We start from the raw sequence: 56,353 nt of genomic DNA on the forward strand, positions 1-56,353 counted from the left end.
GCACCAGCACCGTGAGCTACGACGGCGAGCGCGTGCGGATCAGCAACGGCACCTTCGGTTCCGGCGCGAACCTGCATGCAGACTTCGTGGTGCACGTGCCCAAGGGCGTCCACGTGACCGTGGACAACAAGGTGGGCCTGATCGAGGCCAGCGGCGTGAATGCGCCGCTCACCCTGAAGTCCGCATCCGGAGACATCAAGGCCGAGAAGGGCAGCGACAGCCTGAGCGGCGACACCGGCTCCGGCGACATCACCGTGACCGACCACAACGGCGCGGTGAAGATGGACACCGGTTCCGGCGACATCATCCTCACCCACCAGAAGGGCGGAGACGTGGACGCCGACACGGGCTCGGGCGACGTGAACCTGACCGACGTGGCCGGCACGCTGACCGCCGACACGGGCTCGGGCGACGTGAACCTGCAGAAATACAGCGGCAACGGCGCCAAGCTCGATACCGGCTCCGGCAGCATCGTGATCCATGACGCCACCGGCTCCATGAAGCTGGAGGCGGGCTCGGGCGACATCACCGCCACCGGCTTCAAGGCCGGTCAAGTCCTCGAGATCAGCACCGGCAGCGGCAGTGTGAGCATCGAGGGCGACCTGGGCGACGTGCTGCGCCTCTCCGCCGACGCGGGCAGCGGCGACATCACGATCCGCACCAGCCGCGTGCCCTCGCTGCACATCACCGCCACTTCCGACTCGGGCGACGTGGACGTGGACCTGCCCGGCATGCAGAACGTGTCCGCCAAGCATCACTCCATCCGCGCCGACGTGAACGGCGCCAAGGGCACCGCCGAGCTGGACGCGAGCTCCGGCGACGTGAGCTTCACGAAGAGCTGACCACCTCCCACCAGTGTGGGTCAGCACGGGCCGGCGTTATGCCGGCCTGTTTTTTGATACAAGGGTTCGCGGCATCGTCGCGAACGGGCAGGCAGGATGCCTGCCCTGGACATCACGGCGGAGCAGGATGCGTAGCCGGGATGTATCAACACCACGCCTCGCTGGAGCGCGGGGATGCGCGACTGCGCAAGCCATCTATGGGCCGGCCCTATTTTTTTGCAGGGTAAGATTTGACGGCAACGGGCCCGCGGGTCAGATTGGACCCACATCTATATAGAGGCCGCCGCCACGCCCCTCGTCCCCTACATCAGCCTCGCCGAAGCCCGTGCCCGCCAGGAGGCGATGCGCGGCCAGGTGGAGCGCCAGGGCAAGCTCCCCTTCGACGCCGTGCGCTACGTGGCGGGGGTGGACTGCGCCTTCCCGGGCGAGCACCAGGGCCGCGTGACCCGCGCCGCCGTGGCGGTACTCACGTTCCCCGGCCTGGAGCTGCACGAGTTCACGGTGGTGGAGCGGCCCACGGACTTCCCCTACGTGCCGGGCTTCCTCTCCTTCCGCGAGGTGCCGGCCATCCTGCTGGCGCTGGAGCAGCTCAAGACCCGGCCCCAGCTCCTGATCGTGGACGGCCAGGGTTATGCACACCCGCGTGGCTTCGGCATCGCCTGCCACCTGGGGGTGCAGACGGGCCTGCCCGCCATCGGCGCCGGCAAGTCGCGCCTGGTGGGTGAGTTCCACATGCCGGCCACGGCGGTCGGCTCCCGTTCTCCGCTGACGTACCGCGGCGAGACCGTGGGCACGGTGCTGCGCACCCGCGACGGGGTGAACCCGCTGTTCGTGTCGGTGGGCCACAAGCTGGACCTGGACAGCGCGGTCGCCTGGGTACTGGCCTGCACCCGCGGCTACCGCCTGCCCGAGACCACCCGCTGGGCCGACGGCCTGGCCGGGGACCCGGGGTTCCGCGCCAGGCCCCGCCGCGCGCGGTAAGATGCCCGCAGGGGTCCGATGGCATAAGAAAAATCCGATGGCGGCAGGCGACATCAAGTTCATCCTCGATTTCGACAGCACCCTGGTGCGCGTCGAGACGCTGGAGATCATGGCCGACCTGGTCCCGGGCGGCGCCAAGCTGCGCGCACGCATCCGCGAGATCACCGACGCCGCCATGGGCGGCCACATGCACTTCCAGGACGCGTTGCGCGAGCGTTTGAAGCTCCTGCACATGCACCGCGACCAGCTCACCCAGCTCGGCGCACAGCTCAGGGAGGAGATCAGTCCCTCCTTCAAGCGCAACCGCGCCTTCCTCGCCGCCAACGCCGCGGACATCCATGTCGTCACGAGCGGCTTCCGCGAGGTGGTGCTGCCGGTGGTGAAGGGCCTGGGCCTGCGGCCCGAGCAGGTCTACGCGAACACCCTGCACTTCGACGCGGAGGGCTACATCGACGGCGTGGACTGGCAGAACCCGCTGGCCACCGACGGCGGCAAGGTGAAGGTGGTGAAAGGCCTCAAGCTCGAGGGCGAAGTGGTGGTGGTCGGCGACGGCTGGAGCGACTACGAGATCCTCGCCGCCGGAGCGGCGCAGCGCTTCTACGCCTTCACCGAGAACGTGCAGCGCGAGGAGGTGACCGGCGCCAGCGGTGCGCGGCAGGCGCCGAGCTTCGACGAGGTGCTGTACGACTGCGGCCTCAGGGCCGCCGTGTCCTACCCCAAGAACCGGCTCAAGGTGCTGCTGCTGGAGGGCATCCATCCCGAGGCGGTGGCGGCCTTCGAGCGCGAGGGCTATGCGGTGGAGTCATTGAAGGGCAGCCCGCCCTCCGGCGAGCTGGCCCAGCGCCTGGCGGACGTGGCGATCCTCGGCATCCGCTCCAAGACCCAGCTGGACGCGCCGGCGCTCGCGGCCGCGAAGCGCCTCCTGGCGGTCGGCGCGTTCTGCATCGGCACCAACCAGATCGACCTGCCGGAATGCGAGCGGCGCGGCGTGGCGGTGTTCAACGCGCCCTTCAGCAACACCCGCTCGGTGGTGGAGCTGGCCCTCGCCGAGCTGATCCTGCTCATGCGCGGCATCCCGGCGAAGATGCGCATGATGGATGCCGGCACCTGGGACAAGTCCGCCCAGGGCGCCCACGAGGTGCGCGGCAAGCGCCTCGGCATCGTCGGCTACGGCAACATCGGCATGCAGCTCTCGGTGCTCGCCGAGTCCATGGGCATGCAGGTCTGCTTCTACGACGTGGCCGAGAAGCTCGCCCTCGGCACCGCCCAGCGCTGCAACAGCCTGGAAGAGCTCCTCGAGACCAGCGACGCGGTGACCGTGCACGTGGACGGGCGCCGCGAGAACGCCGGCCTCATCGGCCCGCGCGAGTTCGCGCGCATGAAGGAAGGTTCGGTGTTCCTGAACCTCTCCCGCGGGCACGTGGTGGACCTCGTCTCGCTGCGCAGCCACCTCCTGTCCGGGCACCTGGCCGGCGCGGCGGTGGACGTGTTCCCGGACGAGCCCCACGGGAACGGCGAGCGCTTCGAGCACCCGTTGCGGGACGTCCCGGAGGCGCTGCTCACCCCGCACATCGGCGGCAGCACCCTGGAAGCACAGCACGATATCGGCCGGTTCGTGAGCGGACGCATCATCGACTACATCAACACCGGCAGCACCGAGAACTGCGTGAACTTCCCCGCCATCCGCCTGCCGCCCCAGGAGAAGGCGCACCGCCTCATCCATCTGCACGAGAACGTGCCCGGCATCCTGGCGCGCATCAACCAGGCTTTGGCCGCCGCCGGCGCCAACATCACCGGCCAATACCTCAAGACCAACGAGCGCATCGGCTACGTGATCACCGACATCGACAGCCACTACTCCGAGTCGCTGCTGGACGAGATCCGGGGCATCCCGCACACCTTGAGATTCAGGGTGCTTTACTGAGCCCGCGGCAGGCGTATGCTGGAGTCAGGCCCGCAGAGGCCATAGGGGAGAACCACATGAAGACCTTACGCATCGTGACGGCGGCGGCGCTCTTCGCCTCCGCCCTCCTGTTCCAGGCGCCCGTGCATGCCGACAGCGAGGAGGATCGCATCGACGCGCTGCTTCACCAGTCCGGCTATACCTATGAGAAGCGCGCCGAGGGCGTGTGGGTGGTACCGCAGAAAGGCGACTCGCTCGGCGACTTCAAGGTGATCGTGGCGCAAGGCGAGGGGTTGGTGGTCATCTTCGTGATCATCGCCAAGAAGGACCAGATGGACATGGGCCTCGGCCTCGCCACGCGTATGCTCTCCATGAACCACGAATACGATCGCGTAAAGGTCGGCACCGACGACGACGGGGACGCGTTCGTGCGCCTGGATGCCAGCCTCCGTTCGATGGATGCCACCGAGATGAAGGAGGACATCCATCAGGTCGCTGCCAGCGCCGACGAGGCCTACTCCGGCATCAAGCCTTACCTGCATTGAGGCCCCGCGCGGCGGGGCACTCGGGTAGGATGGGAGCCGCATGAGCGACAGCCCTTCCGTCACCTGTTTCCTGCTGCGCGACGCGCCCCTGCAGGCGCGCAACACCTTCCATGTGGCGGCCAAGGCCGCCCGCTACACCGAGCTCCGCGCCGCTGCGGCGCTGCCGGAGCTCCTGCAGCGGCGCGAACTCAAGACCATGCCGCTGCTGGTCTTGGGTGACGGAAGCAACCTGCTCTTCACCCGCGACTTCGACGGCCTGGTGCTGCACATGGCGAGCAGCGGCGTACACCTCCTGGAGGACGGCGCCGTGGGCCGGGTGCGGGTCGCCGCCGGCGAATCCTGGCACGGCTTCGTGCGCTGGTCGTTGCACCAGGGCTTCGCGGGCCTGGAGAACCTCGCGCTCATCCCCGGCACCGTCGGCGCCGCGCCGATCCAGAACATCGGCGCCTACGGTGCCGAGGTGCGCGAGTTCATCACCGGGGTGGAGGCCTGGGACCGGCGCAGCGAGCAGTTCGTGCAGCTCGACAACGCCGCCTGCGGATTCGCCTACCGGGACTCGGTGTTCAAGCGCGATCCGCAGCGCTTCATCGTCACCGCGGTCGACTTCGCGCTGCCGCGCGAGCGGCCGCTGGCGCTGGACTACTCCGGCGTGCGCCAGGAGCTGGAGGCCCAGGGCGTCCAGCACCCCAAGCCCGCGGACGTGGCCCACGCGGTGGAGACGCTGCGCCGCCGCAAGCTGCCGGATCCCGCCATCACCGGCAATGCCGGCAGCTTCTTCAAGAACCCGCTGCTCGCCAACGAGCGGGCGGCGGCCCTGGCGGCAGCCCACCCGGAGATGCCGCAGTGGCCGGGTGTGGGCGGCTCCACCAAGGTCTCCGCCGCCTGGCTCATCGAGGCCTGCGGCTTCAAGGGCGTGCGCGACGGCGACGCCGGCGTCTCCCCCAAGCACTCGCTGGTGCTCATCAACTACGGCCACGCCACCGGCGCCCAGGTGTGGGCGTTGGCGGGCCGCATCCGCGAGGCGGTGGCGGCGCGCTTCGGCGTCATGCTTGAGCCCGAACCCGTCATCCTCTGACCATGGCGCTCACCCCCGCGGATCCCGGCTTCGAGGCGCGCGTGCGGGACAGCTTCGCGCGCCAGCGGGTGATGGCGACGCTGGGCGCGCGCCTCGTGCGCGTCGCACCCGGCGAGGTGGACCTGGAGCTGCCGTTCCGCGCCGACCTCACCCAGCAGCACGGCTACCTGCACGCCGGCATCGTCACCACGCTCCTGGACAGCGCCTGCGGCTACGCCGCCTTCAGCCTGATGCCGGCGGACGCCACCGTGCTCAGCGTCGAGTTCAAGACCAACCTGCTGGCCCCCGCTGCCGGCGAGCGGCTGCTGGCCCGCGGCCGCGTGCTCCGGGCCGGCCGCACCCTCACGGTCTGCGAGGCCTCGGGCGTGATGCTGGACGGTGGCGGCGAGAAGGCCGTGGCGCACATGGTCGGGACGATGATGGCGCTCGCGGGTAAGCAGGACCGCTAGATGGCCTTCCGCATCGAGAGTCCGCGCCTGCTGATCCGCCCCTGGGAGCCGGCGGACCGGCCGGCGTTCACCAGGTTCGCGACCGACCCCGAGATGATGCGCTACATCAACTTCGGCCAGGCCTGGGACGAGGCGCAGATAGACGCGGTGCTGCAGCGCCAGGCTCGCTTCCTGGCGCAACATGGCTGCTGCGTCGGCGCGGCGGTGCTGAAGGAGACGGACGAGGTGGTGGGCTTCGCCGGCCTCCAGCCCCAGGACAAGTCCGGTTTCTATGAGTTCGCCTGGTGGGTGTGGAAGGACTATTGGAACCGTGGCTTCGCCACGGAACTCGCCGAAGCGATGAAACGTCACGCGTTCGACGTGATGAAGCTGCCGAAAGCGGTGGCCATCGCCGACGTGCCGAACCTCGCGTCCATCCGCGTGATGGAGAAGATCGGCATGCATTACGAGGGGCTGCGCAACGCCCACGACCTCGCCGAGCGTCATCCCGATGTGGAAGTGGTGCTATACACTTTGGACAAACCGGATTCGTCGTAACACTGCGCGGGCGCTCCATTATCATCGCCGTTCCCAAAAGAACGGCTCCGTAGGGAAACCCATGCTCACACTCCGACATATCTTCTTCCTGATCTGTCTGCTCGCCGCCGGCACGGCGTGCGCCGACGATGAGACGCCCCAGGAACAGATCGCACGGGCGGCCGCCACCGACGCGGGCTCCAGCTGGATCTTCGGCGCCGGCATGGCGGTATCCAATCCCGGCTACGTGGGCGGCAAGAAGCAGGTGACGCCCTTCCCGCTGGTGTTCTACCACAACGGGCGTTTCTTCTTCGCCGGCGTCATCGCGGGCTACATGCTCTCCAACGGCGAGCACTACCGCTTCTCGCTCACGGCGCTGCCGGTGTTCAACCGCCTTAACGCCGGCGACGCGCCCGAGCTCGCCGGCATCCAGGACCGGCGCTGGTCCATCGCCGGCGGCGCGAACCTGGACCTTTTCGGCGGCTGGGGACGCTTCAACGCGGGCGTGTTCCACGACCTCCTGGGCCGCAACGACGGCACCGGCGTCAACCTCGCCTACCAGCACCCCTTCCGCACCGGCGGCGTGACGTTCACGCCCGGCATCGGCGTGCTCTGGGGCAGCGCGGCGCTGGACGACTACTACTACGGCGTGAGCCCGGCAGAAGCGCGTCCCGGCCGGCCGGCCTACTCGCCCGGCGGCGCGGCCAGCCCCTACCTTAGCCTGGGTTTCTCCACGCCCCTCAGCGAGCACTGGCAGTTCCGCAGCGACCTGCGCTACCTGCACTTCGCCGGCGCGATTCATGACAGCCCCATCGTGGCCCGCTCCGGCGCCACTACGCTCTTCATCGGCTTCGTGTATAACGGCCGTCCCGGCTGATATTCGCCATGCCGAAAGAGGCTGCAAAAAAGCGTCGCGAGCGAAGGTAGGGCTAGGCGCGCGAGGCGAGCAAGAGGGGCTCGCCGGACACGGCGAGCGGGCGTACAGGATGTATGCCCTGGGCCGTGAGCGAAGCAGGATTGCGCAGCGAGCGGGCACCCGTCTTTATTTAATTGCGAGTCCTCGCGCCGCCGCTCTCGCACATCCTTGTGCTCCGCGGCACGTGCGCATCCCTGCTACAGACAACGCCCTGCCGAGCGCAGCAGCTTTTTCAGGGCTTCTGGTGTTTCGAAAAGAAATCCCAGATAGCTTCAGTAGCATTTAAAACCGGGCTCGGCGCATCCAGGAACTCCGCCACGCGTGCGCCGCCGGGCCATGAGTGGCCGCCATCCCGCACCAGGAAGAACTGCACGTCCGTGCCCTCCTCGCAGGCGCCGTAGTTCACCATGTCCACGCCCGGCTCCTGTGAACGCACCGTCACCGTGCAGCCGTCCTGCTTCACCCAGAAGTCCAGGCTGTCCTGCACCGGCGGGCGGCTCTCCTTCTCCAGCGCCTTCTTGCCCACGCCGCCCGCGAGCGGCACGTTCTCGTCGGCGCCGCCGTGGATGTGGAACACCGAGACCGGGTGCCCGGGCTTGCAGTCCTTCGCCTCCTGCACCGCCGCCACGGGCGCGATGGCGGCGAACATGTCGCTGGCCTCGCAGGCCAGGCGGTAGGCCATCATGCCGCCGTTGGAGATGCCGGTGGCGTAGATGCGCTTGGGGTCGGCGCCGTTGTCCTTCACCACCTCCATCACCACCGCCCGGATGAAGCCCACGTCGTCCACGTTCTGGTCGCGGGCGTAACCGCAGCAGCCGCCGGCGTTCCAGGTGAGCAGGCCCGGCTTGCCCATCACGTTAAGCAGCGGGCGCACCTGGTCGGTGCCGTTGGGATAGACCGCGATGAAGCCATGCTTGTCCGCCATGGCGTCGAAGCGGGTCTGCGCCGCCACCGCCTCCGCGTTGCCGCCGCCGCCGTGCAGCACCACCACCACGGGGAGCGCGGTGTTGGGCAGGGGGTCCGGCAGGTGCAAGACGTAGCTCCTGTCCACGCCGCGGTACTGGACACCTACCAGGACATCCCCCTTGGCCTGGGCCAGGAGAGGCGCCAGGAGCAGGAAGAGCAATGAGAGGGCGCGATACATAAGGATAGAGTGTCTCATGGGACTCTCCGTTATCAAACGCACGGCCCGCCGCCGGGGCTGACATGGTCTAAGCTTAGGTCACATCGGGTAAAGGGGTATCTATGCTGCACCGCAAGACCGTCCGCGAGAACGGCCGCCACGCCATCGCCATCGTCGAGGACCTGGGGCTCATCCTGATCCTCGTCGCCACCGCCGTGGCCATCGGCCAGGTGGTCTGGGAGATGTTCCAGAACCTCAGGGTCGAGCTGGCGGACCTGCTGCTCATCTTCATCCTGCTGGAAGTCATCACCATGGTGGACAGCTACTGGAAGATGGGCAAGCTGCCGGTGCGCATCCCCCTCTACATCGCCATGGTGTCCATGGCCCGCTACCTCATCCTGGACACGGGCGACGCCCATGACATCCATGCCCTCTACATCACCGGTGCCATCCTGATCCTGGCGGTGACGGTGTTCATGCTGCGCTACGGTCACGTGAAATATCCCTATGGCGAGGACGACGAGGCGGCGGACTACTGACCTCTCACGGTCTGCGCCTCCAAGCCCGGCCCGAAGCCGGGCTTGTCATTTACGCCGGTATGTATACACTGTATACATGCCTGTCGCTACTGCCGACAAGATCCACGCCGCCGCCCGCAAGCTCCTGGACAAGGAAGGCGCCGAGGCGGTGACCATGCGCCGGGTGGCGGAGAGGGTGGGCATCACCGCCATGGCCATCTACCGGCATTACCCGGACCGGGCGGCGCTCCTCAACGCCTTGGCGGACGAGGGCTTCGTGGAGCTCGCCGGGCGGCTCAAAGCCAAGCGCCTCACGGGCGAGGCGGAGCACCGGCTGCTCCAGCTCACGGACGTGTACGTGGACCACGCCCTCGAGCATCCCAAGCTGTTCGAGCTCATGTTCTTCACCAAGCGTGAGGGCGCGCGCCAGTACCCCCGGGACTTCAAGGCGCGCCGCTCCCCCACCGCCAGCGTGGTGGCCGACGCGGTGGCCGAGGGCATGGCGAGCGGCGAGCTCAAAGAGGACACGGACTGGGAGATCGGCTTCGAGATGGGAGCCCTGCTGCAAGGCCTCCTCATGCTCTATCTCGGCGGGCGCATGGACGTGACGCCCGCCGGTTTCCGCGCCATGTATAGGCGCTCCTTCCGGAGATACTTCGATGGCATCCGTGCTTGACGTGAAGCGTTTCGGCCGCGGCCTGCTGGCCGCGCTCGCCACCGCCCTGCTGCTGTTCTTCGGCACCGGCCTGCACCCCCTCTGGCCGCTCACCTGGTTCGCGCCGTTGCCGGTGCTGCTCTTCGCCCTGGACGCCACCGGGTGGGGCGCGGCGCTCGCCGCCTTCTGCGGCATGGTGCTGGGCCTCCTGAACCTCTGGGGCATCTTCCATGTGCTGGGAGCGCCGCCCGCGATCCTGGCGCGCATCTACCTCATCGAGGGACTGGTGCTGGCGCTGGCGGTGCTCCTGTTCCGGGCGCTGCAGCGGCGCGGCGCGCATTGGAGCGCGCTGCTCGCCTTCCCCGCCTTCCTCACATCCTTCGAGTGGCTGCTGAACCTCACCTCGCCCCACGGCACCGGCGGGAGCCTCGCCTACTCGCAGCTCGGCTTCCTGCCTTTCCTGCAGCTCGCCTCCCTCACTGGCCCCTGGGGCATGACGTTCCTGCTGCTGCTCTTCCCCGCCGCCCTGGCCCTGGCATGGGACCTGCGCCGGCGCGCGCCGGCGCGGATGCGCAGCCTGCTCGGCGTGACAGGCGCGTTGCTCGTCGCGGTGCTGGTGTTCGGCGCGGTGCGCCTGGGGCTGCCGGCGCCGCAGGAGCGCGTGAAGGTGGGCCTCATCGGCTCCGACGGCCCCAACGAGGACGTGGCGGACGAAGGCGAGGCCACCCGCAAGCTGTTCCAGGCCTACGCGGACGAGGCCGGCAAGCTCGCCTCCGACGGCGCCCAAGTGATCGTGATCCCGGAGAAGCTCGGCGTGGTGGTGGATGCGGACGCGGACACCGCGGATCCGGTGTTCCAGTCCCTGGCGGACCAGACCGGCGCGGTGATCGTGGCGGGCATGATCTCGGTGGCGCCGCCCCTGAAGTACAACGAGGCGCGGGTGTACCGGCGCGGCCAGCCGGTGCTGCGCTACGACAAGCAGCACATGCTGCCGCCCTTCGAGTCGAAGCTCACGCCGGGCACCGGGCTCGTGACGCTGCAGCAACCCTCATCGCCGTGGGGCGTGGAGATCTGCAAGGACATGGACTTCACGCCGCTGGCGCGCCGCTACGGCGCAGAAGGCGTGGGCCTGATGCTGGTGCCGGGCTGGGACTTCTTCCTGGACGACGTGGCCCACGGCCACATGGCCATCATGCGCGGCGTGGAGTCCGGCTTCGCCGTGGTGCGCGCCGCCAAGGGCGGCTCCCTCTACGTGAGCGACGACCGCGGCCGCGTGCTGGCGGAGGTCAAGAGCGACGCCGCCCCCTTCTCCACGCTGCTGGCGGAGGTGCCGGTGGAGCACCACCGCACCCTGTTCCTGCTGTGGGGGGACTGGTTCGCCTGGGTGGCGGTGGCGCTGCTGGGGGCCTGCCTGGCCCGGCTCGCCTGGCGCTGGAAGGCTGCGCCGGGGTGATCCGAAACCGAAACTCAGGTGAACCCCGGAGACATAAGCGGGTTTAACCCCGATGGGAAGGGTCGGCGCCGGAACGCATACTCCGCCTACAGGACAAAAACAGGCGGGAAAACATGGTGCCGCAGGCCCCTTCGGATTCTTTACACCCCTTGCTCCGTATCACCAGCGCCGCCCAGCTCGCGCTGCGCGGCCGCATCCTGGCCGCCGCGCGCCAGCGGCTGCTGCGCTTCCGGGCCGAGGACACCACGCTCGGAGACATCGCCCGCGCCGCGGGCCTTCCCGAGGAGACGGTGCGCCAGCATTTCGAGGACAGGCACGCGGTGCTCAAGGCGCTGCAGCGCGGGCTGGACCGTGAGCCCCGCAACACCCGCCGGCACCGCCTCAGCCCCGAGCAGCGCGCGCGGGGCCGCGTGCCGCGTCCCGGCACGCAGCCGGGCTATCTCTCGGACGACTGAAGCGCCCGCCCGCGCCCCTATACGGCCAGGTCCAGCTCCTTGCACAGCAGCCGGCCTGCCTCACGGGCGGGGAGCGGCGGGCTGAACAGGTAGCCCTGCACGTAGCGGCAACCCTCCGACTTCAGGAACGCCAACTGCTCCGGCGTCTCCACGCCCTCGGCCACGGCCTGGATACGCAGGCTGTCCGCCAGCGCCAGCAGGCAGTGGATGATGGCGCGGTCGTAGCTGTTCTCCGGCGCGCCCTTCACGAACTCGCGGTCCAGCTTGATGGCGTCGATGGGGAGGCGCTTCAGGTAGGTCATGGAGGAGTGCTCCTTGCCGAAGTCGTCCAGCGCGATGCGGACGCCCAGGAGCTTCAGCTCCTCCAGCATCTGCAGGTTGCTCTCGATGTCCCGCATCAGCAGGCTCTCGGTGATCTCGAGCTTGAGGCATGCCGGCGGCAGGCCCGTGGCGTCCAGCGCCTCCTTCACCATGCCGACCAGCGAACCCTGGGCGAACTGGCGCACCGAGAGGTTCACCGACACCTGGAGCTTCCTGTCGCCGGAAGCATCGTGCCAGGCCTTCATCTGGCGGCAGGCCTCGCGCAGCGCCCAGCGGCCGATGGGCACGATCAGGCCTGTCTCCTCCGCCAGCGGGATGAACTCGGCGGGCGGCACGGTGCCCAGCTCAGGGTGTTCCCAGCGCAGCAGGGCCTCGACGCCGTAGATGCCGCCCCTGCGGACGTCGAACTGTGGCTGGTAGTGCAGCTTGAACTCGTGCCGCTCCAGGGCCCAGCGCAGCGCGTTCTCGCGCGCGAGGCGCAGCGTGGCCAGGGCCTGCATGTCGCGGGTGAAGAACTGGAAGCCGTTGCGGCCGCGCTCCTTTACCCGGTACATGGCGAGATCGGCGTTCTTCATGAGGGTCGCCGCGTCCGCGCCGTCCTCCGGGTAGGTGCTGATGCCGATGCTGCAGCCGGTGTGGACCTGCACCCCGGCGGCGTTGAGGGTGCCGCTGACGGTGTCGAGGATGCGCTGCGCGGTGAACGTGACGGCCTTGGGGTCCTCGCAGCCCGCCATCAGCACCATGAACTCGTCGCCGCCCAGGCGGGCCACCACGTCCTCGGCCCGGACGCAGTTCACCAGCCGCCGGCCTATCTCCTTGAGCACCTGGTCGCCGACCGGGTGGCCGAGCGAATCGTTGATGGTCTTGAAGCGGTCCACGTCCACGAACAGCAGCGCCAGCCTCTCGTGATGGCGGCCGGCGTGCGCCAGCGCCTGGTTCAGGCGGTCCATGAAGGCAGTGCGGTTAGGCAGCCCGGTGAGCGTGTCCACCGTCGCGAGCCGGCGCATCTCGATCTCGGAGGCGCTGCGCTCGGCGGAATGCAGCGCCAAGGTCATGGAGTCGGCCAGGGAACTGGCGAAAGCCATGTCGCCCGGCATGCCGTCGGTCTTGCCCGCCATCCACTCGTGCAGGATGATGCCGTGCACTCCGCTGCCGTTGCGGAACGGCACGAACAGCACGGCGCGGGCGCCGGTGGAGGCGAAATAGCGCTTCCAGGCGGAGGCCAGCGACGCGTTCCGCCTCACGTCGGGGACCGAGATGCCGCGGCTGTGCGCGAGCTGCTCGAAGAGCTCGCCGGAGTCCTCCCGTGTGATGTCCTGCGTGGCCCGCGAGACATGGGTGCCGTCCAAATAGGTGTGCGCGTTGCGCAGCAGCGATCCCTTACGGTTCATGAACCATACGCTGACCCGCGCCGCGCCGGTGGCGCGCTGGGATTGCTCGCTGATGAGCTCGCAGGCAGCGCGCAAGTTGCCGCCGGTGATGCGCGGGTCCAACGCCACTTCCAGGAGCTTCGACTCGCGGCGGCGGGTGCGGTCCTCGTGGTCCACCAGGTGACTCTGGTAACGGGTGCGGGTGGTCACCTCATCGGCCAGGCGCAGGCGCGCCTCGCGGTAGGCCAGGCGGAAGCCGATGTTGGCCAGCATCTCGCGCCCGCCCTCGTCCACCAGCAGCCACATGACGGCGGCGACTGCGAAGCAGGCGAACGCGATGAGCGCGCCCGTCACGTTCAGCATGGCCACCAGGCGCAGCAGCAGGGGGCCGAACAGCGCGCCGAGATAGGTGAGGTAGATGTGGCGATGGGTCGCCAGCACCATGGTCGGCATCGCCGCCCGGGCCACCAGCAGGGCCACCAATGCGATCTGGTGCACGGTCGAGCCCGGCTCGAAGAATATCCAGCCGCCCAGGCCCCACAGGATGCCGAGGCCCAGGCTCAGCACCATGAACACATCCTGCCAGGTACGGCGCGCTGATTCGCTGAGCACCAGCAGTGGGAACGCCCAGCTGAGCACGAGCCGGCCCAGCGAGAGGGCGAGCGCGCCCGTGAGCCAGGCGACCACCACCGCATGGGGAGTCGAGGACCAGAACGCCAGCGCCGCCAGCAGTGCGAGACCCATGGCTCCGATATCTATCCAGCGGCCGAGATGGCGCAGGACGCCCACGCGCTCCGACTGCAGGATGCGTTCCGCGCTCGGCTGTGCCTCCGGCGTGACGACCAGCTTCTTCGACGTCATTACTGCTGACATGTTGATTTCCAGTGTGCGCATCGCGCACTGAACTGGCGTCCCCTGCCCTGGCTTGTCCGCTCACCGTTCGACCCGCCCCTGTGACGGGCCGCACCCCTGTGCGGAGACTCTCTTCGTGGGGTGCATTCTCCCGGCGGCGGGCGGAACGGGCCTTGATCCATGTCAGCAGCCTTGCTCGGGGTTTCCCTGATGTGGCAGGCACGGCGCGGGGACGGATTCTCTTTCGCCCACGAAAAAACCCGCCGCAGCGGGTTTTTTGAAGACACGGAAACGAAATGTTTCAGTCCAAAATTTCGCGCGCCGCCGCGTGTATCTCATCTTCGCTGAGCAGCACCAGGTTCGCGGCGGAAGCCAGCGGGATGTAGGAATCTTTCCCCGCCACGCGCCTCTTCGGCACGCCCGGCGCGTGCTCCTCCAGGTGCGCGAAGATCTCCTCGGCGATGCCGCCGGTCTCGCGTCCTTCGTCCACCACCAGCACCTTGCCGCATTCCTTCGCATGCTTGGCCATGAGCTCCGCGTTCAGGGGCTTGAGCCAGCGCAGGTCCAGCACCCGGATCTTCTTGCCGGTCTCAGTCTCCAGCTTCTTCGCCACCCGCAGCGACATGGGCACGCCGTTGCCGTAGCTGATGATGAGCAGGTCCTTCGCCTTGGGCTCGTACACCCGGCCCTCGCCCAGCGGGATGGCCCTGTCCGGCGCCGGGTATTCGAACAGCCACTGGTTGTCCTTGGGGGAATGCAGGTCCTTGGTCATGTAGAGGGCGATGGCTTCCATGAACGCCACCACCCGGCCGTCCACCTTCGCGAGCGCGGCGCAGGTGCGCAGCATCATGGCGGCGTCGTCGCCGCGGCTCGGGCAGGCGATCACCAGGCCCGGGATGTCGCGCAGCGCGGTGAAGCTGTTGTCGTTGTGGAAGTGCCCGCCGAAGCCCTTCTGGTAGCCCAGGGAGGCGATGCGCGCGACCATGGGGTTGCGGTACTTCGCGTTGGAGAAGAACTGCAGCGAGGCCGCCTCGCCGCGGATCTGGTCGCAGGCGTTGTGGAAGTACGCCAGGTACTGGATCTCGGGGAACGGCAGCATGCCCATGTAGGCCGCGCCCTGGGCCATGCCGAGGATGGTCTGCTCGTCCAGCAGCGTGTTGAACACCCGGTGGCCCTTGAAGGTCTTGTAGAGGCCCGAGGTCACGGTGTACACGCCGCCCTTCTGCGCCACGTCTTCGCCGAAGACGGTCATCTCCGGGTACTTGGCCATGAGGTCGAACAGCGCGCGGTTGATCTGGATGGAGAGGTGCTTGGGGGCGCTCTTCTCCGGCAGCGCGTCCTCGGAGCCGAATGCGGCGACGCGCGCCGCGTGATCCGCGGCACGCACGGCCTCTACGTTCACCTGGTCCGCGTGGTACGGCGCCAGCGGCACCATCACCTGCTCCGCCGTGGTGAGCTTGGGGCGCGTGGCCGCCTTCTTCGAGGCTTCCTGCACGCGGCTGCGGCAGCGCTCATACATCGCCAGCACTTCGGCGGGCGTCATGAGGCCCGTCTCCAGCGCCGTCTCCGCCGACATCAGCAGCGGGTCGCGCGCCTCCGTGGACTCCAGCTCCTGGGAAGTCTTGTACTCGGTCTCCGCGTCGGTGCCGGCGTGGCCCAGGAGGCGCACGAGCTTCAAGTGCAGGAACGTGGGCTGACGGGTGCGGCGGCAGTGCTCGACGGCCGCCTGGGTCTTGTCCCAGGCGTCCACCAGGTCCAGGCCGTCCGCCTGCACGTAATGCAGGCCCGCGCGGTTCCTGAAGTTCGCCTCCACCCAGCCTTCCGGCGTCTTCACGGAGATGCCGATGGAGTTGTCCTCGCAGACGAACAGCACCGGGCAGGGCAGCTTCTGGTGGGCGGTCCACTGGGCCGCGTTGAAGGCGCCGAGCGCCGTGGAATGGTTGGAGCTGGCATCACCGAAGCTGCACACCACCACGCTGTCTTCCGGTATCGGCGGCGTGAGACCCAGGCGCTTGGTCTGGGCCAGGGCCACGGCGGTGCCGACGGCTTTCGGCAAGTGGCTCGCGATGGTCGAGGTCTGGGGCGGCACCCACAGCGGCACCGAGCCCCACACCTTGTGGCGGCCGCCGGAGATGGGGTCCTCGCTGGAGGCGGCGAGGGACAGGGCCGTGTCGTACACCATGTCTAGCCCAAGCTTGCGGGCCCGCTCCTGCATGAACGCGCCGGAACGGTAGTGCAGGAAGGCGATGTCGGTGTGGCGCGTGACGCGGCCCACCACGGCGTTGATCTCGTGGCCGGAGCTGCCGATGGTGTAGAAGCCTTCGTTGCGGGCGCGCATGGCGCGGGCCTCGATGTCCTGGTGGCGCGAGAGCATCTGCGACTCGAAGAGCTCCAGGAAGTCCCGCCCCGTGAGGGAATGCCCGCGGCGTACGGGGGCGCCCGCATCCGGGCGCGGCGCCTCGTCGGCCCAGCCCTGCACGAAACTGATGAAGTTGCCGTCCACGATCTCCGCGCGGTTGATGCTGCGGGTGGCGGCTTTGGCGAGACCTGTGGCTTTGGGTTCGGTGGACATGCTGTTCTCGGAGTCAGGCGGCGCGGGACAGGTTCTGGTGCGCCACGGCGAAGTCCTGCAGGCTGGTGAAGCGGAAGTCCGGCTGCACCTTCTCGTCGGGCGCGCGGGTGGCGCCGTGGCCCTGCTTGTCGTGGCGGCGGTGGATCCAGCAGGTGGACAGGCCGAGCTTCTTGGCCGGGATGTGGTCGTGGTACAGGCTCTCGGCCACGTGCAGCAGGCGCGAGGGCAGGAAACCTTCGTCTTCCAGGTTCGAAAGCAGGTACTGGAAATTCTCCATGTCCGGCTTGTAGCTGCCGATGTCCTGGGCGGTGTAGACATGGTCGAACTCGACCCCCAGCTTGGCGTTGGAGTAGCTGAAGGACTCCCGGTCTATGTTGGAGAGCACCACCAGCTTGAAGTGCTGCTTGAGGTAGGCGAGCGCGAGGGCGGAATCCGGGAACGCCGGCCAGTTGCCCACGGAGCGGCCGAAGGCCTTCATGTCGTCGGGGGTGGCGAAGACGCCCCAGCCCGCGGCCATGCGCTTCAGCACCCGGCCGAGGATCTCGGGATAGAGCATCCCGGGGTTCTCTTCCTCCTCCTGCCACTCGAGCTTGCCGAAGGCCTCCACGAAGGCATCGTCGCTCACCTGGATGTTCTCGCGCCGGCGCCAGTTGGCGAGCGCGGCACGGATGCCGCTCTCCCAGTCGATGAGCGTGCCGTAGCAGTCGAAGCTCAGGACGTCGAAATCTATCAAGCGAGGCATGGGTATCTCAGAAAGCGTTTACGCCAGTCAGCTCTTTACCGATCACCAGCTGGTGCACGCTCTCGGTGCCCTCGTAGGTGATGACCGATTCGAGGTTCAGCGCGTGACGGATGGGACAGAACTCGGTGGTGATGCCGGCGCCGCCCAGGAGGTCGCGGGCATCGCGGGCGATGTCCATGGCCATGCGGCAGTTGTTCCACTTGGCCAGCGACACCTGGGCAGGCTGCATCTCGCCCTTGTCCTTGAGGCGGCCGAGCTGCAGGGAGAGCAGTTGGGCCAGGGTTATCTGGCGCGCCATCTGCGCCATGCGCAGCTGCGCCAGCTGGTTGTTGTCCAGCGGGCGGCCGAAGAGCACGCGGGTCTTGGAGTAATCCAGCACTTCCTTGAGGCAGGCCTGGGCGGCGCCGATGACACCCCAGGTGATGCCGTAGCGGGCCTGGGTCAGGCAGCCCAGCGGGCCCTTGAGGCCTTCCGCCTTCGGCAGCCGGTTCGCCTCGGGGATGACCACGTTGTCGAAGTACAGCGCCGAGGTGATGGAGGCGCGCAGCGACATCTTGTGGTGCACCTCGGGGGCGTCGAAGCCCTTGGCGCCCTTCTCCACCAGGAAGCCGCGGATGCCCTGCTCGGTCTGGGCCCACACCACCGCCACGTCCGCGATGGTGCCGTTGGTAATCCACATCTTGGCGCCGTTCAGCACCCAGTCGCCGCTCGCGTTCTTCTTCGCGGTGGTCTTCATGTTGGAGGGATCCGAACCGCCGTGGGGCTCGGTGAGGCCGAAGCAGCCGATCTTTTCTCCACGCGCCATCGCGGGTAACCACTTCTGCTTCTGCTCCTCGGAGCCGTAGCTATATATCGGATACATCACGAGGGAGGACTGCACGGAGACGAAGCTGCGCAGCCCCGAGTCGCCGCGCTCCAGCTCCTGGCAGATGAGTCCGTAGGACACGCCGTTGAGGCCGGCGCAGTCATAACCCTGGATGGAGCTGCCGAGCAGGCCGAGGGAGGCGATCTCCGGGATCAGCTCCTTGGGGAAGCGGCCTTTCTCGAAGCACTCTCCGATGATGGGCAGCACCTTCTCGTCCACGAAGCGGGCGGTGGTGTCCTGCACCAGCTGCTCCTCTTCGGAGAGGAGGCCGCGCACGTCATACAGGTCCATCGGGTTCAATGACTTCACAAACGCACTCCCAAAGACGTCGCCGTCCGCGTAACTCGTTGCCGTTGATGGGGTTTCCCCCGGGAAGGGGGTCCCGCAGGGGGCGCATATGATACCGTAACTGCATATACGTCGCAGTCCGCATGCGCGTAACCCCAGGAAAACCATGAGAATCCCCGAGATTCTGCTCATCGAGTCCCATCACAAGCCGGGCAGCCTGGCCAAGGTGCTGGCGGTCATCGGCGAGGCGAACCTCGTGGTGGAGCACCTGCACGCGGTGCGCCGCCACCAGGACAAGACGGTCTGGGAAGTCACGATCGAGATGGACGAGGACGCGGACCGCAGCCTCTACGACAAGATCAACGCGCTGCCCAACGCCAAGATCATCGGCAAGTCGGACCGGGTGTTCGACCGCCACAAGGGCGGCAAGATCGAGATGGTCTCGAAGGTGCCGCTGGACGCGATCCAGCAGCTGCGCGACCTCTACACCCCCGGCGTGGCGCGCGTCAGCCTCGCCATCCAGAAGGATCCGTCCAAGGCCTGGGACTACACCAACCTCGGCAACACCGTGGGCATCATCACCAACGGCACCGCCATCCTCGGCCTCGGCCCCATCGGCTCCCTCGCGGGCCTGCCGGTGATGGAAGGCAAGGCGATGATCTACGCGAAGTTCACCGGCATCTCCGGCATCCCCATCCTGCTCAACGACACGGACCCCAAGAAGATCATCGACACCGTGCTCGCCATCGAGTCCTCCTTCGGCGCCATCCATCTCGAGGACATCGCCGCGCCGGAATGCTTCGAGGTGGAAGAGGCGCTGGTGAAGAAGCTCGACAAGCCTGTGCTGCACGACGACCAGCACGGCACCGCGGTGGTGACGCTGGCGGGTCTGCTCTCCGCCACCCGGCGCGTGGGCCGCGAACTCAAGGCCTGCTGCGTGGGCCAGATCGGCCTGGGTGCCGCCGGCATCGGCATCGTGCGCCTGCTGCACCAGTACGGCGTGAAGACGGTGCTGGGCGCGGACCGGCGCGAGGAGGCGCTGGCGCGGGTGGAGAAGATGGGCGGCAAGCGCGCCACGCTCGAACAGGTGATGCAGCAGGCGGATATCGTGATCGCCACCACCGGCGTGAAGGGCCTGATCCTGCCGGAGATGGTGCGCAAGGGGCAGATCGTGTTCGCGCTCTCGAACCCCGAGCCCGAGATCAGCGCGCGCAAGGCGCTGGAGGCCGGCGCCGCCTACGCCACTGACGGGCGCAGCGTGAACAACGCGCTCGGCTACCCTGCCCTGTTCCGCGGCGCGCTGGACGCCCGCGCCAAGCGCTTCACCGACGCCATGTTCTTCGCGGCGGCCAACACCCTGGCCGAGCTCGCGCCGGCGGAGGAACTGCTGCCGGACCCGCTGGACAAGACCGTGCACGCGGCGGCGGCGGATGCGGTCAAGACTGCCGCACTCCAGAGCGGCGCCTGCAAATAGTCCACGGCCCGCATCGCGGGCCGTCTCATTCCATATTAATCAGTATGTGAAGCCGAGCCTGCGGTAGAGGTCGGCCAGCAGCCACACCGGACCGATCAGCAGGAACTGCAGGTCCTTGAAGAACGACGGCTTGCGTCCCTCGATCTTGTGGCCCACGAACTGTCCCACCCAGGCGGCGACGAAGATCGCGACGCTGGTCCAGAACAGCGGCCAGGGCAGGCGCGCCAGGAGTCCCAGCACCAGCACCATGCCGAAGCTCACCAGCAGCATGCCGGCACCGAGCCGTACCGAGAGCAGGAAGTAATACAGCAGCGAGGCCAGGATCAGCAGCGTCGCCCAGTTGAGATAGGGGCTCACGGCGGCGAAAGCCGCCGGACGCGGCGCGCTCCACAGCATGCCGAGCACGCTCAGCATGATGAGCGGTACGCAGACCCAGTGGACGCGTTTATTGACCGGATTGCGGTGGCTCTCGCCGTATTCGTTGAACCAGCTCTCGGCACTGCGCATGGGCGGTTCCTCGGGACTAGAATGTCGCAGGGATTCGCTGGGGATCGAGTATGGGCTTCCTGCGCTTCGTTTCCAACCTCAAGTTCCTGCCGGAGGCGCGGCGGCTGGAGTTCTATCCCGCCTTCGCCATGATGCGGGTCAAGGTGCTGGAGATCGGCGGCGGTTGGCGCAGGGTGCGCATCCGGCTGCCGCTAAACAGCGTGTCCCGCAACCCCGGCGGCGTGATGTTCGGTGGCTTCCAGGCCTGCCTCGCGGATCCCATCGCCGCCATCGCTTGTTCACGCGTGTTCCCCGGCTACTCGGTGTGGACCCGCGCCATGACCATGGACTTCCAGAAGGGCGGCAGCACGGACCTCGAGCTGCGCTTCGAGATGGGACCGGAGCAGGAGGCGTCCATCGCGGCGGAGCTCAAGGCCCGCGGCCGCGCCACCCCCACCTTCGAGTACGGCTATTACCTGACGGACGGCAGCCTCTGCACGCTCATCAAGAACACCGTCGCCATACGCCCCAAGGGCTACCAGAAGGCCACCACCCCGCCCGCCGGCCTGGACGGGCTATGACCGGCGTTTTGCGCTAGGCTTACTACCCCCTTCCGCCTCCGCCCAAGCGAGCCCCCACCATGAAGGCCCTCAAACCCGCCCAGGTGCGTGAACTCATCGGCTTCGCCGAGAAGGGCGAGCTCGACAACGTGGTGGGCGTGCTGGTGCGGCTCGACAAGGACCAGCTCGCCGAGCTCAAGGCCGTGCTCTGGCTCGGCAAGGACGGCCACACGCCCAAGCACTGGGAAGCGCTGGTGATCCAGGCCCGCGCCAAGCTCGACAAGGACACGGTGCAATTCCTCGCCGAGGAGAAGAACCTGGGCGCTGACCTGCACAAGGGCATGGACATGCTGGAGAACTCGGGACGCATCTGAACGGCGCGACCGCGCCCCTGCGCTAAAGTTCCGATACTAACTGCCTAGTAGGCCGCGATGCCGCGGTCTATGCTTGGGTCTCCGCGCCATCCTTCCAGGAGACTCACCGATGCGACGCACTTTCTGGGTGTCCCTGATCCTTTCCCTGTTCCCGCTGCTGGCCGTCGCGAGGCCCGTCCCGCCCATGGCCACGGTGGGCGCCGCGCTGGCCGCGCAGAAGATCTCGCCCTCGGTGACCTATCCCGCGACGCGGCGCGACGACACCGTGGACGACTATCACGGCGTGAAGGTGCCGGCGCCCTACCAGTGGATGGAGGACCAGGACAGCCCCGAGGTCGCGAAGTGGGTGGAAGAGCAGAACACGCTCACCTTCTCCTACCTCGACCGCATCCCCGAGCGGCCCTGGATGCAGTCGCGCCTCAAGGAGCTGTGGAACTACGCGAAGGTGACCACGCCCTACCGCATCGGCGGCAAGCTGTTCTTCACCAAGAACAGCGGCCTGCAGAACCAGGCGGTGATCTACATGCAGGGCCCCGGCGACAAGGAGCCGGTGATGGTGATGGACCCCAACGCGCTCTCGCCGGACGGCTCGGTGGCGCTGCTCACCTGGGCGCCCTCCAACGACGCCCGTTACTTCGCGTACGGCCTCTCCCAGGGCGGCTCGGACTGGATCGAGATGCACGTGCGGGACCTTCGCACCGGCAAGGACACCGCGGACGTGGTGAAGTGGATCAAGTTCTCGGGCCTGAGCTGGACCGACGACGGCAAGGGCTTCTTCTACTCGCGCTATCCGACGCCGGCGGAGGGCAAGGTCTTAAGCAACGAGATCAAGGATCACACCCTCTACTACCACGCCCTCGGCACTCCCCAGAGCGCCGACAAGCTGGTGTACGCGCGGCCGGACTTGGCCCACTGGATCGTCAACGGCTCGGTGTCGGAGGACGGCCGCTACCTCTACGTGATCCTGAGCGACGGCAGCTCCGCCAACAACGAGCTGTTCTACGCGGACCTGGGCGACCCGAAGCATCCCGACATCGGCGCCGCCATCAAGCCGCTCTACACCGCGAACGACGCGGCCTACACCCCGCTCGACCACATCGGCGACACGCTGTACCTGCAGACCAGCCACGGCGCGCCCAAGTACAAGATCGTCTCGTTCAAGCTCTCGGATCCCGTGCCGGAGCACTGGAAGACGCTGGTGCCGGAAGGCGCCGACCTGATCCAGTCTTCGTTCCTGGTCGGCGGCAAGATCGCGGTGGGCTATCTAAAGGATGCCCACAGCGAACTGCATCTCTACAGCACGGAGGGCAAGGACCAGGGTGCGCTCAAGCTCCCCGGCATCGGCGCTGTGATCGGCTTCAGCGGCCGCACCGACACGCAGGAGCTCTTCTATAGCTTCGCGTCCTATCTCTATCCCACCACCGTCTACCACTACGACATGAAGACGGCCGCCACCGACACCTTCTTCGCGCCCAAGGTGCCGTTCGACCCCTCTCAGTACGAGACACGCCAGGTGTTCTTCAAGTCCAAGGACGGCACCCGCGTGCCCATGTTCATCACCGCCAGGAAGGGCCTCAAGCTCGACGGCAGCCACCCGACGCTGCTCTACGCCTACGGCGGCTTCGACATCAGCATCACGCCCTCCTTCAACCCCATCCTGCCGGTGTGGCTGGAGCTCGGCGGCGTGTACGCGGTGGCGAACCTGCGCGGCGGCGGCGAGTATGGCGAGGCCTGGCACGAGGCCGGCATGCTCGGCAAGAAGCAGAACGTGTTCGACGACTTCGCCAGCGCCGCGAAGTACCTGGTGGATGAGAAGGTCACCTCCACAGCCAAGCTCGGCATCTCCGGTTACTCCAACGGCGGCCTCCTGGTCGGCGCCAGCATCACCCAGAACCCGCAGCTCTTCGGCGCGGCCTACGGCGGCGCGGGCGTGATGGACATGCTGCGCTACCAGAAGTTCTCCGGCGGCAGCCTGTGGGCACCGGAGTACGGCGACTCCGACGATCCGAAGGCCTTCCAGTGGCTGCGCGCCTATTCGCCGCTGGAGAACCTCAAGCCCGGCACCTGCTACCCGCCGACGCTGCTCACCACCGCCGACCATGACGACCGGGTGGTGCCGAGCCACTCCTACAAGTTCGCGGCGGCGCTGCAGCAGGCCCAGGGCTGCGACAACCCGGTGCTGATCCGCATCGAGACCAAGACCAGCCACAACTACATGCCCACCGACAAGCGCATCGCGCAGACGGCGGACGTATGGGCGTTCCTGGCCTACAGCCTCGGCATCCAGGAAGCACCCAAGCACTGACCGCTTGAGATCCAGCCCCGCCGGGTGGATGCGCCGCGTACTAAATAAACGCGGTGCTCCGGCGGCGGGGCTTTTCTTTGGCCAAAGCCCGCGCCGGATCCGGCTTGACGCTCCATAATGGATGCAGGGGTTAAGGGACGGAGATCCCGAGAGTGGATGACGCCGAGATCGAGCGCCAGCGCATCAAGAACATGTCGCGGGTCACTTCCCGTGGCGTGGACGCCTGCCTCAAGGACAACGAGGCGGCGCGGGTGGAGCTGGAGATCCTGCTGGGAGGCCCGCACGCCAAGGCGGTGGTGTTGGCGATCCTGGAGGTGGCCGGCGCCGCCAGCAACGCCATCAGGCGCAACGCAAGGTTGTGGCAGCCCTTCGGGCCGCGCGAGAACTTCCTCTACGAGCTCGTCACGGACCGCAGCGACGCCGGCGTGCGGCGGGTGAAGAACCTCCTGGACGCGGGCTGGGACCCGAACCTGAAGGTCGAGGGGACACACCGCACCGCGCTCATGCAGGTGACCAACGCCTGGAACCCCACCAACCGCGACCTCGCGGCCATGCTGCTCGCCGCGGGCGCGGACCCGGAGGCGCGCTCCGCCGGCGGACAGACCGCGCTCGACTTCGCGCCGGTCTCCATGCGCAACTTCGTGCAGAACCTCGTGCGGGACATCGAGCAGGACACCACCAACCGCTCGGCGATCACCAGCACCAAGGACCCGATCTAGATCTCGATCAGGCCGTCCGAGAGCTCGTCGCGGTCGTCCGCCGCGCGCGGGTAGTGCTCCGCCATGGCGTCGCCGATGGCGCCGATGGCGGCGCTGAATCCCTCCGTCACCTCGCCGCGTCGCACCTGCGCCACGAACGAGGCCACGATCCCCTGCCAGCGCTCCGCGCCCACCTTCTCGTGGATGCCCTTGTCCGCCACGATCTCCACGTAGTGCTCCGCGAGCGACACGAAGAACAGCACGCCGGAGTGTCCGGCGGTGAGCTGCACGCCCTGCTCGTAGAACTGGGCGCGGGCCAGGCGGCTGGCGCGGGCATGCTTGACAGCCTTGGGCACCAGTGCGAGGTGCAGCGCCGGCCAGAGCATGATGATGAGCACCGCCAGCCCGAAGCTGAGGAGCTGCAGTTGGTAGATATGCAGGAAGCGCAGGCCCATGGGCAGGGACAGCAGCAGCGCCGGCAGGAGCAGCGCCAGTCCCGCGGCCCAGAGCAGCGCGATGGAAGAATAGGGGTCGGCGCGCCGCGCCACCACCGCCACGAACTCGCCGCTGGTGCGCCGCTCCGCCGCCTGGATGGCGGCGCTGATCTTCTGCTTGTCATCAATGCTGAACTGGATCATGTCACCAGCTCCCGGAGGCGCCACCGCCTCCGAACGATCCGCCGCCGCCTGAGAATCCGCCGCCGCCGCCGAAGCCACCTCCGCCAAAGCCCCCGCCTCCGAGCCCACCACCGCCCCAGCCGCTGCGGCCACGGCCGCTGTTCATGCCGCCCAGGAGCCACCACAGCCAGAACAGCCGTCCGCCGGTGCGTCCCCCGAACCCGGCGCGCAGCACGTTGAGCAGGATGAAGAAGATGAACACGATGAGGAATAACGTGGACATCCCATCCTTGCGCTTGGCGTGGCGCACCTCATCCGCGTGGCCGCCCAGCACCTGCTGGATCGCGTCCACGCCGGCGCTGATGCCGCCGTCGTAGTCGCCCTGCTTGAAGCGCGGCAGGATGGTGTTGCGGATGATGTCGTCCGAGAGCGCGTCGGTGAGCGTGCCTTCTAGACCGTAACCCACCTCGATGCGCACCTTGCGCTCGTCCCGGTCCACGATCAGCAGCACGCCGGTGTTCTTGTCCTTCGCGCCGATGCCCCAGTGGCGGCCGAGCTCGTAGCCCCAGTACTCGATGGGATAGCCGTCCAGGGTCGGTACCGTCACCACCACCAGCTGGTCGCCGCTGTTCTCGGCGAAGGCCCGCAGCTTGCGGTCGAGCTCGGCACGCGTGGAGCCGGAGAGCAGTCCCGCCTCGTCCACCACCGGCCCGCTCAAGGCCGGGAACGGCGGCATGGAAGCGTCCGCCGCCGAGGCGGCCCCCGGTAGCAAGAAGGCCGCCGCGCAGAACAACGCGGCGGCCAGGGACTTGAGACGAAGGGACATCTAGGTCCTTAGAACTTCACTTGCGGGGCTTGCTGGGCCGCTTCCGAGGCGCTGAAGCTCTGCATCACCTGCTTGTCGCCATAGAACATGGCGCGGTACCAGCGGCCCGGGATGGTGGTGAGCTCGGTGTTGTACTGCTGTACCGCCAGGATGTAGTCGCGGCGAGAGACCGCGATGCGGTTCTCCGTGCCCTCCAGCTGGGACTGCAGCGAGAGGAAGTTCTCGTTGGCCTTGAGGTTGGGGTAGTTCTCGGTCACCACCAGCAGGCGCGACAGCGCCTGGGTGAGCTGGCCCTGGTTCTGCTCGAAGGTCTTGAAGGCCTGCGGGTTGGTGAGGATGTCCGGCGGCACCTGCATCTGCGCCACCTTGGCGCGGGCCTCGGTCACTTCGTCCAGCACCTTGTCCTCGTGGGCGGCATAGCCCTTCACCGTGGCCACCAGGTTCGGCACCAGGTCCGCGCGCCGCTGGTACTCGTTCTGCACCTGGCCCCAGGCAGCCTTCACCTGCTGGTCGTAGCGCGGGATGTTGTTGATGCCGCAGCCCGAGAGGGCGAGCATCGCTCCGGCGGTGAGGCCCAGGATGAGGACGCGGGCGGCGGTACGCAGGCTGGCCATGATGCACTCCCTATATATGTAAGAGGCGCGAGTGACCGACATCATAACGCCGGGCGCCCGCCAGGGCTTAATATGTCTGTCGGCCCCCTTTTCAAGGGCCGCCCCCCATGCGAAGGAACGTCCCGCCCCATGTCCCGCGACAAACGCCTCGTCCTCCTGGTGCACGGCTGGAGCGTGCGCGACACCTCCACCTACGGCGGCCTGCCGGAGCGCCTGAAGCGCGAGGCCAAGCGCCGCCCCGAGCTCGGCCTCGAGGTGAAGGAGATCTGGCTCTCGGAATACATCAGCTTCCACAACGAGGTCGGCATCCCTGACATCGCGCGCGCGTTCCAGGCGGCGCTGGAACGGGAGCTTGGCGAGGACCTCGCCAAGGGCCGCCGCTTCGCCTGCATCACCCACTCCACCGGGGGACCGGTGATCAGGAGCTGGCTGCAGCGCTACTACCTCGACAAGGACAAGCGCCGCTGCCCCATGAGTCACCTCGTGATGCTGGCGCCGGCCAACTTCGGCTCGGCGCTGGTGCAGCTCGGCCTCGCGAAGCTCTCGCGCCTGCGTAGCGCCTGGTTCGAGGGCGTGGACGTGGGCACCGGCGTGCTGGACTGGCTCGAGCTCGGCAGCGCCCAGAGCCTCACCCTGAACCTGGAGTGGCTGGACAAGGGCGCGGGGCTCATCGGCCCGGACGGCATGTTCCCCTTCGTGCTCGCCGGCCAGTCCCACGACCCGCTGCTCTATGACTTCGTGAACAGCTACAGCGGCGAGACCGGCTCCGACGGTGCGGTCCGCGTCGCCTCCGCGAACCTCAACTTCACGCACCTCAGGCTCACCCAGCAGGCGCCGCTGCCGGACAAGCAATCCAAGCTCGGCTTCAGCGCACCGCGCCTCAGCGCAGACACGCCGCGGCTGCCGCCGGCGGTGCCGTTCGCGGTGCTGCCGGGCGTGTGCCACTCGGACGTGCGCATGGGTATCGTGCGCAGCGTGCCGGAGGGCGACGCGCCGCATCCCACCGTGGACGCGCTGCTGAAGGCGCTCGCCGTCACGGACATGGCGGGCTACGCGCGCGCCTTCGACGAGTTCGCGGCGCTCACCGCCGCCACCCAGGAGCGCCAGCGGGTGGAGGACCGCAAGCCCGTCACCGGCTTCGACCACCAGCTCATCCACGACCCCTGCAGCATGCTGGTGTTCCGCGTGCGCGACGACGAAGGCAACCCGGTCAAGGACTTCGACGTGGTGCTCACCGCGGGCCCCCAGGACAACCCCAACCACCTGCCGCCGGGGTTCTTCGTGGACCGCCAGCGCAACCACCTGGATCCGGGCTGCATCGTTTACTACGTGAACGCCGCGCGCCTGCTGGGCGCCGCGCCGGTGATGCACGGGGACCGGCAGATCCGTCCCGCGCTGCCCTCCGCCGGCAGCCTGGGGTTGCGCGTCATCCCCTTCCCGCAGTCGGGCTTCGTGCTCTACCAGCCTGCCATGCTCAAGACCGACGCGCGGCACCTGAAGGACTTCATCAAGCCCAACCAGACCACGCTCGTGGACATCGTGCTCAAGCGCATCGTGCGCGAGGGCGTGTACCGCCTCACCCGCAAACCTTCGCCGGAAGACTTCACCAAGCAACCCCCCGGGATGCCGATCGACTGAACAACCTCACGACGCCGGAGACCTCCATGCGCCTGTTGCTGTGCCTCCTCGCCCTGATGACCGTTGCGCTGCCCGCCGAGGCGCGCCTGCTGCAACCCAAGGACTTCGCCGCGCTGCACGAGGTGGACGACCCCCGCCTCTCGCCGGACGGGCATTGGGTGGCCTACACGGTGCGCACCACGGACCTCGACAAGGACAAGCGCGCCACCAACCTGTGGCTGGCGAAGTGGGACGGCTCGGAGGAGCGGCAGCTCACCTTCGGCGACAAGAGCCAGTACTCGCCGCGCTGGAGCCCGGACAGCCGGCATCTCGCGTTCCTCTCCGGCCGCGGCGGCGATGACCAGGACGGCGACCAGCTCTGGCTCATGGACCTAGCCGGCGGCGAGGCGCGCCGTCTCACCGAGCTCAAGGGCGGCGTGGAAGATTACGCCTGGGCGCCGGACGGCCGGCACCTGGTGCTGGTGGTGCGCGACGCGGACCCGGCTGCCCACGCCAAGGAAGATGAGGCGCCGCCGCCGATCGTCATCACCCGCTACTACTTCAAGGAAGACCGCACCGGCTACCTCACGGAGCGGCGCACCCACCTGTTCCTGCTGGACATGGACGGCGGCGAGCCGAAGCAGCTCACTTCCGGCGCCCACGACGAGCTGCTGCCGGCGTTCTCGCCGGACGGCAAGTCCATCGCCTACGTGACGAAGCGCGGCGCGGACCCCGACCGCAGCGACGACTGGGACGTGTACGTGATCCCGGCCGCGGGCGGCGCCGAGCGCCAGCTCACCCATTCACCCGAAGCGGACGGCAACCCGGACTGGGAGTCGCCGCCGGCCTGGAGCCCGGACGGCAAGTCCATCGCCTACCTGCACGGAGGTCCGGCGAAGGAGATCGAGTACGCCGCCGACTCGCTGGCGGTGATCGCGGCCGCCGGCGGCGAGCCGCGCGTGCTCACAGCGAAGCTGGACCGCAACGTCTATTCGCCGCAGTGGAGCACCGACGGCCGCCGCATCCTGGTGCGGCTGGAGCAGGACCGGCACACGGTGCTGGCGCAGGTGGATGCCGCGAGCGGGAACCTGACCGAGCTCAGCGGCATGGAAGGCACGCTGCCGGAGTTCGACGCCGCCGCCGGCAAGGTGGCGATGCTGTGGAGCTCGCCTGCGCAGCCGCGTGAAATCTACGCCTGGGAGGGCGGCAAGCGCCGCGCGCTCAGCCGCCAGAACACGGCGTTCCTGAAGGGCCTGGACCTCGCCAAGGTGGAGGAAGTGGCGTTCAAGAGCGCCGACGGCACCGAGGTGCACGGTTTCCTCACCTACCCCGCCGGCTACAGCAAGGGCACGCGCTACCCGCTCATCTCCTTCAACCACGGCGGGCCCCAGTCCCAGTCCGAGGCGGAGTTCGACTTCAACTGGCAGCTCTTCTCGGCAAACGGCTACGCGGTGGTGGCCACCAACTACCGCGGCTCCACCGGCCGCGGCACGCCCTACGCCATGGGCATCTACGCGAGCTGGGGCGGCAAGGACGTGGAGGACGTGCGCGCCGCAGTGGACGAGATGATCCGGCGCGGCATCGCCGACCCGGAGCGCCTCGGCGTCGGCGGCTGGAGCTACGGCGGCATGCTCACCAACTACGTGATCGCGAGCGACAGCCGCTTCAAGGCGGCGGTGAGCGGCGCCTCCATCTCCAACATCCTGGCGGGCTTCGGCACCGACCAGTACATCCGCGACTACGAGAACGAGCTGGGCGTGCCGTGGAAGGACCTGGATACCTGGATGAAGGTCTCCTACCCCTACTACCATGCGGACCGCATCAGGACGCCGACCCTGTTCCTGGGCGGCGGCAGCGACTTCAACGTGACGCTGCTGAACCAGGAGCAGATGTATGAGGCGCTGCAGAGCCTGAAGGTGCCGACCGGGCTCGTGATCTACCCGGGGCAGTACCACCGCCTGACCCGGCCGAGCTACATCCTCGACCGCTACAAGCGCTACGTGGACTGGTACGCGAAGTACCTGAAGGGCTAGCCCTTGCGGGCCATGGCCCGGCGCAGGGGGAACAGCAGCAGGAAGTAGCTGACCGGGCCGGCGACGGCCGAGAACAGGAGCCATGCCACGGCGCCGTGCAGCGTGTAGCCCGCGAGCGCCGCCAGGCTGCCCCAGAAGTCCGCCTTCACCATGTCCAGGATCTGGCTCACGGAGAGCGGCATGGGTGGCTCACGGAACAGCCACTGCCCCGCCTGCACGAAGGGGATGAGCAAGAGCAGCTGTAGCGGATAGACCAGGTTGTTCACGATCTGGATCAGCGCCAGGTTGAGCCTGAGCGCCAGCGCCGCCACCGTGCAGGAGATGATGGTGGTGCCGAGCACCGGCGCCATGCCGAGCAGCGCGCCCAGCACCACCGCCAGCGCGATCTTGTGGGGCGTGATGCCCTGCTTCAGCAGGTCCACGATGTGGCGGGTCAGCCTGTTGTCACGCAGCCTCAGGCGCTTGCTCGCAGCACGTTCCACTCGGGTCCCTCGCGTCCAAAGACAGTGATTTCCTGCAGCCCGCATCGTACAGCCGGGGCACGCCGAACCGCGTGTATGTCCGGCCGGTGACGCATCTTCCCACACCGCAGATTCGAGAAGCGAAGCGCATTTTCACCGAATTCAATTCGTCGGTCATTCTGTCAAAAACCCCTGGGATTCCAGGGGCCTTTGTCTATAGTCAAGCGCTGTGGCCGCGTCCCAATGAGGACTCCCGGCAACCGCTGGAAACCCAAGGAAGGGGATCAGCGGCCACAAGTCATGGCTCCGCTCGTTCGCCGGGATCGCGCTATCAGAGCATCCCGGAGGTAGGGGTCTTGTGTGCCCATTTCGGGCACACCCCCGGTGGAGCTGTTTGCAGCACGCGCCTCCGTGTGCCCTCCGCCGCCCGCGGGAAAACGGGTGACGCGGGCACGCTTGGGCGCAACACCAACTCGGGGGTTATATGAAGAGTTCCATGTTGACAGCGGCCGGTCTGGCGCTCGGCCTGGTGGCCGTGACCAGCTGGGCCGGCGCGCCCCAGGCGCTCACGTCCCATCCCACCAGCAAGATCAGCAACCCTTACTCGCCCGCCTACGGGCACTCCTACCGCCACGGCGTGATCCCCACCCGTGACGTGCACAAGAAGATGAAGCAGTGGCGGGCCCGTCACCAGTCCATCCTGGCCACCAGCACCCGCACCCTGAGCTACGCGGGCGGCACCAGCAGCAGCCAGGGCAACGTGGGCGTGAACAGCGGCCACTCCAAGGTCTACCTGGTGTTCTACGGCACCCAGTGGGGCACCCAGACCACCGACGCCAACGGCAACCTGAAGTTCTCCAACGACACCGCCGGCGCCGCCGGCGCGGCGCAGCAGATGTTCAAGGGCGTCGGCACCAACGGCGAGCTCTGGTCCGCCGAGCTCACCCAGTGGTGCGACGGCTCGAACGTCTCGTCCGGCGCCACCAGCTGTCCCTCCAACGCCACCTTCATCCCCTACCAGACCGGCGGCGTGCTCGCCGGCGTGTGGTATGACAACTCGGTGTCCTCGCCCTCCGCGGCGACGGCTGCCCAGCTGGGGCAGGAGGCCGTGAAGGCCGCAGGCCACTTCGGCAACACCACCTCGGCCTCCAACCGCTACGCCTACTACGTGATCCTGTCCCCGAAGGGCACGAACCCTGACAACTACCAGGGCCAGTACTGCGCGTGGCACGACTGGAACGGCGACGTGGGTGTGTCGTCCCAGTACGGCGACCTGGCGTTCAGCAACCAGCCCTACAACATCGACTCCGGCGCCGGCTGCGGCGTGGGCTTCGTGAACAGCCCGGGCACCCTGGACGGCTTCACCATGACGCTCGGCCACGAGTGGCATGAGTACATGTCCGACCAGTACCCGGCCGGCGGCTGGATCAACCAGACGGGCTCCTCCTACAACGGCGAGGAGAACTCCGACGAGTGCGCGTGGATCGCTCCCGGCTCGGCCGGCGGCGCCGCCAACGTGAGCTTCGGCTCCTTCGGCACCTTCGCGGAGCAGGCCAGCTGGTCCAACGACACCAACAGCTGCGCCATCTCCCACGCCATCGTGGGCGGCGGCGGCGGCAACAGCGCGCCCACCGCCAACAACGGTTCCATCAGCACCGCGCAGGACACGCCGAAGAGCGGCACCCTGTCGGCGACGGACCCGAACGGTGACCCGATCAGCTTCAGCATCGTCACCAACCCGGCCCACGGCAGCGTGACCATCAATAACCTCTCCACCGGTGCGTTCACCTACACGCCGGCGAGCGGTTACTCGGGCAGCGACTCGTTCACGTTCAAGGCCACCGACAACGGCGGCCTGGCGTCGAACACCGCCACCGAGAGCGTCACGGTGACCTCGACGGTGAACCATGCCCCGGTCGCGAGCAACGGCTCGGTGACCACCACCGCCAACACGGCGGTGAACGGCACGCTCGCCGCCACGGACCAGGACGGCAACTCGCTGACCTTCAGCGTGGTGACCAGCCCGGCCCACGGCTCGGTGAGCATCACCAACGCCTCGACCGGCGCCTTCACCTACACCCCGGTCTCCGGCTACTCCGGCAGCGACTCGTTCACGTTCAAGGCCACCGACAGCGGCGGCCTGGCGTCGAACACCGCCACCGAGAGCGTGACCGTGAATGCCTCCACCGGCTGCGCTTCGGGCTACACGGCCTACACCGGCAGCATCAGCCAGGGTCAGGACGTGTACGAGCCGAACGGGACGTACTACCACACCACCGTGACGGGCACGAACTCGGGCATCCTCACCGGCCCCGCCGGCAAGGACTTCGACCTGTACCTGTACAAGTGGAACGGTTCGCGCTGGGCTGTGGTGAAGAGCTCGACTGGCACCACCGCCAGTGAGACCATCAACTACAGCGGCAGCAGCGGCTACTACGAGTGGGACATCTATGCCTACTCCGGCAGCGGCACGTTCCAGCTGTGCCTGAAGCACCCGAACTGATGGTCCTGTAACCACCTTAGGATCGTCTTGATCCAGGCCCGCGGCGGAGACGCCGCGGGCCTTCTTATTTGGGGTGGCAGCTTTTTGCTATCATCTTGGCCCCTCGCGCAGCCCACCCCCGGCAGGCATGAAAGCCCTCTCCATCCAGAAGCTCACCAAGACCTACAAGAATGGCGTGCAGGCCCTCAAGGGCATCGACTTCGAGGTGGAGGAAGGCGGCTTCACCGCCCTGCTCGGCCCGAACGGCGCCGGCAAGACCACCACCATCGGCATCGTCACCTCGCTGGTCACCAAGACCGCGGGCCAGGTGACGGTGTTCGGCCACGACATCGACCGGGAGCTGGAGGCGGCCAAGTCCTGCATCGGCCTGGTGCCGCAGGAGCTCAACTTCAACCAGTTCGAGAAGGTCTTCGACATCGTGGTGAACCAGGCGGGCTTCTACGGCATCCCGCGCGCGCTGGCGCGCCAGCGCGCCGAGAAGTACCTGACCCAGCTCTCGCTGTGGGAGAAGCGGGACGCCATGTCGCGCACCCTGTCCGGCGGCATGAAGCGCCGGCTCATGATCGCCCGCGCGCTGGTGCACGAGCCGCGGCTCCTGATCCTGGACGAGCCCACCGCCGGCGTGGACATCGAGATCCGCCGCTCCATGTGGGACTTCCTGCGCAAGATCAACAAGGAAGGCATCAGCATCATCCTCACCACCCACTACCTGGAGGAGGCGGAGAACCTGTGCCGGCGCGTGGCCATCATCGACCACGGCACCATCGTCGAGCAGGGTTCGACTCGCGACCTCCTGGCCAAGCTGCACACCGAGACCTTCATCCTCAACCTGCGCAACCCGCTCGCGGCCCTCCCCGCCCTGCCGGGCTACCAGGCCGTGCTGACCGACGAGACCACCGTGGAGGTGCAGGTCACCAGGGACCAGGACGTGAACGCGCTGTTCGAGCAGCTCACCCGTGCCGGGATACAGGTCCTCAGCATGCGCAACAAGGCCAACCGCCTCGAGGAGCTGTTCGTGAAGCTCACCGAGCGCAAGGGAGACGCCGCATGAGCCGCCTGCGCGAGAACCTGGTCGGCTTCGGCACCATCGTCAACCGCGAGATTACGCGCGTGCTGCGCATCTGGGTGCAGACCCTGGTGCCGCCGGTCATCACCGCCACGCTCTACTTCGTGATCTTCGGCAGCCTGATCGGCCGGCGCGTCGGGCAGATGGACGGCTTCGACTACATGGCCTACATCGCCCCCGGCCTCATCATGATGCAGGTGCTGACCAACGCCTACACCAATGTGGTGTCCTCGTTCTTCGGCGCCAAGTTCGGCCGCCACATCGAGGAACTGATGGTCTCGCCGCTGCCCAACAGCTACATCATCATGGGCTACGTGGCGGGGGGCGTGCTGCGTGGCCTCCTGGTGGGCGCGCTGGTGACGGCGGTGGCGCTGCTGTTCACCGACCTGCACGTCGCGCATCCGCTCGTCACCATCTCGGTGGTGCTGCTCACGGCGATGGTGTTCTCCATCGGCGGGCTCATCAACGCGGTCTACGCCAAGAAGTTCGACGACGTGACCATCATCCCCACCTTCGTGCTCACGCCGCTCACCTACCTCGGCGGCGTGTTCTACTCGATCCACATGCTGCCGGACGGCCTGCAGGCGGTGTCGCGGGCGAACCCCATCCTCTACATGGTCAATGCGTTCCGCTTCGGCATCCTCGGGGTCTCGGACATCGGCATCTACACGGCCTACGGCATCATCCTGCTCTCGCTGGTGGTGCTGTACCTGCTCGCGCTGTTCCTGCTTCGGCGGGGCGTGGGGATGCGCAGCTGATGGCGCCGCGCGCCCTCGCCGCGCTGCTGCTGGCGCCGGCCCTGGCCGCAGCCGCGGACATCACGGTCGAAGAGATCTACGGCAGCGGCAAGGTATTCGACCGGGCCAGCGTGATCGTGGCCACCGCCCGTACCCATGCAGCGGACACCTGCCGCGGCTTCAGTCTGACCGAGAGCCAGATCCGGGATTTCTTCCGCAAGACCCAGGTCATGGACCCGCAAGCGCTGCACAGCTATAGGCAGGCGGCCTGCGAGGTTGAGGGACATTTCCTCTACCAGGACCAGAAGTTCGCCTTCATCGTGAACGCCGCCTACACCGGCCAGATCGAGGTGGCCCCAGGCCGCTACGTGATGTTCGGCTGCGACGCCGCCTGCAAGAGCATCTTCGACTACGGCTATCCGGTGCCGGCGGCGGCGTCCGGCACCGCGCCCCGCTGACCTTGGCCTAGCGCTCGTTCTTGAGCACGCTCGCGTAGTAGGACTTCACCCGCGCCGGCGCGACGCCGGTGGCGAGCGCGATGTACAGGATGATGAGGCTGAACACCGCCACGGCGGACATGCCGTTGAAGATGCCGAACGCGCCGGTGCCGCCCATCTCCACGGGGCCGAAGTAGCTCAGGAGCCACATGCCGGCGAAGTAGGGCATCAGCCACCAGGCGTGGGCCAGGTCCTCGTCCGGCTCCTGGCCCTGGGTGTAGAGGTACAGGAAGCGCAGCATGTAGACAGCCATGATCACGGTGATGATGGCGAACAGCACGTTCACGGTGCCGAAACCCGCCCAGTACATCACCAGGTTGGAGGCGATGAACGCGGCCGGCGCCACCGCCCAGGCGCTCCACAGGCGGAACGGGCGCTTGAGGTCCGGCATCACCCGGCGCAGGCGCAGCAGCACCACGCAGCCGAGGCCATAGGACAGCACCGTGGCTGAGGAGGCGTAGTTCACGAGCTTCTGCCAGCTCGGGAACGGGAAGAAGAACACGCAGCCCACCACGAATGAGAGGATCAGCGCGGTCCAGGGCGTGCCATGGCGGTTGATGTCCGCCAGGCGTTCCGGCGCGAACTCCTCCTCCGAGGCGGCCATCACCACCCGCGCGGTGGCGGTGGTCCAGATGTAGCCGCAGGCCGCCGGCGAGATGATGGCGTCGGCGTAGAGCGCCGCCGCCCACCAGGAGACGCCCAGGGTCAGCGCCAGGCCCGCCATGGGGCCGGAGGCCAGCACGCCGTTGGTGGCGCCGCCGCCGAAGGTGAGGCCGGCCCAGCCGTCCTTTGCCAGGAGCTCCGGCGGCACCGCCGCCACGAAGGCGTACTGCACCAGGATGTAGATGATCGCGGAAGTGACGATGGTGCCCACCACCGCGCGCGGGATGTTGCGCGCCGGGTCCGCGGTCTCGCCCGCGAGCTGGATCGCCTGGGTGAAGCCGAACAGTGAGAAGAACACGCCGGCGGTGGAGATCGCCAGGAACATGTTGGTGACGTCGCCGGTCGCGTGGGCCTTGACCGAGAAGTTCTCCGGGTGGTGCGCCGTGAACATCAGCACCAGGATGGTGCCGATGGGCGCGCACACCTTGATCCAGGTGGCGAAGGTGTTGAACAGGAGCACCAGGCGCAGGATCAGGAAGTTGAGCGCCACGAACGCGCCCAGCACGCCGATGGAGACCATCACGCCCAGGGTGGTGAGCAGGCCGGTATCGGGGTTGACCATGCCCGGCAGGTAGCCGTTCGCATAGGTCACCACCGCCATCGCCTCGACGGGGGCGATGGTCACGTAGGCCAGGAACAGGATCCAGCTCCACACCCGGCCCACCAGGCGGCCGTGGCTGATGAGGCTGATGTGCATGAGGCCGCCGCTGCGGGGGAACAGGGGCCCCAGCTCCGCGTAGACCATGGCGATGAGCCCCACCACCAGCGCGGCGATGGCCCAGGAGCCGATGCTCAGGGGACCGGCGATCTGCGCCGCGTGCATCGGGCCGAACAGCCAGCCCGAGCCGATGGTGGAACTCAGGCCCGCGAACAGCAGACCGATGAGGCCTGCGTCCTTGCGCAGCTTGCCCTTGGCCATGACCGTCTCCCCATTCCCATATATAAGGTTGCGAGAGGCTAACGGGTGAGGCCGGTTCAAGCAAGCTTGCGGGCTGCCCGGCCACCGACTAGTGGGCTGCCACCTTGCTCAGCTTCACCAGCCGCACCGTGAGCAGCACGGCCGCTACCGTCAGCCCGCCGATGAACCCGGCCCAGATGGCCTGGGGACCCAGGTGCAGGGGGATGCCGAACACCCAGGCCAGCGGGAAGCCCACGCCCCAATAGGCCAGCACCGTCACCAGCGTCGGCACCGCCGTGTCCTTGTAGCCGCGCAGCGCGCCCATGGCGCTCACCTGCACGCCGTCGGAGATCTGCATGATGGCGCCCATGTACAGCAGCCCCACCGCGATGCCCGCCACCGCCGCGTCGCGGGTGTACAAGTCCACGATCTGGTGCGGCAGGAGCGCCATGCTCAAGGCCGAGAGCACCTCGAAGCACAGGCACAGGCCGATGCCGGTGAAGGCCGCGAGCCTCGCCTCATGCCGGTCGCCGCGCCCCAGCGCGTGGCCCACGCGCACCGAGATGGCCAGCGCCACGCTCATGGGCACCATGAACACGAACGAAGCGTAGTTCAGCGCGATCTGGTGCGCCGCCACGATGTCGGTGCCGAGCGTGCCCATCATGAGGCCCACGCCCGCGAACAGGCTCGACTCCATGAAGATGCTCACCGCGATCGGCACTCCGAGCCACAGGAGTTCCTTCAGCATCGCCGCCTGGGGCCAGTCGAAGCCCTGGAAGAGCTGCAGCGGCTTGTAGTGCGCGCGCCGCGCGGTATAGGCGAGCATGCCGAAGAACATCAGCCATTGGGTGACGGCGGTGGCATAGCCGGTGCCAGTCGCACCCATGGCTGGCAGGCCGAGCTTGCCATACATGAGCACGTAGTCCAGCACGCCGTTCACCACCAGCGCGCCGCAGGCGATCGCCAGCAGCACGCGGGTGCGGCCGACGCCCTCGCTGGTGAAGCGCAGCACCTGGTACATGCACAGGCCCGGCATGCCCCAGGCGAGCGCGCGCAGGTAGCCGTCGGTCACCGGGATGAGCTCGGGCTCGATGTGGATGGCCTGCATGAACGCCACCGTGTGGCGCAGCACCAGGAAGCCGCTCCAGCCCATGAGCTGCGCGATCCACGCCATCTGCCGCGCGTAACGGCCGATCTCGCCGTGCTTGCCCGCGCCGTAGAGGTGGGCGGTGGTGGGCGACTGGGCCATGATGAGGCCGAGCGAGAACAGGAACACCGGCGCCCACAGGCTCGAGCCCACCGCGACCGCCGCCAGGGTCTTGGCGCCGAGCAGGCCGGCCATGATCGCGTCGGTGAGGCCCATGCCCACCAGCGCCAGGTTATGCACGATGATGGGCAGGCCGATGCCGAGCATGGCGCGCGCTTCCATCTTGACGGCGGGCCAGCGCGAGGTGGGGAAACGCACGGACATGGGCGCTGCTGCGGCGGGGTGGACGTGTCGCATCATAGCAAGCGTCGGGGCGAAGTGGCATGATGGATGGCCCCGGACGGCGCAGAGGCCGTCCTCATCGGAGTCTCCCCATGGCACAGAACGTACGCCCCGTCGCCATCGTCGGCAGCAATAGAATTCCCTTCTGCCGCATCTTCACCGACTACGCCGACATCGGGAACCTGGAGATGCTCTCCGCCGCGCTCAAGGGCCTGGTGGACAAGTACAACCTCAAGGGCGAGATCCTGGGCGACGTTGTGGCGGGCGCGGTGATGAAGCATTCGCGCGACTGGAGCATGGCGCGCGAGGCAGTGCTCTCGAGCGGCCTCGACGTGCACACGCCGGCCCACAACTCCGACCGCGCCTGCGGCACCTCGGTCAGCACCGCCGCGGAGATCGCCGCGCGCATCGCGATCGGCGAGATCGACTGCGGCATCGCCGGCGGCGTGGACACGGCGAGCGACGTGCCGATCGTGTTCGGGCGCCACTTCCAGCAGATCCTGCTCAAGAGCAGCCGCGGCAAGAGCTTCGGCCAGAAGCTCGCACCCTGGCTCGGCTGGCGTCCGAGCGACCTCAAGCCGCACCTGCCCGGCGTCACCGAGTCCCGCACCGGCCTCAACATGGGCCAGTCCTGCGAGCTGATGGCGAAGGAATGGGGGATCACCCGCGAGGCCCAGGATCAGCTCGCCTACGAGAGCCACATGAAGGCGGCGGCAGCCTGGAAGGAAGGCTTCTACAACGACCTGGTCACGCCGTTCCACGGCGCCACCGCCGACAACAACGTGCGCGCCGATACCTCCCTGGAGAAGCTCGCCAGGCTCAAGCCTGCGTTCGACAGGAAGAGCGGCCAGGGCACGCTCACCGCCGGCAACTCCACGCCGCTCTCGGACGGCGCCTCCGCGGTGCTGCTCGCCACGGAGGACTGGGCCAAGGCCCACGGCCTCCCGGTGCTCGCCTACCTCACCCACACCGCCACCGCAGCGGTGGACTTCGCCGGCCAACAGGGCATGCGGGAGGGCCTGCTGATGGCGCCCACCTACGCGGTGCCCAAGATGCTGGACAGGGCGGGCCTGAAGCTCCAGGACTTCGACTTCTATGAGATCCACGAGGCCTTCGCCGCGCAGGTGCTCTGCACCCTGAAGGCCTGGGAGTCGGCGGAGTACTGCCGCACCCGCCTCGGCCGCAAGGAACCCCTGGGCTCCATCGACCGTGCCAAGCTCAACGTGAAGGGCGGCAGCGTGGCGCTGGCCCACCCCTTCGGCGCCACCGGCGGCCGCATCATCGGGACCTTGGCCAAGATCCTCGCCCAGAAGGGCAAGGGTCGCGGACTCGTCTCGGTCTGCACCGGCGGCGGCATGGGCGTGACGGCGATACTCGAACGCTGATCCTTCTGCCGGCGCTCCTCTCGAAAAGCCCCGGTCATGGGGCTTTTCCTTGTCCGGTGGGCGATATTTCCCATATCTGACAATGACTTGGATGAGCCGCCGGGCTTTACCTATACTGGTTTAACAGGCCCCTTCGCTTTCAAGGAGGAAACAGGGCGCCATGACTCCTTCTATCCGGAAGGCCGGTATTCCTGCCCCCGTGCGCCCCAAGGCGCTCCTAGGCGTGGCCGTGCTCGTGTTCTGCAGCCTGCTCGCCATCGCCTACACCGCCATCGCGGTGCAGTCGGGCGTGCGCGCCTACGTGGCCGGCGAGGGCCAGTGGTCGAAGTCCGAGAAGGACGCGTTCATCTACCTCGCCCGCTACGCAGAGGCTGGCGCGGCGGAGGATTACGCGCGCTTCCGCCAGGAATTGGCGGTACCGCTGGGAGACCGGGACGCCCGGCTCGCCATGCTCGCGCCCAAGCTGGACCGGGACGCAGCCGCCCGCGGCCTCGCCGCCGGCCGCAACGCGCCGGCGGACATCCCCCTGATGATCCGGTTGTTCCGCTACGGCGGGCGGCTGCCCTACATGTCCGAAGCCATCGGCATCTGGACGGAGGCGGACCCCTCCATCGAGGAGCTATCGCGCATCGGCGAGGCCATGCAGGCCGCGTACGCCGCACCCCGGCCCGCCGCCGGCGCGGTGCACGCGCTCTACCTGCGCGCCTTCGACATCAACGCGCGCCTGCGACCGTTGGAGGACCGCTTCTCCGGCGCGCTGGCGGAAGGCGCGCTCTCCGTCAACAAGCTGCTGCTCACGGCGGTGGCCATGGGCGCGCTCTTGGTGCTGGGCTTGGGCTTCGCGGTGGTGAAGCGGCTCCTGGACGGCATGCACGTCTCGGAAGCGCTGTTCCGCGACACCTTCGAGCAGGCAGCGGTCGGCATCTGCCACGTGGCGCCGGACGGGCGCGTGCTGCGGGTCAACCAGCGTTGCTGCGAGATCACCGGCCTGCCGCGCGAGGTGCTGGTGGGCCGGGCGTTCGGCAGCATCGTCGAAGCCCAGGATGCGTTGGAGGCGGAACTGCATGACGCGCGCGTCCTGAACGGCCAGGACTGGGTGCGCGTGGCCAAGCGGCGCCTGCGCCGCGAGGACGGCCGCCAGGTGTGGGCCCGCATCACCACCAGCCTGGTGCGAGGCGAGGCGGGCAGGCCCGACTACTTCCTCAACGTGATCGAGGACGTGTCGAGCGAGCAGGGCCTCACCGAGCAGCTCTCCTACCAGGCCAGCCACGACGCGGTGACCGGCCTCGCCAACCGCTTCGAATTCGAGAAGCGCATCACCGAGGCGTTGCGCCGCGTCGAGGGCGGCGCGCCGGACGGCGCGCTCTGTTACCTCGACCTCGATCAGTTCAAGATCATCAACGACACGCTTGGCCACGTGGCGGGCGACGAATTGCTGCGCCAGCTGGCCCAGGAGCTGGGTGCACGGCTGCGCGCCGGCGACACCCTGGCGCGGCTGGGCGGCGACGAGTTCGGCGTGCTGCTGGAGGGCTGCCACGTGCATGCCGCCAGCGTCATCGCCGAGGCGCTGCGCCGCAGCGTGGACAACAAGCGCTTCCTCTGGCAAGGGCGCGAGTACCGGGTGGGCGTGAGCATCGGGGTGGTGCCGATCGACCGCAAGACCGTCTCCGTGCAGCAGCTACTGAGCGACGCGGACGAGGCCTGCTACGCGGCCAAGGACCGCGGCCGCAACCTGGTGCAGGTGCACCAGCCGGACAGCGAGCAGACCGCGCGCCGTCACGTGGAGATGCAGTGGATCACGCGCCTGCGCGAGGCGCTGACGGGCGAGGGCCTGTCGCTGGTCTACCAGACCATCCAGCCGCTCGCGCCGGTGCCGGGCCAGGGCGAGCACTTCGAGGTGCTGCTGCGCATGCACCAGCGGGACGGCCTGCCGGTGCCGCCCGGCAGCTTCCTGTCGGTGGCGGAGCGCTACAACCTGGGTTCGAAGGTGGACGAATGGGTGGTGGAAGCCGCTCTCGGCTGGCTCGCCGCGCACCGCGAGGTGCTGGGGCACATCGGCCTGTGCAGCATCAACCTCTCGGCCCAGTCGCTCGGCAACGCGCGGTTCCTCGAGTTCCTGGAGGACGAGATCCGCCGCTACTCGGTGCCGCCGCACCTCCTGTGCTTCGAGATCACCGAGACCACCGCGGTCTCGGACATCGCCGCCGCCGGCCGTTTCATCGGCGCGCTGCGCGACATGGGCTGCCGCTTCTCGCTGGACGACTTCGGCAGCGGCATGTCCTCCTTCGCCTACCTGCGCTCGCTGCCGGTGGACTTCCTCAAGATCGACGGCGCCTTCATCCGCGGCATGGCGGCGGACCCCGTGAACCGGGCCGTGGTCGCCTCCATCAACGAGATCAGCCATACCCTCGGCAAGCGCACCATCGGCGAGTTCGTGGAAGACGCCGCCACGCTGCAGGCGGCGCGGGAGGTCGGTCTCGACTACGCCCAGGGCTACGGGATAGCCAAGCCCCGGCCCATCAGCGAGCTGCTGTCGCTGGCGCGGCGCCGGCCGGCGCCGGAGCTCACTTCAGTTCCGACGTACACGCCGGACACCGTCTGGCCTTGATGTTGATGCTGGAGAAGCAGTAGGGGCAGTCCTTGGTGGTGGCTGCCGGATCGGGGTGGCTCTCGAGGCTGCGGCGGACCCGGTTCATGGCCCGGATCAGCATGAACACCGCGAACGCCAGGATGATGAAGCTGATCACGCTGTTCACGAACAGGCCCCAGTTCAGGGTCACGGCGCCGGCGGCGTGGGCATCCGCCAGGTTGGCATAGGGCCCTGGCGCCTTGGGGCCCCGCTTCAGCACCACGAACAGGTTGGCGAAGTCCACGTCGCCGAGCAGGAGGCCGATGGGCGGCATCACCACGTCGTCCACCAGCGACTTCACGATGGTGCCGAAGGCCCCGCCGATGATGATGCCCACCGCCATGTCTACCACGTTGCCGCGCACGGCGAATTCACGGAATTCCTTCAGCATCACGCACCTCCGTATCCTCCGGGAGCATAGCACCGCATCCGCCACTTGCTAGAATGCGCGCATGGCGAGCGCGGCACCTTCCACCGGCATCCTGCTCCTGAACCTCGGCACCCCGGACGCGCCCACGGTGCCGGCCCTGCGCCGCTACCTCGCGGAATTCCTGTCGGACCCGGACGTGGTGACGCTCCCGCGCCTCCTGTGGCTGCCGCTCCTGTATCTCGTGGTGCTGCGCACCCGCCCTGCCAGGTCCGCCGCGGCCTATGCCTCGGTCTGGACCGCCGGGGGCTCGCCGCTGCTCGCCAACAGCCGCGCGCTCGCCGCGAAGCTCGCGCCCGCGCTGCGCGGACGGCTGGGCCCGGTGAGCCTGGCGCTGGGGATGCGTTACGGAAATCCGTCCCTCGCCGACGCGCTCACGGAACTGAAGCGCGCAGGCACCACGCGCCTATTGGTGCTGCCGCTCTACCCCCAATACGCGGCCGCCACCACCGGCTCCGCTTTCAGGGCCGTCGACCAGGCCCTGAAGCGACTGGACTGGGCGCCGGCGGTACAGCGTATCCCCGGCTACCACGATCACCCTGCCTACATCGGGGCGCTCGCCGCCAGCGTGCATGACTACTGGGCCGACCACGGCCGCGGCGCGCGATTCATCATCTCCTTCCATGGCATCCCCCGCCAGGTCTCGGAAGCCGGCGATCCCTATGCCGGCCAGTGCGCCGTGACGGCGAAGCTGCTGGCGCGACGCCTGGACCTCGCGGATGCAGATTGGCGCTTGGCGTTCCAGTCCCGCTTCGGGCGGGCGGAGTGGCTCAAGCCCTACACCGAAGAAGTGTTGCGGGAATGCGCCGCCCGGGGCGACAAGCGCGTGGACGTGATCTGCCCGGGTTTTCCCGCCGACTGCCTGGAGACCCTGGAGGAGATCTCGCTGCGCTACGCCGAGAGCTTCCGCGCCGCGGGTGGCGAGGCGCTGCGCTATATCCCGGCGCTCAACGCCGGCGAGTCCCACGTGCGCGCGCTCACGGACCTGGCGGCCGCGGCGCTGGCGGAGGGCTGACATGCTCGGCGATTTCCTGGAGCTCAGCCTCAGTACTGCCGACATGCTCGGCTCCATGGAGTTCTACCGCAAGCTTGGCTTCCACGAAGCCACGGTGGGCGGGAGCTGGAGCCACCCTTACCTGGTGTTCACCGATGGCCGCATCCACGTGGGCCTGCACAAGCGTGAGCCTCGGCCGCCGGCCTTGAGCTTCGTGCTGCCGGACCTGCGCGCACGCATGGGGGGCTTCGAGGTGCTCGGCATCGAGTTCGCCTGGTGCGAGATCGGCCTGGACCAGTTCCATCACCTGGGTTTCGACGACCCGGACCAGGGCCAGGTGGCGCTGGTGGAGGCCCGCACCTTCTCGCCGGTGCACGCTTCCCATCTCACACCCTCGCTCTGCGGTTACTTCACCGAGTACCGGCTGCCGGTGCAGGATCTGGATGCCAGCGCCCGCTTCTGGGAATCCCTGGGGCTCATCGTCGAGCCCGGCGGCGCGGACTACACCCAGGCTTCCTGGGGCGGCATCAACCTGGGGCTGCAGCGGCCCCGAGGCCGCGCCCGCCCGACGCTGGTGTTCGAGAGCGCCAACCTGGAGGAAGCCGGCGCGCTGCTGGAGATGCGCGGCCTGCCGGTGCGGCCGGACCCGGAAGGATTGCGGGTCCCGACACCGGAGGGTATCGAACTGTTGCTGCGTCCCGAGGGACCTTGAGGCCGTGCTAGAGTCGCAGCGCATCTTCTGAAGGGGCGTACAGGATGAACTCCGACATCAATCACCTGCTGGGACAGGCCGCATTCTTCGCTTTCTTCCTGTGGATCATCTATCGCCGCTTCCGCCGCCTGTTCGGCCGGCAGGAGTTCAGGCCCAAGAGCATGATCTTCCGCGTCGTGCTGCTGTCGGTGATCTCCGCGTTCCTGCTCATCCCCTCGTTCTTCGCCACCAAGCTGGCCCTGGCCGCGATCGCGGGTGCCGCCGTGGGTGTGGGCCTGGGGCTGTGGGGCGCCAGACACACGCGTTTCGAGAAGGTGGATGGCAAGCTGTTCTACATCCCCCACACCTATGCCGGCATGGTGGTCTCGGCCCTGTTCATCGGGCGGCTCGCGTACAAGATCGTGTCCGGCGGCCTCTCGCCCGGTGTAGCCACGATGGATGCCACCCCGGGCATCAGCGACTTCAGCCACATGCTGCATCCCCTCACCTACATCGCCTTCTTCGCCCTCGCCGGCTACTACATCTACTACTACGGCTACGTGCTGTACGAGTCCAAGCATCTGAAGCCCAGGGACTGGGAAGGTGCCTCCCTGCGAGGCGACATCAAGTAAGTCCCGTCGCTCTCCCGCCGTCCTCCGCCGGCGGCAGTGCCGCCCGCTCGATGCATTTCTCGGTGTTATGCACGGGGTTGTTCACGTACGGTCCCACCGGATAACTCTCCAGGTCCGCAGGCCTGTACGGCCGCAGCGAGTTCCTTAGGCGCTTCAGGTCCTGGTTGTTCGGGTCCAGCCACACCTCGTACTCGTATGCCGAGAGGATCGCCGGCGTGCGGTTGTGGATCAGCGTGGAGGTGGGATTCGCGTTTGTGGTGATGATGGCATAGGTGTCCTCCTCCACCCAGTCGCCGCTGCGGCAGGGCACCCAGATCCCGGCGAACGCGATCAGCCCGTCGTTCTTCCGGTGCAGGTACAGGGGTTGCTTGGCGTTGTCGTTGTCCGGCCACTCATACCAGCCGGAGGCGGGCACGATGCAACGCCGCTCCAGGGCGGACTCCTTGAACATGAGGGTGTCGAAGATGTGCTCGGCCCGCACGTTGATCTGGGCGTGGCTCTCCTCACGCAGCCACCGCGGCTGGAAGCCCCAGCGCATGTCGTCGCAACGCGGTGAGCCGCCCACCATCCGCACCACCGGCGCCCGGGTGTGGGGGCTGATGTTGAAGCGTGACTTCATGTCCGTCGGCAGGCACAGGCCGCGCGGCGGCCTACCGACCTTGCTTGGGATCAGCGAGTAGCGCGCGCACACGGGGAAAGCTCGGGAGGATATGCGGAAGGCATGCGCCATTCTTTTTGCGCGGCATGCGACGCGTCAAATCTTCCTTACACTGGAAGGGGAATGCTCGGACTCCTGATAGGAATCCTTCAGGTCATCTCCTGTCCAACCACACGACCAGTCCCTTGGCGTTCAGGTCCACATCCATCTCGAGCCAGGTATCCACCGTAGCCTGGTCCAGCGTGCAGCCATGCTCCCGAACGCGCTTCACGAGATAGGCATGCAGCTTGTGCTTGAGCTTCTCCAGGCGCGCCTCGCCCGCATCCTTGAGGCCCTGCGCCATGTGCACGAACTCGTCCAGGTGCGCGTGCATGTCTTGTGCCAATGGTTCCGGGTTACCCACCCGGCTGTAGTGGGTGAGGTACACGTACTTCGGCGCGTAGCTCATGATCCGGTCCAGGGAAGCGTGGGCTTGGATGGGGTCGAAATGCACGGGGGTGGTGGCGGGGAAGATGAAGGGACCCTTGGCCGTATCGAACACCCGGTAGGAGATGCCGAAGGTGTCGCCTGTGAACACGCCCTCGCTCGCCGGATCCACGATGCAATAGTGGTGCAGCGCGTGGCCCGGCGTGTGGATGAGCGTGAGCTCGCTGCCGCCCAGCCGCAGGGTCATACCATCCACAGCCTGCACGATACGGTCCACGGGGATGCCCGGGATGTCGCCATAGAGCCGCCGGAACTCCGCCTCGCCGTAGACCGCCTTGGTGCCCTCGATGAGCTTCTCGGGATGCGCGATGTGCCCGGCCCCGCGCGGGTGCACCACCACCTTGGCGTTCGGCAGGTGCTTCATCAGCTGGCCGGCGCCGCCAGCATGGTCCAGGTGGATATGGGTGAGGAACACCCAGTCCACCGCCGCCGCGTCCACACCCAGCTCCCCGAGCGCCGCGAGCAGCAAGGGCACCGAGTGGGTCGTGCCGGTATCCACGAAAGCGGCGCGGCCGCCGCGCACCAGGATGTGGCTCGCGTCCAGGAGTGGCCGCACATAGTCGGTGTCCACGGCCGCGATGCCGTGGTCGAAGCGCAGGAGGGAAGGTCTCGTGGCCATCGCGCATTGTACCGTCATGCCCTGGGAAGCCTTGTGCGACGCGGGGCCGGGCGCTAAGCTTTTACATAATAATCATCGTCTGGATCCGCATGTTGCGTACCCCGGCCGCCGCGGCAGGAATGCTCGCCCTCCTCGCCACGTTCTCCGTGCGCGCGGAAGGCGCGCCACCTGCCGTGCCCGCGGTTAACGCACAGCAGGAACAGACCCCGGAAGCCCCCGGCATGGAAGTGACCTGGGACACGAACCCGTACTACACGGACGTGGACCTCAACATCCCGCTCACCGACACGCCCATCCCCACCATCCGCTCCGACAGCGAGGCGGTTATCTACCGCGACCTCATCGAGGGCTCGCTGGTGCCGCGCTTCATGCTGCTCGAGGCGAGCGTGTACCCGATGCCGGTGCTCGGCACCTACATCAAGTCCCACGACCCCGGCCTCTACCGCGAGGGCGAGATCAGCCACACCGGCGTGAACGTGATCGAGTCCGCCACCGCCGGCTTCCAGGAACCCTGGGCGCTGTCGGCGTTCTTCGGCAACATCGCGAACCTGGAGCGGCCCGGCCAGGAGCACCAGAGCAACAACCTGGGCTACACCGGCTACCTCGTCAGCGCCGGCGCGCAGCACATCAAGGACAACGTGCTGATCCAGGACAAGTGGTACGAGGTGGAGTGGAAGATCAAGGGCGACCTCAACGACGCGGCGCAGAAGCTGTCCTGGAGCTTCCGCGTCGGCGGCAAGTTCAACGCCAACCCCGACATCACCGACGTGATGTACCTCGGCATCCACCGCAACAACCTGGACTTCAACCAGCCGTTCCTGAGCTGGTTCAAGAACTCCGACGTGGACCTGCAGCTCTCGTTCTCGCAGCACGGCGGCCAGGTGGTGCGGGAGCAGCTGGTGTTCGGCAAGAAGTACCCGTTCCCGGAGAAGGGCTTCTCGCTCACGCTGGACGTGGGTTTCGTGTGGGACAGCGCGAACGAGTACTCGGGTGTGCTGCGCACGGATAACTCGAGTTCGTTGACCCTGGTCCTGCGCCCCGGGATCGAGTTCTAAGGGTCGAAAGCAAGCCCCCCAAGCGTCGCGAGCGGCCGCGACGAGCTATGCCAAGCGCAGCAGCTGTGTGACTACCGGGGTTTGTACACCCAGGGGCTCATCAGCGGGAACGTCTTCCCCACCTTCGCCGCGATCGCCACCGCATCCTTGTAGGAAGCCGCCTGGCGTATCACCAGCCGGTGCCAGGGAGCGCCGTTCACCGTCACCGGCACGTCCTCGGAAGGGTAACCGGCGGCGGCCAGGCGCCGCATGAGGCGCGCGGTATCCGCGTCGCTGGTGGAGGAGACGAGCGCCACCACCCACTTGCCGTCGCCGGTGAGCACGCCGGTCCCGGCGGCCACGTCGGTCTGGGCCGCCCAGTCGGCGACCTTGTCCGGCGTGACCTCCATGTTCATCTGCATCTCGCCGCCGGTGGGCATCATGTCGTAGTGCATGGGCTGCTCCATCATCATGGTCGCGTGCCCGGGCATGTTCATCTCGGCCTTGCCTTCCAGCAGGGCCACCAGCGCGCCGTCGCTGCCGGCGCGGCCCCACACGTCGGTGCCGCGGATGCCGATGGTGGCGACGCCCACCTGGATGTCCACGTGGCGGCGCTCGCTCTTGCCCACGAGGCTGGTGGTGAAGCGGAACACCCCCTTCAGCACGTGCAGCACGCTCTTGAACATGCTGCCCTGCTCGTCCTTGGCCATCTGCATCGTCGGGGTCATGAACTCGGTGTTCTCGCCGAGCTTCACCATGCTGTGCTCGGGGAGCTGCAGGTACACGCGCCCGCCCGCGGCAGTGCGCAGGGTGTCGCCGTCGGAGACCTGCATGCCGGGCTTGAGCGGAGTGGCCGCGCCGCCGTGCACCAGCCAGGCGGGGGACTGCACCGCGCTCACCACGCTGCCGGCGGGCGGCTCCTCCGCCCAGGCGGGTGCGCCCAGGGCGCAGGCGATGGCGGCGGCGAGCACGAGGCGGATGGGCTTGGACATGGCTCTCTCCCTGACCGGCGATTTATGCATTCTCAGGCGATTATACGCAGGGGCGACATTTCCGGATGCAGCGGAAAAGCCCGGGATTTCCGGGGTTTGGCTCATCTCTACGGAATGACCCGCCGGGGTGGCGGGTTATTTCAGGCCGGCGCTAGATCAGGCTGGCTTCTAGGTCGTGCTCGGCGCAGGCCAGGATCTTCACCTTCGCGAACTGGCCGGGCTTGAGCTTGGCGGCACCCGCGACGCGCACCACGCCGTCGATCTCCGGCGCGTCGGCGAAGCTGCGGGCGATGGCGGTGCCACCCTCCACCGCATCCACCAGCACCTGGAGCTCGCGGCCCACCAGGCGCGAGAGGCGCTTCCCGCTCACCTTTGCCTGGGCCTGCATGAACGCGGCGCGGCGCTCCTCTGCCAGTTCCGCCGGCACCCAGTCCGCCAGCGCGTTCGCGTCGGCGCCCTCCACGGGCGAGTAGGCGAAGCAGCCGACCCGGTCGAGCTCCGCTTCCTCGATGAACGCGAGCAGCTCTTCGAAATCCGCGTCGGTCTCGCCGGGGAACCCCACGATGAAGGTGGAGCGGATGGTGAGGTCCGGGCAGACCTTGCGCCACTCCTGGATGCGCTTCAGGGCCTTCTCGCCCGCGGCGGGGCGGCGCATGGATTTCAGGATGCGCGGGCTCGCGTGCTGCAGCGGGATGTCGAGGTAGGGCAGCACCTTGCCTTCCGCCATGAGCGGGATGATCTCGTCCACGTGCGGGTAGGGGTACACGTAATGCAGGCGCGACCATACGCCCAGCGTGCCGAGCGCGGTGCACAGGTCCGTCATGTGGGTGCGCCACTCGCGGTCGCGCCAGCGGCCGCCGGCATAGCGCCGGTCCACGCCGTAGGCGGAGGTGTCCTGGGACACCACCAGGAGCTCCTTCACGCCGTCCTTCACGAGCTTCTCCGCCTCGCGCATCACCTCGTCGATGGGCCGGCTGTCGAGCTTGCCGCGCAGCTTGGGGATGATGCAGAAGCTGCACTTGTGGTTGCAGCCCTCGGAGATCTTGAGGTACGCGTAATGGCGCGGCGTGAGCTTGATGCCGCTCGCGGGGATGAGGTCCACGTACGGGTTGCGGGCGGGCGGCGGGAGCTGCGCATGCACCGCCTTCATCACCGCCTCGTAGTCGTGGGGACCGGTGATGGCGAGCACGTCCGGGTGATGCTGGCGGATGAAGTCGCCGCGCATGCCGAGGCAGCCCGTCACGATCACCTTGCCGTTCTCGGCCAGCGCCTCGCCGATGGCGTCCAGCGACTCCTGCTGCGCCGCCTCGATGAAGCCGCAGGTGTTAACCACCACCACGTCCGCCTCGCCGTAGCCGCCCACCACCTGGTAGCCCTCGATGCGCAGCTGGGTGAGGATGCGCTCGGAGTCCACCAGCGCCTTCGGGCAGCCGAGGCTCACGAAGCCCACACGCGGGCTGGTCTGAGCTAGTGAAGTGGGATGGGCCATACAGTTACCGGTAGACCACGGCGCAGGGATGCGCCGTGCGCGGAGCGGAGGCGGGTACGGCTGGGCCGGACTCGCCGATTTCCCGAAAATCCAGGGACGGATTTTCGGAAAGACGTACGTTGAGGCGGCGTATGCTACTGCCCGGTCTTGGCCGGGGCAAGGCTCGCGGCCTGTATATGTCCGGTGACGAGTTCCTCCGCCAGGGCATCCATGCCGTAGACCTTGCGCAACGCGGCCAGCAGCGCCTGGTTGTCCAGCGCCACCGCCCGGTTGAGGCCCCCGTCGTACCAGAAATCCCCGCCCAGGGAATGGATGTTGCCGTCGAACACCAGGCCCACCAGCCGCCCTTCCCGGTCGATGACCGGGCTGCCGGAGTTGCCGCCGGCGATGTCGTTGGTGGTGACGAAGTCCAGGTGGATGGCGGGGTCGAGTCCCGCCTGGGCCTGCAGCCAGCTCTGGGGCAGCGCGAACGGCACGCTGCCGGTGGCGCGCGCGTAGAGCCCGGCGATGTCCGTGAACGCCGGCACCGCGTCTTCGTCCTCCTGCCAGCCGCGCACCTGCCCGTAGGAGAGGCGCAGCGTGAAGGTGGCATCCGGATAGTTTCCGGTGCCGTCGCGGGCGAAGCGCGCCCGCGCGATCACCTCGCTCTGGCGCGCGATCACCGACTGCACCTCCTGCTCGTAGGTCTTGCGCGTGGCGCGCGCATCCTTGTCCACGAGCTCGGCGAGCTGGATCAGCGGATCGTGGGAGACCTCCATGAAGTCCGCGTCGCTCCACATGCGGCGGCGCACCGACGCGGAGTCGAGCTGGGTACGCTCCACCAGGCGGCGCGCCACCTGGTCCGGCGAGTCCTTGCCCAGCACGCGCCGCACCAGCGGGTCGTCCACGCCCAGCGCACCGCGCAGCTTGCCGAGGGACCAGCGCAGCATCAGCTCCTCGTAGTCGGGCGACACCGGCGCGTTGGAGAACAGCGCCTGCTCGACCAGCGGCAGGTTCGCGTCGCGGTACTCCGGCAGGCGCCGGCCGTTGGCCTTGTCCCGCTCCACCACGCCGCGCACCAGGAGGCGCGCGTAGTCGAACAGCCGCGACTCGAAGCCCCAGCACTGCTCCAGCATGCGGTAGCGCGTGACCAGCGCGTGGTAGCGCCGCGTGGCCGCGGCGATCTCGCTCCAGGGATCGCCGTACTCGGTGCGGCGCGCCGGGTCGGCCATGACCCAGTCGCGTAGCGCCTTCTCCTCCGCCGCCTTGCGCTCGAGCTGGGCCTGGTCCTGAAGCGCCTCCAGCTGGCCCTGCTGCGACTTGACGAGGTTGTCCACGCCGGCCAGGTTCGCGTAGGCCATGCGGCGCTGCTCCTGGCCTTCGCGCCCGAACTGCTCGAGGATGCCGCGCAGTTCCGAGTAGTACACCAGCGCGGGGGTGATGTCGTCGTCGCGCTGCGACGTGAGTTCCGCCAGCGTGCGGCCGCGCTCGGTACGGCCCGGGTTGCCGGCCGTGAACACCAGCTCACCGTCGCCGGGACCGGCCGGCGCGAGGTCGAGGTATTCGCCCTGCACCGGCTTGTCGCGGTCGTAGGCGCGCAGCAGCGCCACGTCGAGGCTGTAGCGCGGGAAGTTGAAGTTGTCCGGATCGCCGCCGAAGCCGGCGATGGCGTATTCAGGCGTGAACACCAGGCGCACGTCCTGGTAGCGGCGGTACTTGTAGAGCTGGTAGCGGCCGCCGTGGTAGAGGTTCACCACCTCGCAGCTCCAGTGGCGGGTGTCGCCGTCAGCGCAGTCCTGCTCCAGGCGCGAGCTCACGTCGCGCAACGCCCCCGTGTAGTCGTCGCCGTCGCGGGCCTTCAGCGCCTTCGACACCTGCGCCGTCACGTCCTGCGTGTCGGTGAGCTGGTCCAGCTCCATCTCCGGGCAGCGGGTCTCCTCCTCCGCGGTACGGGCGAAGAAGCCATTGAGCGTGTAGTCGCGCTTCGGCGTGGAGACCTGGGCGATGCACTCGGCCACGCAGTGCTGGTTGGTGATGATCAGGCCATCGCCGGACACGAAGGCCGCGGAACAACCGTCCTTGAGCCGGAGCGCCGCGTGTTGCACGTGGGTGAGCCAGTCCGCCGTGGGGCTGAACTGGTACTGCGACTGCATCTCCTTGAGGGGCAGGTTGTCGAAGGTCCACATGCCTTCCTCGGCGTGCGCACCGGCGGCGAGCCCGATGCACAGACACATGAGGAACCCTGACAGCGCGGCCTTGATCATCTCTCCCCCACCCGCTTCCGGCGGAAACTTATAAAGAGGCCTGGATGTCCGCCTTCAGACCCGCGTCTTCCGGCACGGTCTTCGGCGAGTAGCGCTTCACGACCCGCCCGTCCTTGCCGATGAGGAACTTCTCGAAGTTCCACTGTATGTCCGTGCCGCCGCTCTCGCCGCGCAGCCACTTGTACAGCGGGTCGGCGCCGGGACCGTTCACCTCGATCTTCGAGGTCAGCGGGAAATCCACGCCGTAGTTGAGCTGGCAGAACTGCTTGATCTCGGCCTCGCTGCCCGGCTCCTGGGCGCCGAACTGGTTGCAGGGCAGGCCCAGCACCACCAGTCCCTGATCCTTGTACTGCTTGTAGAGCTTCTCGAGGCCGGCATACTGCGGCGTCAGGCCGCACTCGCTGGCCACGTTGACCACCAGCACCGGTCGGCCGCTGTAGTCCTTGAGCGACTTCGGCTTGCCATCGATGGTGCGGACCGAGAAATCGTGGAAGTTGGCCATGGCTGCGCTCCTTGCGGGCCTAGAACGATATGCGATTGCGCCGGCCACGGCCAGCAGGGCGAAACCGCCCAGCTGCCAGGGCCAGCCGAGCTGGGGGAAGAGCATCAGCACGAAGCCCGTGAACCCCGCGGCGGCGGCGGGCGGCAGGAGCCGCGCCCGGGGCAGGAACAGGTCCCCGAGCGCGAGCGCCAGGGCGAGCTTCCACCAATCCAGGAACTGCAGCGACATCAGGAAGGTGTGGATGCGTTCCATGGCCGACGGATCGGATCAGGCGGACTTTCGCAGCGAGCGCTTCTTGAGATGGACCGTGAGCAGCGAGATCGCCGCCGGCGTGACGCCGGGGATGCGCGCCGCCTGGCCGAGGGTGGCGGGGCGCACCTGGCCGAGCTTCTGGCGCACCTCGTTGGACAGGCCCGCCACCGCGGCGAAGTCGAAGCCTGCCGGCAGCGCGGTCTCCTCCTGCCGGCGCGCCCGCTCCACCTCCTCGCGCTGGCGCGAGATGTAGCCGGCATAGCGCGCCTGGATCTCCACCTGTTCCGCCACCGCGGGCGAGACGCCCGCCTCGCCCACCGCCGGCAGCGCCGTGAGCGCGGCATAGCTCGCTTGGGGCCGGCGCAGGAGTTCTAGCGCGTAAGTCTCCCGTGAGAGCGGCGCGCCGAAGCGGGCTATCGCTTCGTCGTCGGATACATCCGTGGTGCGCACCAGGATGGACGCGAGCCGCGTGCTCTCCCGTTCGATGGCCTCGCGCTTCCTGCTGAACGCAGCCCAGCGCGCGTCGTCCACGAGTCCCAGCCTGCGGCCCTGCTCCGTGAGGCGCAGGTCCGCGTTGTCCTCCCGCAGCATCAGGCGGTGCTCGGCGCGGCTGGTGAACATGCGGTAGGGTTCCGGCGCGCCGCGGGTGATGAGGTCGTCCACCAGAACGCCTATATAGGCTTCGTCGCGCGCTGGGCACCAGGCGGGTTCTTCCCGCGTCAGGCGCGCGGCATTGATGCCGGCGAGCAGGCCTTGGGCCGCCGCCTCCTCGTAGCCGGTGGTGCCGTTGATCTGGCCGGCGAAGAAGAGCCCGGCGACGGCCTTGGTCTCCAGCGAGTACTTGAGGTCACGTGGGTCGAAGTAGTCGTACTCGATGGCGTAGCCGGGCCGCGTGATGTGCGCCTGCTCGAAGCCCTTGATCGAATGCACCAGCTCGAGCTGCACGTCGAAGGGCAGGCTCGTGGAGATGCCGTTCGGGTACACCTCGTGGGTGTCCAAACCCTCCGGCTCGATGAAGATCTGGTGGGAGTCCTTGCCGGCGAAGCGCATCACCTTGTCTTCCACCGAGGGGCAGTAGCGCGGACCCACGCCCTCGATCACGCCGGTGTACATGGGCGAGCGGTCGAGCCCGGCACGGATGATGTCGTGGGTGCGTGCGTTGGTGTGGGTGATGTGGCAGGCCACCTGGCGCGGGTGTTCCTCGCGCGTGCCGAGGAACGAGAACACCGGCGTCGGCGCGTCACCCCACTGCTCCGCGAGTCCTGCGTAGTCGATGCTGCGCCCGTCGATGCGCGGCGGCGTGCCGGTCTTGAGGCGCCCGACCCGGATCGGCAGCTCCCGCAGCCGTTCCGCGAGCCTCTGGGCCGGCGGGTCGCCGGCGCGGCCGCCCGCGTGCTGCTCGAGGCCCACGTGGATGCGCCCCGCGAGGAAGGTGCCCACCGTGAGCACCACCGCGGGAGCCGAGAAGGTCACGCCCATGGCGGTGACGACGCCCGTGACGCGGCTGGCCGAGACCACGAGGTCGTCCACCGCCTGCTGGACGATGGTGAGGTTCTCCTGGTTCTCCAGGATCGCGCGGACCGCCCTCTTATATAGGACGCGGTCCGCCTGGGCGCGGGTGGCGCGCACTGCCGGGCCCTTGCTGGCGTTGAGTATCCGGAACTGGATGCCGCTTAGGTCCGCGGCACGGGCCATGGCGCCCCCCAGCGCGTCGATCTCCTTCACCAGGTGGCCCTTGCCGATGCCGCCGATGGCCGGGTTGCAGCTCATCTGCCCGAGGGTCTCGATGTTGTGGGTGAGCAGCAGCGTGCGCCGGCCCATGCGGGCGGACGCGAGCGCCGCCTCGGTGCCGGCGTGGCCGCCGCCGACCACGATCACGTCGAAGGTTTCGGGGAAGTGCATCTGACAGGTTGGGCTGTTCGGTGAAATGCGGCTATTTTATGCCCAACGCGTATATTCCCCAAGCCGGCGGCTGCCGGCGCGCGGCGTGACACCATGTGGCTCCTGTTCGCCTTCTCCGGCCCGGTGCTGTGGGCGGTCTCCACCCATGTGGACAAGTACCTGGTGGAGCGCTACTTCAGGCACAGCAGCGTGGCGGTGCTCCTGGTGTTCACCGCCCTCATCGGCCTCGTGGTGCTGCCTTTCATCGCGCTCTTCGACCATGCAGCGCTGGCGCCCGGCTGGAGGCCGGCCCTGGCGGTGGCCTGCTCCGGCCTGCTCTACATGACCGGCATGTACTTCTACCTCAAGGCGCTCAAGGGTGAGGAGGCCTCGGTGGTGGCGCCGTTCTTCCAGGCGGCGCCGCTGTTCGCCTACATCCTCGGGCTCATGGTGCTGGACGAGAGGCTCACGGCGAAACAGCTCCTGGGCGGCGGGCTCATCGTGCTGGGCGGCGCGCTGCTCTCCTTCGAGTCCGGCGGACGGCGGCGCTGGCCCTGGCGCTGAGCTCGGTGATCTTCAAGGCGACGGCGGAGGACACCGCATTCTGGAGCAGCGCGTTCTGGAGCTACGCGGGCGAGGCGCTGTTCGGCTTCGGCGTGTTGGCGCTGCCGGTGATGCGCCGCGAGTTCTTCGGTCTCTTCAGGCGCCATCCCGGCGCGGTGGCCGGCATCAACGCCGCCAACGAGCTCATAAACCTCGGCGGCAACCTGGGCGCGCGCTATGCGCTGATGCTCGCGCCGCTCAGCCTGGTGCAGGCCATCAGCGGCACCACCACCCTGTTCATCTTCGGCCTGGGCGTGCTGCTCACGCTGTTCATGCCCAAGTACGGGCGTGAGGATCTCTCGGCCCGCAACCTGCTGCAGAAGGGCGTCTCCGCCCTGCTCATCACCGCGGGTGTCGCCCTGGTGGGCGGCAGCGTTCAGGGCTGATCGGGCTTGGGCGGGAACTCGGCGCTGACCTGCGGGTACTGCTGCGTCAGCAGCGTGCGGAATCCCGCGGCATCCTGCACCTGACGGTTCA

General features: G+C 67.9%; 52 protein-coding genes (2 of these 52 cut by a window edge). 31 read left to right on the forward strand and 21 right to left on the reverse strand.

Features of this window, described 5'->3' with window-relative positions:
• The 8 genes from VF651_02055 to VF651_02090 form a co-directional block, all read left to right on the forward strand.
• Positions 1 to 842, forward strand: partial view of a DUF4097 family beta strand repeat-containing protein gene (locus VF651_02055; GenBank protein HEX7964476.1) — the 3' portion only. 364 nt of this gene lie to the left of the window's left edge; only the last 842 of its 1,206 coding nucleotides appear in the window; the start codon falls outside the window, past its left edge; it ends in the stop codon at positions 840 to 842.
• 342 nt (positions 843 to 1,184) lie between these two features.
• Positions 1,185 to 1,823, forward strand: coding sequence for a deoxyribonuclease V (nfi, locus tag VF651_02060; GenBank protein HEX7964477.1), 639 nt, complete (start codon positions 1,185 to 1,187; stop codon positions 1,821 to 1,823).
• Between the two features lie 37 nt (positions 1,824 to 1,860).
• Positions 1,861 to 3,747, forward strand: a complete 1,887-nt coding sequence (gene serA / locus VF651_02065; protein HEX7964478.1) for a phosphoglycerate dehydrogenase — start codon at positions 1,861 to 1,863, stop codon at positions 3,745 to 3,747.
• A 56-nt stretch (positions 3,748 to 3,803) separates the two neighbouring features.
• A complete protein-coding gene (locus VF651_02070) occupies positions 3,804 to 4,271 on the forward strand; it encodes a hypothetical protein (protein ID HEX7964479.1) in 468 nt (155 codons plus the stop codon).
• 40 nt (positions 4,272 to 4,311) lie between these two features.
• Positions 4,312 to 5,346: a UDP-N-acetylmuramate dehydrogenase gene (murB, locus tag VF651_02075; GenBank protein HEX7964480.1), complete on the forward strand. Its 1,035-nt coding sequence runs from the start codon at positions 4,312 to 4,314 to the stop codon at positions 5,344 to 5,346.
• A 2-nt stretch (positions 5,347 to 5,348) separates the two neighbouring features.
• On the forward strand, positions 5,349 to 5,795 hold the full coding sequence (locus VF651_02080; protein HEX7964481.1) for a PaaI family thioesterase: 447 nt from the start codon (positions 5,349 to 5,351) through the stop codon (positions 5,793 to 5,795).
• Positions 5,796 to 6,332: a GNAT family N-acetyltransferase gene (locus VF651_02085; GenBank protein HEX7964482.1), complete on the forward strand. Its 537-nt coding sequence runs from the start codon at positions 5,796 to 5,798 to the stop codon at positions 6,330 to 6,332.
• 61 nt (positions 6,333 to 6,393) lie between these two features.
• Positions 6,394 to 7,188: a MipA/OmpV family protein gene (locus VF651_02090; protein ID HEX7964483.1), complete on the forward strand. Its 795-nt coding sequence runs from the start codon at positions 6,394 to 6,396 to the stop codon at positions 7,186 to 7,188.
• Between the two features lie 271 nt (positions 7,189 to 7,459).
• On the opposite strand, the gene VF651_02095 is transcribed toward VF651_02090, so the two are convergent.
• Complete coding sequence (locus tag VF651_02095; protein HEX7964484.1) at positions 7,460 to 8,389, reverse strand: PHB depolymerase family esterase; 930 nt, start codon at positions 8,387 to 8,389, stop codon at positions 7,460 to 7,462.
• A gap of 83 nt (positions 8,390 to 8,472) precedes the next feature.
• Here VF651_02095 and VF651_02100 point away from each other — a divergent pair, with 83 nt between their 5' ends.
• The 4 genes from VF651_02100 to VF651_02115 all read left to right on the forward strand — a co-directional run bounded on the left by VF651_02100 (position 8,473) and on the right by VF651_02115 (position 11,431).
• Positions 8,473 to 8,889: a phosphate-starvation-inducible PsiE family protein gene (locus VF651_02100; GenBank protein HEX7964485.1), complete on the forward strand. Its 417-nt coding sequence runs from the start codon at positions 8,473 to 8,475 to the stop codon at positions 8,887 to 8,889.
• Between the two features lie 76 nt (positions 8,890 to 8,965).
• Positions 8,966 to 9,544, forward strand: coding sequence for a helix-turn-helix domain-containing protein (locus VF651_02105; GenBank protein ID HEX7964486.1), 579 nt, complete (start codon positions 8,966 to 8,968; stop codon positions 9,542 to 9,544).
• Entirely contained in the window at positions 9,528 to 10,976 is a 1,449-nt protein-coding gene (locus VF651_02110; protein ID HEX7964487.1) for a nitrilase-related carbon-nitrogen hydrolase, read from the forward strand. Before VF651_02105 ends, VF651_02110 begins: the two co-directional genes overlap by 17 nt.
• 149 nt (positions 10,977 to 11,125) lie before the next feature.
• Complete coding sequence (locus VF651_02115; protein HEX7964488.1) at positions 11,126 to 11,431, forward strand: hypothetical protein; 306 nt, start codon at positions 11,126 to 11,128, stop codon at positions 11,429 to 11,431.
• Between the two features lie 17 nt (positions 11,432 to 11,448).
• Here VF651_02115 and VF651_02120 read toward each other — a convergent pair whose 3' ends face one another.
• The 4 genes from VF651_02120 to VF651_02135 form a co-directional block, all read right to left on the reverse strand.
• The gene (locus VF651_02120; protein ID HEX7964489.1) at positions 11,449 to 13,995 is read right to left on the reverse strand and encodes an EAL domain-containing protein; all 2,547 of its coding nucleotides are present in this window, start codon (positions 13,993 to 13,995) and stop codon (positions 11,449 to 11,451) included.
• 280 nt (positions 13,996 to 14,275) lie between these two features.
• Positions 14,276 to 16,546, reverse strand: a complete 2,271-nt coding sequence (locus tag VF651_02125) for a thiamine pyrophosphate-dependent enzyme (GenBank protein HEX7964490.1) — start codon at positions 16,544 to 16,546, stop codon at positions 14,276 to 14,278.
• A gap of 13 nt (positions 16,547 to 16,559) precedes the next feature.
• Positions 16,560 to 17,288 (reverse strand): haloacid dehalogenase type II, encoded by a 729-nt coding sequence (locus VF651_02130; protein ID HEX7964491.1) that lies wholly within the window; start codon positions 17,286 to 17,288, stop codon positions 16,560 to 16,562.
• Positions 17,289 to 17,295: 7 nt separating this feature from the next.
• Positions 17,296 to 18,444 carry an acyl-CoA dehydrogenase family protein gene (locus VF651_02135; protein HEX7964492.1) on the reverse strand — a complete coding sequence of 383 codons (1,149 nt, stop codon included), beginning with the start codon at positions 18,442 to 18,444 and terminating at the stop codon, positions 17,296 to 17,298.
• Between the two features lie 163 nt (positions 18,445 to 18,607).
• On the opposite strand from VF651_02135, the gene VF651_02140 reads away from it, so the two are divergent.
• Entirely contained in the window at positions 18,608 to 19,915 is a 1,308-nt protein-coding gene (locus tag VF651_02140; GenBank protein ID HEX7964493.1) for a malic enzyme-like NAD(P)-binding protein, read from the forward strand.
• Positions 19,916 to 19,954: 39 nt separating this feature from the next.
• Here the strand turns inward: VF651_02140 and VF651_02145 are convergent, their stop codons facing one another.
• Positions 19,955 to 20,422 carry an Mpo1-like protein gene (locus VF651_02145; GenBank protein ID HEX7964494.1) on the reverse strand — a complete coding sequence of 156 codons (468 nt, stop codon included), beginning with the start codon at positions 20,420 to 20,422 and terminating at the stop codon, positions 19,955 to 19,957.
• A gap of 50 nt (positions 20,423 to 20,472) precedes the next feature.
• On the opposite strand from VF651_02145, the gene VF651_02150 reads away from it, so the two are divergent.
• From VF651_02150 to VF651_02165, 4 genes are all read left to right on the forward strand, one after another.
• Positions 20,473 to 20,982, forward strand: coding sequence for a PaaI family thioesterase (locus VF651_02150; GenBank protein ID HEX7964495.1), 510 nt, complete (start codon positions 20,473 to 20,475; stop codon positions 20,980 to 20,982).
• A gap of 59 nt (positions 20,983 to 21,041) precedes the next feature.
• On the forward strand, positions 21,042 to 21,335 hold the full coding sequence (locus VF651_02155) for a DUF3775 domain-containing protein (GenBank protein ID HEX7964496.1): 294 nt from the start codon (positions 21,042 to 21,044) through the stop codon (positions 21,333 to 21,335).
• A gap of 109 nt (positions 21,336 to 21,444) precedes the next feature.
• Positions 21,445 to 23,640: a prolyl oligopeptidase family serine peptidase gene (locus VF651_02160; GenBank protein HEX7964497.1), complete on the forward strand. Its 2,196-nt coding sequence runs from the start codon at positions 21,445 to 21,447 to the stop codon at positions 23,638 to 23,640.
• A 152-nt stretch (positions 23,641 to 23,792) separates the two neighbouring features.
• Entirely contained in the window at positions 23,793 to 24,359 is a 567-nt protein-coding gene (locus tag VF651_02165) for a hypothetical protein (protein HEX7964498.1), read from the forward strand.
• Here the strand turns inward: VF651_02165 and VF651_02170 are convergent.
• Genes VF651_02170 through VF651_02180 form a run of 3 tightly spaced genes read right to left on the reverse strand, consistent with a single transcriptional unit; the run spans position 24,356 to position 26,338 of the window.
• Positions 24,356 to 24,976 carry a TPM domain-containing protein gene (locus VF651_02170; GenBank protein ID HEX7964499.1) on the reverse strand — a complete coding sequence of 207 codons (621 nt, stop codon included), beginning with the start codon at positions 24,974 to 24,976 and terminating at the stop codon, positions 24,356 to 24,358. The genes VF651_02165 and VF651_02170 overlap by 4 nt on opposite strands.
• A gap of 1 nt (position 24,977) precedes the next feature.
• Positions 24,978 to 25,781: a TPM domain-containing protein gene (locus VF651_02175; GenBank protein ID HEX7964500.1), complete on the reverse strand. Its 804-nt coding sequence runs from the start codon at positions 25,779 to 25,781 to the stop codon at positions 24,978 to 24,980.
• Positions 25,782 to 25,789: 8 nt separating this feature from the next.
• Positions 25,790 to 26,338 carry a LemA family protein gene (locus tag VF651_02180; GenBank protein HEX7964501.1) on the reverse strand — a complete coding sequence of 183 codons (549 nt, stop codon included), beginning with the start codon at positions 26,336 to 26,338 and terminating at the stop codon, positions 25,790 to 25,792.
• Positions 26,339 to 26,524: 186 nt separating this feature from the next.
• Here VF651_02180 and VF651_02185 point away from each other — a divergent pair, with 186 nt between their 5' ends.
• Together VF651_02185 and VF651_02190 are read left to right on the forward strand one after the other, a co-directional pair.
• Positions 26,525 to 28,033 (forward strand): phospholipase, encoded by a 1,509-nt coding sequence (locus VF651_02185; GenBank protein ID HEX7964502.1) that lies wholly within the window; start codon positions 26,525 to 26,527, stop codon positions 28,031 to 28,033.
• A 26-nt stretch (positions 28,034 to 28,059) separates the two neighbouring features.
• Positions 28,060 to 30,045, forward strand: a complete 1,986-nt coding sequence (locus VF651_02190; GenBank protein HEX7964503.1) for a S9 family peptidase — start codon at positions 28,060 to 28,062, stop codon at positions 30,043 to 30,045.
• Here VF651_02190 and VF651_02195 read toward each other — a convergent pair.
• Positions 30,042 to 30,527, reverse strand: a complete 486-nt coding sequence (locus tag VF651_02195) for a DUF2062 domain-containing protein (protein HEX7964504.1) — start codon at positions 30,525 to 30,527, stop codon at positions 30,042 to 30,044. The genes VF651_02190 and VF651_02195 overlap by 4 nt on opposite strands.
• Positions 30,528 to 31,002: 475 nt before the next feature.
• Here VF651_02195 and VF651_02200 point away from each other — a divergent pair, with 475 nt between their 5' ends.
• The 4 genes from VF651_02200 to VF651_02215 all read left to right on the forward strand — a co-directional run bounded on the left by VF651_02200 (position 31,003) and on the right by VF651_02215 (position 35,270).
• Complete coding sequence (locus VF651_02200) at positions 31,003 to 33,009, forward strand: Ig-like domain-containing protein (GenBank protein ID HEX7964505.1); 2,007 nt, start codon at positions 31,003 to 31,005, stop codon at positions 33,007 to 33,009.
• Positions 33,010 to 33,136: 127 nt separating this feature from the next.
• Complete coding sequence (locus VF651_02205) at positions 33,137 to 34,060, forward strand: ABC transporter ATP-binding protein (protein ID HEX7964506.1); 924 nt, start codon at positions 33,137 to 33,139, stop codon at positions 34,058 to 34,060.
• Positions 34,057 to 34,833, forward strand: coding sequence for an ABC transporter permease (locus tag VF651_02210; GenBank protein ID HEX7964507.1), 777 nt, complete (start codon positions 34,057 to 34,059; stop codon positions 34,831 to 34,833). Before VF651_02205 ends, VF651_02210 begins: the two co-directional genes overlap by 4 nt.
• Positions 34,833 to 35,270 (forward strand): hypothetical protein, encoded by a 438-nt coding sequence (locus VF651_02215; GenBank protein ID HEX7964508.1) that lies wholly within the window; start codon positions 34,833 to 34,835, stop codon positions 35,268 to 35,270. The genes VF651_02210 and VF651_02215 overlap by 1 nt, the downstream gene beginning before the upstream one ends.
• A 7-nt stretch (positions 35,271 to 35,277) precedes the next feature.
• Here VF651_02215 and VF651_02220 read toward each other — a convergent pair whose 3' ends face one another.
• Together VF651_02220 and VF651_02225 are read right to left on the reverse strand one after the other, a co-directional pair.
• A complete protein-coding gene (locus tag VF651_02220; GenBank protein HEX7964509.1) occupies positions 35,278 to 36,891 on the reverse strand; it encodes an APC family permease in 1,614 nt (537 codons plus the stop codon).
• A gap of 88 nt (positions 36,892 to 36,979) precedes the next feature.
• Complete coding sequence (locus tag VF651_02225) at positions 36,980 to 38,341, reverse strand: MATE family efflux transporter (protein HEX7964510.1); 1,362 nt, start codon at positions 38,339 to 38,341, stop codon at positions 36,980 to 36,982.
• A 110-nt stretch (positions 38,342 to 38,451) separates the two neighbouring features.
• Here VF651_02225 and VF651_02230 point away from each other — a divergent pair, with 110 nt between their 5' ends.
• Positions 38,452 to 39,744: an acetyl-CoA C-acetyltransferase gene (locus VF651_02230; GenBank protein HEX7964511.1), complete on the forward strand. Its 1,293-nt coding sequence runs from the start codon at positions 38,452 to 38,454 to the stop codon at positions 39,742 to 39,744.
• 223 nt (positions 39,745 to 39,967) lie between these two features.
• Positions 39,968 to 42,352 (forward strand): EAL domain-containing protein, encoded by a 2,385-nt coding sequence (locus VF651_02235; protein ID HEX7964512.1) that lies wholly within the window; start codon positions 39,968 to 39,970, stop codon positions 42,350 to 42,352.
• On the opposite strand, the gene mscL is transcribed toward VF651_02235, so the two are convergent.
• The gene (mscL, locus tag VF651_02240; GenBank protein ID HEX7964513.1) at positions 42,309 to 42,764 is read right to left on the reverse strand and encodes a large conductance mechanosensitive channel protein MscL; all 456 of its coding nucleotides are present in this window, start codon (positions 42,762 to 42,764) and stop codon (positions 42,309 to 42,311) included. The two genes, VF651_02235 and mscL, sit on opposite strands and share 44 nt — an antisense overlap.
• A 61-nt stretch (positions 42,765 to 42,825) precedes the next feature.
• Here mscL and hemH point away from each other — a divergent pair, with 61 nt between their 5' ends.
• The 3 genes from hemH to VF651_02255 are packed head-to-tail and all read left to right on the forward strand — an operon-like array spanning position 42,826 to position 45,117.
• Positions 42,826 to 43,815, forward strand: a complete 990-nt coding sequence (hemH, locus tag VF651_02245; protein HEX7964514.1) for a ferrochelatase — start codon at positions 42,826 to 42,828, stop codon at positions 43,813 to 43,815.
• 1 nt (position 43,816) lies between these two features.
• Positions 43,817 to 44,506, forward strand: a complete 690-nt coding sequence (locus VF651_02250) for a hypothetical protein (GenBank protein HEX7964515.1) — start codon at positions 43,817 to 43,819, stop codon at positions 44,504 to 44,506.
• A gap of 44 nt (positions 44,507 to 44,550) precedes the next feature.
• The gene (locus tag VF651_02255) at positions 44,551 to 45,117 is read left to right on the forward strand and encodes a hypothetical protein (GenBank protein HEX7964516.1); all 567 of its coding nucleotides are present in this window, start codon (positions 44,551 to 44,553) and stop codon (positions 45,115 to 45,117) included.
• Here VF651_02255 and VF651_02260 read toward each other — a convergent pair.
• Entirely contained in the window at positions 45,110 to 45,736 is a 627-nt protein-coding gene (locus tag VF651_02260) for an SOS response-associated peptidase (GenBank protein HEX7964517.1), read from the reverse strand. The genes VF651_02255 and VF651_02260 overlap by 8 nt on opposite strands.
• A gap of 193 nt (positions 45,737 to 45,929) precedes the next feature.
• The gene (locus VF651_02265; GenBank protein ID HEX7964518.1) at positions 45,930 to 46,880 is read right to left on the reverse strand and encodes an MBL fold metallo-hydrolase; all 951 of its coding nucleotides are present in this window, start codon (positions 46,878 to 46,880) and stop codon (positions 45,930 to 45,932) included.
• Positions 46,881 to 46,999: 119 nt separating this feature from the next.
• On the opposite strand from VF651_02265, the gene VF651_02270 reads away from it, so the two are divergent.
• Positions 47,000 to 47,935 (forward strand): hypothetical protein, encoded by a 936-nt coding sequence (locus tag VF651_02270; protein ID HEX7964519.1) that lies wholly within the window; start codon positions 47,000 to 47,002, stop codon positions 47,933 to 47,935.
• 71 nt (positions 47,936 to 48,006) lie between these two features.
• Here the strand turns inward: VF651_02270 and VF651_02275 are convergent, their stop codons facing one another.
• From VF651_02275 to mnmG, 5 genes are all read right to left on the reverse strand, one after another.
• Positions 48,007 to 48,906 carry a FecR domain-containing protein gene (locus VF651_02275; GenBank protein HEX7964520.1) on the reverse strand — a complete coding sequence of 300 codons (900 nt, stop codon included), beginning with the start codon at positions 48,904 to 48,906 and terminating at the stop codon, positions 48,007 to 48,009.
• Between the two features lie 151 nt (positions 48,907 to 49,057).
• Positions 49,058 to 50,395, reverse strand: coding sequence for a 30S ribosomal protein S12 methylthiotransferase RimO (rimO, locus tag VF651_02280; GenBank protein HEX7964521.1), 1,338 nt, complete (start codon positions 50,393 to 50,395; stop codon positions 49,058 to 49,060).
• A 134-nt stretch (positions 50,396 to 50,529) separates the two neighbouring features.
• Positions 50,530 to 52,638 (reverse strand): S46 family peptidase, encoded by a 2,109-nt coding sequence (locus tag VF651_02285; protein HEX7964522.1) that lies wholly within the window; start codon positions 52,636 to 52,638, stop codon positions 50,530 to 50,532.
• Between the two features lie 28 nt (positions 52,639 to 52,666).
• Entirely contained in the window at positions 52,667 to 53,140 is a 474-nt protein-coding gene (locus VF651_02290; GenBank protein HEX7964523.1) for a glutathione peroxidase, read from the reverse strand.
• A gap of 267 nt (positions 53,141 to 53,407) precedes the next feature.
• Positions 53,408 to 55,294, reverse strand: coding sequence for a tRNA uridine-5-carboxymethylaminomethyl(34) synthesis enzyme MnmG (mnmG, locus tag VF651_02295; protein HEX7964524.1), 1,887 nt, complete (start codon positions 55,292 to 55,294; stop codon positions 53,408 to 53,410).
• Between the two features lie 93 nt (positions 55,295 to 55,387).
• On the opposite strand from mnmG, the gene VF651_02300 reads away from it, so the two are divergent.
• Both VF651_02300 and VF651_02305 read left to right on the forward strand, forming a co-directional pair.
• Entirely contained in the window at positions 55,388 to 55,837 is a 450-nt protein-coding gene (locus VF651_02300) for a DMT family transporter (GenBank protein HEX7964525.1), read from the forward strand.
• 5 nt (positions 55,838 to 55,842) lie between these two features.
• Entirely contained in the window at positions 55,843 to 56,262 is a 420-nt protein-coding gene (locus VF651_02305; protein ID HEX7964526.1) for a hypothetical protein, read from the forward strand.
• Here the strand turns inward: VF651_02305 and VF651_02310 are convergent.
• A protein-coding gene (locus VF651_02310; GenBank protein ID HEX7964527.1) for a hypothetical protein crosses the window boundary here: on the reverse strand, positions 56,253 to 56,353 show its end. The gene runs 349 nt beyond the window's last position; the window shows 101 of its 450 coding nt (coding positions 350–450); the start codon falls outside the window, past its right edge; the stop codon is at positions 56,253 to 56,255. The genes VF651_02305 and VF651_02310 overlap by 10 nt on opposite strands.

Source organism: Gammaproteobacteria bacterium, assembly GCA_036383255.1.
Classification (GTDB): Bacteria; Pseudomonadota; Gammaproteobacteria; order Natronospirales; family REEB76; genus DASUBN01.

What these genes read in the sequence shown, in the direction of transcription:
- nfi (HEX7964477.1), top strand. Translation starts at nt 1,185, where the DNA reads ATGCGCGGCCAGGTGGAGCGCCAGGGCAAGCTCCCCTTCGACGCCGTG.
- serA (HEX7964478.1), top strand. Translation starts at nt 1,861, where the DNA reads ATGGCGGCAGGCGACATCAAGTTCATCCTCGATTTCGACAGCACCCTG.
- VF651_02070 (HEX7964479.1), top strand. Translation starts at nt 3,804, where the DNA reads ATGAAGACCTTACGCATCGTGACGGCGGCGGCGCTCTTCGCCTCCGCC.
- murB (HEX7964480.1), top strand. Translation starts at nt 4,312, where the DNA reads ATGAGCGACAGCCCTTCCGTCACCTGTTTCCTGCTGCGCGACGCGCCC.
- VF651_02080 (HEX7964481.1), top strand. Translation starts at nt 5,349, where the DNA reads ATGGCGCTCACCCCCGCGGATCCCGGCTTCGAGGCGCGCGTGCGGGAC.
- VF651_02085 (HEX7964482.1), top strand. Translation starts at nt 5,796, where the DNA reads ATGGCCTTCCGCATCGAGAGTCCGCGCCTGCTGATCCGCCCCTGGGAG.
- VF651_02090 (HEX7964483.1), top strand. Translation starts at nt 6,394, where the DNA reads ATGCTCACACTCCGACATATCTTCTTCCTGATCTGTCTGCTCGCCGCC.
- VF651_02095 (HEX7964484.1), bottom strand. Translation starts at nt 8,389, where the DNA reads ATGAGACACTCTATCCTTATGTATCGCGCCCTCTCATTGCTCTTCCTG.
- VF651_02100 (HEX7964485.1), top strand. Translation starts at nt 8,473, where the DNA reads ATGCTGCACCGCAAGACCGTCCGCGAGAACGGCCGCCACGCCATCGCC.
- VF651_02105 (HEX7964486.1), top strand. Translation starts at nt 8,966, where the DNA reads ATGCCTGTCGCTACTGCCGACAAGATCCACGCCGCCGCCCGCAAGCTC.
- VF651_02110 (HEX7964487.1), top strand. Translation starts at nt 9,528, where the DNA reads ATGGCATCCGTGCTTGACGTGAAGCGTTTCGGCCGCGGCCTGCTGGCC.
- VF651_02120 (HEX7964489.1), bottom strand. Translation starts at nt 13,995, where the DNA reads ATGTCAGCAGTAATGACGTCGAAGAAGCTGGTCGTCACGCCGGAGGCA.
- VF651_02125 (HEX7964490.1), bottom strand. Translation starts at nt 16,546, where the DNA reads ATGTCCACCGAACCCAAAGCCACAGGTCTCGCCAAAGCCGCCACCCGC.
- VF651_02130 (HEX7964491.1), bottom strand. Translation starts at nt 17,288, where the DNA reads ATGCCTCGCTTGATAGATTTCGACGTCCTGAGCTTCGACTGCTACGGC.
- VF651_02135 (HEX7964492.1), bottom strand. Translation starts at nt 18,444, where the DNA reads ATGGACCTGTATGACGTGCGCGGCCTCCTCTCCGAAGAGGAGCAGCTG.
- VF651_02140 (HEX7964493.1), top strand. Translation starts at nt 18,608, where the DNA reads ATGAGAATCCCCGAGATTCTGCTCATCGAGTCCCATCACAAGCCGGGC.
- VF651_02145 (HEX7964494.1), bottom strand. Translation starts at nt 20,422, where the DNA reads ATGCGCAGTGCCGAGAGCTGGTTCAACGAATACGGCGAGAGCCACCGC.
- VF651_02150 (HEX7964495.1), top strand. Translation starts at nt 20,473, where the DNA reads ATGGGCTTCCTGCGCTTCGTTTCCAACCTCAAGTTCCTGCCGGAGGCG.
- VF651_02155 (HEX7964496.1), top strand. Translation starts at nt 21,042, where the DNA reads ATGAAGGCCCTCAAACCCGCCCAGGTGCGTGAACTCATCGGCTTCGCC.
- VF651_02160 (HEX7964497.1), top strand. Translation starts at nt 21,445, where the DNA reads ATGCGACGCACTTTCTGGGTGTCCCTGATCCTTTCCCTGTTCCCGCTG.
- VF651_02170 (HEX7964499.1), bottom strand. Translation starts at nt 24,976, where the DNA reads ATGATCCAGTTCAGCATTGATGACAAGCAGAAGATCAGCGCCGCCATC.
- VF651_02175 (HEX7964500.1), bottom strand. Translation starts at nt 25,781, where the DNA reads ATGTCCCTTCGTCTCAAGTCCCTGGCCGCCGCGTTGTTCTGCGCGGCG.
- VF651_02180 (HEX7964501.1), bottom strand. Translation starts at nt 26,338, where the DNA reads ATGCTCGCCCTCTCGGGCTGCGGCATCAACAACATCCCGCGCTACGAC.
- VF651_02185 (HEX7964502.1), top strand. Translation starts at nt 26,525, where the DNA reads ATGTCCCGCGACAAACGCCTCGTCCTCCTGGTGCACGGCTGGAGCGTG.
- VF651_02190 (HEX7964503.1), top strand. Translation starts at nt 28,060, where the DNA reads ATGCGCCTGTTGCTGTGCCTCCTCGCCCTGATGACCGTTGCGCTGCCC.
- VF651_02200 (HEX7964505.1), top strand. Translation starts at nt 31,003, where the DNA reads ATGTTGACAGCGGCCGGTCTGGCGCTCGGCCTGGTGGCCGTGACCAGC.
- VF651_02205 (HEX7964506.1), top strand. Translation starts at nt 33,137, where the DNA reads ATGAAAGCCCTCTCCATCCAGAAGCTCACCAAGACCTACAAGAATGGC.
- VF651_02210 (HEX7964507.1), top strand. Translation starts at nt 34,057, where the DNA reads ATGAGCCGCCTGCGCGAGAACCTGGTCGGCTTCGGCACCATCGTCAAC.
- VF651_02215 (HEX7964508.1), top strand. Translation starts at nt 34,833, where the DNA reads ATGGCGCCGCGCGCCCTCGCCGCGCTGCTGCTGGCGCCGGCCCTGGCC.
- VF651_02220 (HEX7964509.1), bottom strand. Translation starts at nt 36,891, where the DNA reads ATGGCCAAGGGCAAGCTGCGCAAGGACGCAGGCCTCATCGGTCTGCTG.
- VF651_02225 (HEX7964510.1), bottom strand. Translation starts at nt 38,341, where the DNA reads ATGTCCGTGCGTTTCCCCACCTCGCGCTGGCCCGCCGTCAAGATGGAA.
- VF651_02230 (HEX7964511.1), top strand. Translation starts at nt 38,452, where the DNA reads ATGGCACAGAACGTACGCCCCGTCGCCATCGTCGGCAGCAATAGAATT.
- mscL (HEX7964513.1), bottom strand. Translation starts at nt 42,764, where the DNA reads ATGCTGAAGGAATTCCGTGAATTCGCCGTGCGCGGCAACGTGGTAGAC.
- hemH (HEX7964514.1), top strand. Translation starts at nt 42,826, where the DNA reads ATGGCGAGCGCGGCACCTTCCACCGGCATCCTGCTCCTGAACCTCGGC.
- VF651_02250 (HEX7964515.1), top strand. Translation starts at nt 43,817, where the DNA reads ATGCTCGGCGATTTCCTGGAGCTCAGCCTCAGTACTGCCGACATGCTC.
- VF651_02255 (HEX7964516.1), top strand. Translation starts at nt 44,551, where the DNA reads ATGAACTCCGACATCAATCACCTGCTGGGACAGGCCGCATTCTTCGCT.
- VF651_02260 (HEX7964517.1), bottom strand. Translation starts at nt 45,736, where the DNA reads ATGAAGTCACGCTTCAACATCAGCCCCCACACCCGGGCGCCGGTGGTG.
- VF651_02265 (HEX7964518.1), bottom strand. Translation starts at nt 46,880, where the DNA reads ATGGCCACGAGACCTTCCCTCCTGCGCTTCGACCACGGCATCGCGGCC.
- VF651_02270 (HEX7964519.1), top strand. Translation starts at nt 47,000, where the DNA reads ATGCTCGCCCTCCTCGCCACGTTCTCCGTGCGCGCGGAAGGCGCGCCA.
- VF651_02275 (HEX7964520.1), bottom strand. Translation starts at nt 48,906, where the DNA reads ATGTCCAAGCCCATCCGCCTCGTGCTCGCCGCCGCCATCGCCTGCGCC.
- rimO (HEX7964521.1), bottom strand. Translation starts at nt 50,395, where the DNA reads ATGGCCCATCCCACTTCACTAGCTCAGACCAGCCCGCGTGTGGGCTTC.
- VF651_02285 (HEX7964522.1), bottom strand. Translation starts at nt 52,638, where the DNA reads ATGATCAAGGCCGCGCTGTCAGGGTTCCTCATGTGTCTGTGCATCGGG.
- VF651_02290 (HEX7964523.1), bottom strand. Translation starts at nt 53,140, where the DNA reads ATGGCCAACTTCCACGATTTCTCGGTCCGCACCATCGATGGCAAGCCG.
- mnmG (HEX7964524.1), bottom strand. Translation starts at nt 55,294, where the DNA reads ATGCACTTCCCCGAAACCTTCGACGTGATCGTGGTCGGCGGCGGCCAC.
- VF651_02300 (HEX7964525.1), top strand. Translation starts at nt 55,388, where the DNA reads ATGTGGCTCCTGTTCGCCTTCTCCGGCCCGGTGCTGTGGGCGGTCTCC.